Raw genomic sequence first — 57193 nt, forward strand, 5'->3', positions numbered from 1 at the left:
AAACGCGCAAACGGATATGTACACGCTCCCCCCATTCCCCCTCACTCAGCCCCCCGCAAAGCATCAGCAGCAGCCCCATCAGGCCTTTCGAAATGACCGATTGAAGCGGCCCCTTCCGGCCCGGAATAACCAAAAAAGCGCCGTCACCAAGTCCCGCTGCCCCTGACGACGGCTATCATCCCACCGAGCCCTACGGCATCCCCAACCAGTGCGGCAACGCCAGCGAAATGACCGGCACATAAGTCACCAGGATCAGGAACGCCAGCAGGATCATCAGCCACGGCAAGGCCGCGCGGATGGTCTGCCCCAGGCTCAAACCGGTCACCGCCGAAGTCACGAACAGGTTCAGCCCCACCGGCGGATGCACCAGGCCGATCTCCATGTTCACCACCATGACGATGCCCAGGTGAATCGGGTCGATACCCAGCTTCATCGCGATCGGGAAGAAGATCGGCGCGAGAATCAGCACGATAGCCGATGGCTCCATGAAACTGCCCGCCACCAGCAGCACCACGTTGACCATCAGCAGGAAACCGATCGGCGTCAGGCCTTCGGACACCACCCAGTTGGTGATCTGTTGCGGGATCTGTTCGGTGGTCAGCACATGGGCGAACAGGATCGCGTTGGCGATGATGAACATCAGCATGATCGCCAGCCGGCCGGACTCCAGCAGCACTTTCGGGCAGTCGCGGACCTTCATGTCCTTGTAGACGAACAGCGCGACGAACGCCGAATACACCGCCGCAACCGCCGCCGCCTCGGTCGGGGTGAACAGGCCACTGTAGATTCCGCCGAGGATGATCACCAGCAACAGCAGCCCCCAGAAGGCCCGCCGCGCAGCGCCCAGCCACTCGCGCACGGTCGCCCGTGGCTGGGCCGGCAGTTTCTTGATCCGCGCCACGATGTAGATCGCCACCATCAGCATCAGCCCCAGCAGCAGCCCGGGAATCACCCCGGCCATGAACAGCTTGCCCACCGAGGTCTCGGTCGCCGCCGAGTACACCACCATGACGATCGACGGCGGAATCAGGATGCCCAGGGTCCCGGCGTTGCAGATGATCCCGGCACCGAACTCCTTCGGATAACCGGAACGCACCATGCCGGCCACGGCAATCGAGCCGACCGCCGCCACCGTCGCCGGCGACGAACCGGACAGCGCCGCGAACAGCATGCACGCCAATACCGCGGCGATTGCCAGGCCACCCCGGATATGCCCGACGCAGGCGTTGGCGAAGTCGATCAGGCGCTTGGCCACCCCGCCGGTGGTCATGAACGCCCCCGACAGCAGAAAGAACGGAATCGCCAGGAAGGTGTAAGCGTCGGAGGTCTCGAACAGCTTGATCGCCAGGGAGCTCAGGGAGTCCTGGCTGAACAGCAGGATCGACAGCGCACCGGACAGACCCAGGGAAATCGCGATCGGCACCCCGAGGAACATGAAGGTGAACAGCAGCAGGAACAGGCAGAGGACGGTCATCAGTGCTGCTCCTTGTGCTCGTTCGCCAGCCTGCTGGCCTCGCCCGCATCGTCGGCCAGGCCCAGGCCGCTCTGGCGGCGGCTGAAGAGGCGACAGAAGATTTCCAGGTAACGGATCAGCACCAGGGCGAAGCCGATGGGCACGATCACCACGATGTGGCCGACCTTGATGCCGTACTGGTCGAGGTCCTCGGCACCGATACCGGCCATCAGCACCGCGCTCAGCCACTTGTAGCTGGCCACCATGAACAGCCCGGCATAGGCCAGGCAGCAGGTGCAGGCGAGCATCGCCAGGTAGCGCTGCACCGGGCGCGGGGTCAGCTTGACCAGCGCGTCCACGCCGAGGTGGCCGGCGGTGCGCACGCCATAGGAAATGCCGAAGAAGATCAGCCAGCCGAACATGGCCTTGGTCAGCGCCACGCTCCAGGTCATGTCCTGGGCCACGCTCATGGTCGCGTCGCCAAGGCTGTTGAAAAAGCCGCTGCTCCAGGCCCAGCGATCGGCGAGGTTGAAGAACAGTGTGTAGACGTTGTTGGCCATCACGTAGACGAAAGTCACCAGGGTCATGGCGGCCAGCAGGAAGGCGATCAGGCCCTCCTCGAAATGCGCCCAGATGCGCCGCAGGGATTGCGTTGGCATGGACAGGACTCCGCGAGAGAAAAAGGATTGGATCGGGTATCGCGTTACGGTGACGCAGAGCGTCACGGGCTGCATTCCCGCGCGGAGCGTGGGAGCGACCGAAGCAGCCGGCCCCGTGAGCGAGGCCCCTGGCTGGATCGTCCCCACGCTCCGCGTGGGGATGCAGCTCCGCGTCGCCGAACGGTGATCAAGGCTGGTTGGACTTGTCCGCCGCCTCGATCAGGTCGGCACCGATCTCACCCTCGAACTTCTTCCACACCGGCTTCATCGCCTCGCGCCATTGCGCGCGTTCTTCTGGAGTCAGGGTGATGATTTCACTGGTCCTGGCGTCGACGATCTTCTGCCTGGCGCTCTGGTTCAGCGCCTCGGCCTGCCGGTTCACCTCGACGGTGACTTCACCCATGATCTTTTCCAGTTCGCTGCGTACATCCGGTGGCAGGCCGCCCCAGAACTTGCTGTTGGTGATCACCATGTAGTCGATCAGGCCATGGTTGGACTCGGTGAAGTACTTCTGTACCTCGTTGACCTTCTGGCTCTCGTAGTTCGACCAGGTGTTCTCGGTGCCGTTGACGGTACCGGTCTGCAGGCCCTGGTAGACCTCGGCGAAACTCATCTTGCGCGGGTTGGCGCGGATCGCCTTGAACTGCTCCTCCAGCACGCTGGAGGCCTGGACACGGAACTTCTGCCCACGGGCATCGGCCGGCACCCGCAGCGGCTTGTTCGCCGACAGTTGCTTGAGGCCGTTGTGCCAGTAGGCCAGGCCGAGAATGCCCTTGTCCTGCATCGAGGTCAGCAGCGCCTTGCCCTGGGCCCCCTGGAAGCGGTCGACAGCGGCCAGGTCGTTGAACAGGAACGGCAGGTCGTAGATCTGCACCTGCCGGGTGTACTGCTCGAACTTGGCCAGGGACGGCGCCAGCATCTGCACGTCGCCCAGCAGCAACGCCTCCATTTCCTTGCCGTCACCGAACAGCGAAGAGTTCGGGTAGATCTCGACCTTGACCCGGCCCGGCAGGCGTTCCTCGGCGAGTTTCTTGAACAGCAGCGCGCCCTGCCCCTTGGGGGTGTTCTCGGCGACCACGTGGGCGAACTTGATGACGATGGGATCGGCCGCCTGCGCGAGACTGGCGGAGATCAAGGTGGCGGCGCAGAACAGCGCCCGGGTCAACTTGAGCATGGATGTCACCTTCTTATTGTTGTGGTTCAAGGCAGGTTGCCTAAAGCGATGCGTGTCGTGAATTTCGAATTTTGAGTACCTGCGTTCGGCCATGCCGAACGCTGCCAGGGGGCTTGCCGTGGGCAACCGAAGGGCGCCCCGCAAATACCATCTTAGGGTGGCTCAAGGCGCGCTCCGGGAGCGGTGCCCTCCCAATGCGCAGTAGGCAGGCACCGCCAATTGCCGGGGATTGGCCCTACAGCAACCCCAGCAGGCGTCGAGCGCGCAACAGCACCGGTGCATCGACCATCTGCCCGTCGACCTGGTAGGCCCCGGCGCCGTCGCGGCCGGCATCCACCACCCGCCGGGCCCAGGCCAGTTCCTCGGCGCCGGGGGCCAGCGCGGCATGAATCACCGCGACTTGCCGGGGATGGATGCACAGGGCACCTGCGAACCCCATTTCGTAGGCATGGCGAATGGAGCGCTGCAGCCCCTCGGGGTCATCAATGGCCGGGTGTACGCCATCCAGCGGCGCCACCAGCCCAGCGGCCCGGGAATGAAGGATCAGGGCCAGGCGGGCCTGGTCGAGGGCAAACCGGGCCGCCGGCGAGCCGCTGCTGAGATTCAGGTCCAGGGCCAGGTCGAGGCCACCGAAGGACAACCGTTCGACCCCGCCAGCTCCCGCGATCTCGGCCAGGGCCAGCAACCCGCGGGCGCTTTCGATGATTGGCCAGACGCGCCTGCCGGTCGCTGCCACGGCCGCAACCTGCGCGGCACTCTCGACCTTGGGCAGCAGCACACCGACCACGCCGGGCTGGCGTTTGCAGAAGGCCAGGTCGGCGGCATGCTCGGCGTGCTCCGGGGCGTTGACCCGGACCAGTACACGCACGTCGGGGTTGTCAGCGAAAAACTGCCCAAGGTGATCACGGGCGGCCCGCTTGAGCGGCTCCTCGACGGCGTCCTCGAAATCGACGATCACCGCATCGGCGCCGCTGGCCAGGGCCTTGGCGAAACGCTCGGGGCGGCTGCCCGGCACGAACAGCGCGGAGCGGACAATGGATGAAGACATGATGAATTCCTTGTACGGTGGTGGTGCACGCAGCTGTTTGGGAGATTTGTGATCTGAGGGGCCTTCAAGATCAGACACAGGGCTCAGACCACCCCGCTCGAACGCAACTGCGCCACGGCTTCGGCGGAAAAACCCAACTGCCGCAGAATCGCCTCGGTGTGCTGCCCCAACCCCGGCACCGCCTCCATCCGCGGCACGAACGCCGCATTGCGCGCCGGCGGCAGCAAAGCCGGCAGTTTCCCCGAAGGGCTGTCGACCTGGCGCCAGCCATCCCGCGCCTTGAGCTGCGGGTGCTGCCACACGCCCTGCATGTCGTTGACCCGGGCATTGGCGATCTGCGCCTGCTCCAGGCGCTCGATCACCTGCTCGGTGCTGAGCCGCGAGAAGCTGTCGACGATGATCTGGCGCAGCACCTCGCGATTGGCCGAACGCTTGAAGTTGGCCGAGAAGCGCTCGTCCACCGCCAGCTCCGGCGTCAGCAGCACCTTGTCGCAGAACGCCGCCCATTCGCGCTCGTTCTGCAGGCCGAGCATCACCGTGCCGCCATCGCCGGCCGGGAAAGGCCCGTACGGGTAAATGGTCGAATGCGCGGCACCGGCCCGCGGCGGCGGTGGCGCGCCGTCGAAGGCGTAGTACATCGGGTAGCCCATCCACTCCACCAGGCTTTCCAGCATGCTGATGTCGACCCGGCTGCCCTCCCCGGTCCGGCCCCTGAGCAGCAGCGCCGAGAGGATGCCGCTGTAGGCATACATGCCGGCGGCGATGTCGGCGATGGAGCAACCGGCCTTGGCCAGTTCACCCTCGCCCGGACCACCGGTGACCGAGAGAAAGCCGCCTTCACTCTGGATCAGCAGGTCATAGGCCTTTTTCCTTTCGTAGGGCCCGCCCTCACCGTAACCGGAAATGTCGCAGACGATCAGTCGCGGAAAACGCTCATGCAGCGCCTCGAACGACAGGCCCATGCGCGCGGCGGCACCCGGTGCCAGGTTCTGCACCAGCACGTCGGCCTGGCCCAGCATTTGTTCGAGGATATCCCCGGCCTCATCCTGCTTGAGGTCCAGGGTCAGGCTCTCCTTGGAGCGGTTGGTCCAGACGAAGTGCGAGGCCAGACCACTGACCCGCTGGTCGTAGCCACGGGCGAAGTCACCGACACCCGGGCGCTCGATCTTGATGACCCGGGCACCGAGGTCGGCCAGTTGTCGGGTACAGAACGGCGCGGCGATGGCGTGTTCCAGGCTGATCACGGTAATGCCGTCCAGCGGCCGCGGGGCCGCAGTGTTTTCTGCTGCCAGGCTCATCAGCACAGCTCCTTCAGGTCGGTGGTGTTGCGCAGGTCCCAGACCTGGCGGATCAGGGCGCTGGCCTGCTCGGGGGAACGGGCGCCGGAGAATTGCAGCAGGCGGTGGAACTTGTCCTCCAGCTCGGCCCGCGACAGGCTGTTGCCCGGATCCCCCTTGGGCTCGTCGATGGCCCCGAGCAGGGTTCGGCCGTCGACCGTCGTCACCAGCACCCGGCCCAGCCAGCGCCGGGGATAGGCGCCGTCGACTTCGGGGTCGAGGGTCATGCCGACCCTGTCGCGAAAGGCGGCAACAGCCGGGTCGGTCAGCGCCAGCTCATGAAACTCCGGCAGCCCGGCCTTGCCATGCACGGCGATCAGGCCGAGCACGGTGCCCATGGAGAACTTGGCCTGGTGCACGGTCTGCGGCACCTTGACCCGGCCCAACACGTCGATGGCGCCCTGGTGCACGCGGGTTTCCACCCGTTCGATCTGTTCGTGGCGCAGGCCTTCCCGTTCCATCAGCTGCAACAGCGCATCTGCGGCCGGGTGGGTGTGCCGGCAGGACGCGTGGAACTTGAACGAGGTCTCCACCAGCGCCCAGCGGCTGCCCAGGCGATCGGACAGGCGGGCCGGCTCGGCATCGCTGGACATGCCCGCCGCCAGCCCCTGGTCGCCTTCGAGAATGTTGCGGGCCCCGGTCAGGCCGTCGGCGGTCAGGTACGCCGCCAGCAACCCGTCGGCGGCCGCCTTGGCGGTGTGCAACTGCTTTGAGTCGGCGGCATCACGCAGGAACTCCCAGAGCCCGGCGGCCTGGGTGCCGGCGCTGCCGAGCAGGTGGATGAACCGCTCCTGGTCGAAGTCCATCAGCTTGCCCACGGCCACGGCGGCGGCCAGGGTGCCAACGGTGGCCGTGGTGTGGAAGATGCGGTAATGGGAACGGCCAAGGAATTCGCCGATGCGAATCCCCGCCTCGTAGCCGGCGACCGAGGCCAGCAGCAGCTCGCGACCGGATTTACCGAGATCCTGGGCCGCCGCCAGCGCCGCCGGGAACACCACGGTGGCCGGGTGCAGCACGGAGCTGTTGTGCAGGTCGTCCTGCTCCACCAGGTGGGACGAGGCGGCGTTGACCAGTGCGGCGAAATAGGCCGAGCTGCGCTCGCCGCTGACCAGGATGCCGGCCGGCCCCTGCGCCGGGCCCATCCGGCGCGCATAGGCCTCGAACAGCGGAATCGGATGGGCGCCCTGGCTGGCCAGGGCCGAGCCCAGCCAGTCGAGGAACAGTTCCTCGGTACGGGCCAGCACCGCCTCGGGTACCTGCTCGTAGCGCAGGCCGGCGAGGAATTCGGCCAGGGCTTGGGTATGGCTCATGCGGGGCTCCTCAGAAGCTGCGCGGCAGTTCGAGCAGGTGCTCGGCCACGTAGGACAGAATCAGGTTGGTGGAGATCGGCGCCACCTGGTACAGGCGGGTTTCGCGGAACTTGCGCTCGACGTCGTATTCATTGGCGAAACCAAAGCCACCGTGGGTCTGCAGGCAGGCGTTGGCCGCCTCCCAACTGGCCTTGGCCGCCAGGTACTTGGCCATGTTGGCCGAGGCGCCGGCGCTCTGCCCCGCGTCGTATTCCTCGCAGGCGCGCCAGCGCATCAGGTCGGCGGCCTCGATCTCGATATGCGCTTCGGCGATCGGGAACTGCACGCCCTGGTTCTGCCCGATCGGCCGGCCGAACACCACCCGGTCGCGGGCGTACTGGCTGGCCTTCTCGACGAACCAGCGGCCATCGCCGATGCATTCGGCGGCGATCAGCGTGCGCTCGGCATTCAGGCCGTCGAGGATGTAGCGAAAACCCTTGCCCTCCTCGCCGATCAAGCTGCTGGCCGGAATCTCCAGGTTGTCGAAGAACAGCTCGTTGGTCTCGTGGTTGACCATGTTGGCAATCGGCTGCACGGTCAGGCCGTTGCCGATGGCTTCGCGCAGGTCGACAAGAAAGATCGACATGCCTTCGGACTTGCGGGTGACCTCGGCCAGCGGCGTGGTCCGCGCCAGCAGGATCATCAGGTCGGAGTGCTGGATACGCGAAATCCACACCTTCTGGCCATTGATCACATACCTGTCACCCTGGCGCACGGCGGTGGTCTTGATCCTGGTGGTGTCGGTGCCGGTGGTCGGTTCGGTCACCCCCATCGACTGCAGGCGCAGTTCGCCGCTGGCCAGCTTGGGCAGGTAATGGCGCTTCTGCTCGTCGCTGCCGTTACGCAGCAGGGTGAACATGTTGTACATCTGGCCATGGATGGTGCCGGAGTTGCCGCCGCAACGGTTGACCTCCTCGAGGATCACCGAAGCCTCGGCCAGGCCCAGGCCGGAGCCGCCATATTCCTCGGGAATCATTGCCGACAGCCAGCCGGCTTCGGTCATGGCCTTGACGAAAGCTTCGGGGAAGCCCTTTTCCTCGTCGATCCTGCGCCAGTATGCGGCGGGAAACCCGGCGCACAGGGCACGCACGCCCTCGCGAATGGCATTGAGTGCTTCGTTCTGATTGGAGTTCATGGGTAGAAGGCCTTTTCTTATTTGTCTTGATCAGTCCGGTGGCGGGCTTTTACTCGAAGTGCACCTGAGCCTGCTGGGCGAGACCGTCGACATTGCCGGCCCAGAGTTCGGCGACGCCAGGCTCGATGATCCGTCCGCCGACCTCGAAGGGCTGTGGCGCGATCAGCGGGCGCAGACCGCGATAGGAGAAGCGCCGCAACCGGGCCTCGGGGTGGGCGCGACAGAACGCGCGCAGGTTCAGGGTGGCGATCATCGGGCCATGCACCACCAGGCCGGAGTAGCCTTCGGTGCCGGTGACGTAGGGGTAGTCGTAATGGATGCGGTGGCCGTTGAAGGTCACGGCGCTGTAGCGGAACAGCAGGGTCGGCGTCGGCTCCACCGCCTCGTGCCACTGCCCCTGCGGCAGCGTCTCGCCACTGCCCTGCTTGGGCGGGGTCGGCTCGCGGTAAACGATGTCCTGTTCCTCGCGGATCGCCAGCCGGCCATCCTGGAAGTACTCATGGCACACGGTGACGAACAGCAGCGCACCGGTACGGCCCTGCTTTTCCTCGATATGGCGGATGGTGGAAACGCGGGTGGCATCGAAGCCGGCCTTGAGACTGTCGAAGAACTCCAGGCGGCCACCGGCCCACATGCGGTTGCGATTGTCCGCCGGCGGCAGGAAACCACCCCGGGCCGGATGCCCGTCGCCGCCCAGCTGGCTTTCGGGCAGCGGGTCCTGGAAAAAGCACCACTGCCAGAGCGCTGGCAACGCCTCGCCATGGGCCGGCGCATTTTCGCCAAAGGTCGCGGCGATACGCTTGAGCAGGTTGCGGCTCAGTTGATCGTGAGCCTCTTCGCTACGGCCCAGCCAGGCTCTCGGATCCGTCACACTCATGGAAGGTTTCCCCTTGCCGTTTATCGTTGTGCGCCGATGATGCAAGCTGATCGACGTTCCGAGAATTTGCATTTCGATAAACCGGCGTTCGGGTATGCTGAACGCCCAGCGGTCTGTCCGCTTGCCACACGGGCCACGCCCCCTGACTGGAGTCATCCATGCATTTCGACCTGGCGGACCTGCGTCTCTTCATCCATATCGCCGAATCGCCGAGCCTGACCCAGGGCGCCAGGCGCGCCTTCCTCTCGCCAGCTGCCGCCAGCGCGCGGATCAAGGCCCTGGAGGCGCAGCTCGACACCCGCCTGCTGTACCGCGACAGCCGTGGCGTGGAGGTGACCCCCGCCGGCCAGCGGCTGCTGCAGCACGCGCGGCTGATCATGCGTCAGGTCGACTACCTGAAAAGCGAATTCACCCACTACGGCAGCGATTCAGCCGGGCATATCCGCATCTTCGCCAACACCACGGCGGTCACCGAGTTCCTGCCGGAGGTGCTGGCCGGGTTTCTCTCGGAACGCCCGGGGGTGACGGTGGACCTGCAGGAGCGGCTGTCGCGGGACATCGTTCGCGGCGTGCTCGACGGCACCAGCGACATGGGCATCATCGCCGGCCCCGTCGAAGCCAGCGGCCTGCAGGTGCTGCACTTCAGCACCGACCGGCTGGTGCTGATCGTTCCGGCCGACCACCCGCTGGCGGGCCAGCCAGCGGTCAGCCTGGGCCAGACCCTGGCCTACCAGCATATCGGCCTGCACGAGGGCAGCACCCTGCTGAGTTTCCTGCGCGAACACGTCGAACGGATCGGCAAGACCCTGTCGCTGCGTATCCAGGTTTCCAGCTTCGAGGCGATCTGCCGGATGGTCGAGGCCGGTGTCGGTATCGGCATCATTCCCGAATCGGCGGCCGTTCGGCACAGCCGAACGATGCAACTGGTGAGCGTGGCGCTGGACGAGCCGTGGGCGATTCGCGAACGCAGCATTCTGGTGCGCGAGCTGGAGGCCCTGCCCGGCACCGTCCGCGCCCTGATCGCAACGCTGATGCCGCCGCCCGCGACATGAACCGGCCCGTGTTGCGGGTTGCACAACACCGGCTTGCGCGGCATGCTTGAGCCATTCCTGCGACAGAACTTTTTACGCCCCAGGCACTCAATCAGTGCATTGATCCATGCCCTTCCCGATAGAGACGCTCATGACTTCGAAGCTGGAACAACTCAAGCAGTTCACCACCGTGGTCGCGGACACCGGCGACCTCGACGCGATCACCCGCCTCAAGCCGGTCGACGCTACCACCAACCCGTCGCTGCTACTCAAGGCCGCCGCCCTGCCGGGCTATGCCGAGCTGCTCCAGAACGCCGTGGCCCAGGCCAAGGGCGATGTCGGCCTGGCCTGCGACCACTTCGCGGTCGCGGTGGGCGCCGGCATTCTCAAGGCGATTCCCGGGCGCATTTCCACCGAGGTCGATGCACGCCTGTCGTTCGACGAAGCCGCGCTGCTGGCCAAGGCCAACCAGTTGATCGAGCTGTACGACAAGGCCGGCGTCGGTCGTGACCGCGTGCTGATCAAGCTGGCGTCCACCTGGGAAGGCATCCGCGCCGCCGAGAAGCTGGAGAAAGCCGGTATCCAGACCAACCTGACCCTGCTGTTCTCCTTCGCCCAGGCCGTGGCCTGCGCCGATGCCGGGGTGTTCCTGATCTCGCCGTTCGTGGGCCGTATCTACGACTGGTACAAGAAGTCCACCGGCAACGAATACACCGGCGCCGACGATCCGGGCGTGCAGTCGGTGACCCGCATCTACAACTACTACAAGTCCAATGACTACAAGACCGTAGTCATGGGCGCCAGCTTCCGCAATCTCAACCAGATCGAACACCTGGCCGGCTGCGACCGCCTGACCATCAGCCCCGACCTGCTGGAGAAACTCTCCCAGGACCAGGGCAACCTGGTACGCAAGCTGACCCCGGGCACCACCGGTGAAGCCCGTCAGAACCTGAACGAGGCGCAGTTCCGCTGGGCCTCCAACGAGGACGCGATGGCGACCGAGAAGCTGGCCGAAGGGATCCGCCAGTTCGCTCGCGACCAGGAGAAGCTGGAAGCCTTGCTGACCCGGTAAGACTTCGGGGCCATTCGCGGGCAAGCCCGGCTCCTGCAGATCCATGGCGGACACGAAATTGCGAACGCCGTAATCCTGCAGGAGCCGGGCTTGCCCGCGAAAGGGCCAACGAGCCCCGCAACAATCCCGTGACACCGCTATCGCCAGCGCGCCGACTCCCACGGTTTCCTGCGTAGACCCTTCAGTTCCAAGCGCACGTCCCCCGGCAACACCTCTTCACAATCCACCGACAATTTCACCATTGAGCCCGTCATGAACCGATGCCTAAACTCTCGCGCCTGCCTATAAGAGAGACCATCATGACCGTGCCTGATACCTCCTCCAATCCCCGACAGCGCTGGCTGGCCCTGGTAGTACTGTGCCTCGGGGTGCTGATGATCGTGCTCGACACCACCATCGTCAACGTCGCCCTGCCATCGATCAAGACCGACCTGCAGTTCAGCGAAACCGCCCTGGCCTGGGTGGTGAACGCCTACATGCTGACCTTCGGCGGCTTCCTGCTGCTCGGTGGTCGCCTGGGCGACCTGTACGGGCATCGCCGCCTGTTCCTGCTCGGCATCGCCTTCTTCACCCTGGCCTCGCTGGCCTGCGGCATCGCCCAGACCCAGCCCCTGCTGATCTGGGCCCGGGCCTTCCAGGGCCTGGCTGCCGCCGTGGTCACCGCCGTGGCGCTGTCGCTGATCATGGACCTGTTCAGCGAGCCGGCCGAACGCGCCAAGGCCATGGGCGTCTACGGCTTCGTCTGCGCCGGTGGCGGCAGCCTCGGGGCCCTGCTCGGCGGGGTGCTGACCAGCACCCTGAGCTGGCACTGGATCTTCCTGGTCAACCTGCCGATCGGCCTGGCGGTGATCGTGCTGTCGCTGCGCCTGCTGTCCAGGTCTCTCAACCAGCATCCCGAGCGCAGCCTGGATGTGCTCGGCGCCCTGACGGTGACCGCCTCGCTGATGCTGGCGGTGTACGCCATCGTCAATGGCAACGAGATGGGCTGGGGCTCGCCACGCACCCTCGGGCAACTGGCGCTGGCCATCGGCCTGCTGGCGGTGTTCCTGCTGGTCGAGACCCGGGTGAAGGTTGCGCTGATGCCGCTGCGCCTGTTCCGCCTGCGCAACCTGGCGGTGGCGAATGTCGTCGGGGTACTGTGGGCCGCGGCGATGTTCGCCTGGTTCTTTCTCTCGGCACTGTACATGCAACTGGTGCTGGGCTACACGCCGCTGGAAGTCGGGCTGGCGTTCCTGCCGGCGAACCTGATCATGGCGGTGTTCTCCCTGGGAATCTCGGCCCGGCTGGTGATGCGCTTCGGCATCCGCGGGCCGCTTGCCGCCGGGCTGGGCCTGGCGACGCTCGGCCTGCTGCTGTTCGCCCAGGCACCGGTGGATGGCAACTTCGTCCACGATATCCTGCCGGGTATGGTGCTGCTGGGGCTGGGTGCCGGGATCGCCTTCAACCCGCTGCTGCTGGCGGCGATGAACGATGTCGCGCCGTCCGAATCGGGGCTGGCCTCGGGCATGGTCAATACCGCGTTCATGATGGGTGGGGCACTCGGGCTGGCAGCCCTGGCGAGCCTGGCGGCGGCGCGCACGCAACTGCACCTGGGCGCCGGGGTGGCGGAGCTGGTGGCGCTCAATGACGGCTACCAGGCGGCGTTTCTGGCCGGGGCGATGTTTTCCGCGCTGGGTGCCGGAATGGCCGCGACCTTGATGCGGACCCGGACCGGCAGCAACGTCGGCGGCGAAACTCCACTGGCAGTGTAGGGACACCTGTTTGCAGCTTGCAGAGGCAGTTTGGGAGGAGGATTGGTGGAAGCGGCCAAGCCCGTTCCCACAATAACAGGGGGTCAGCAAGCTGGAGGTACCCGGCGTACCCACCTCACCCCGTAGCCTGCTGCTCCTGCGCCTGGCGGATACTGGCCATGAACAGATCGGCCGGCATCGGCCGCCCCAGCAGGTAGCCTTGCAGTGAATTGCAACCCAGGCGGGTGAGGAAGTCGCGCTGCTTGTCGGTCTCGACGCCCTCGGCAACGATCCGCAACCCCAATGCCTGCCCCAGCGCCACAATCGCCGAAACGATCGCGGCATCATCGGAGTCGTGCTCCAGGTCGCGGACAAAGCCCCGGTCGATCTTCAATTCCGTGGCCGGCAGCCGCTTGAGGTACATCAGGCTGGAGTAGCCGGTACCGAAGTCATCGATGGACAGATCCACGCCCATTTCCGAGAGCTGGCGCAGTACCGTCATGCTCGCGTCGGCATCGCTCATGGTGGTGGTTTCGGTGATTTCCAGGGTCAGGCTGTTGGCCGGCAGATGGTGCCGGGCCAGGGCACTGGCGACACTGGCCACCAGCCCGGAGTGGCAGAACTGCTGGGCCGACAGGTTCACGGCGATACGCCAGTCCCGGTAGCCCTGTTCGTACCACTGGCGCATCTGTCGACAGGCTTCGTTCAACACCCATTCACCGATCGGGATGATCAGCCCGCTCTTCTCCGCCAGGGTGATGAAGGCGTCCGGCATCATCAGCCCCTGCTCGGGGTGCTGCCAGCGCACCAGCGCCTCGGCACCGATCGGCAAGCCGCTCACGGCGTCGAACTTGGGCTGGTAGTGCAGGCGGAACTGCTCGCCCGTCTCCAGCGCCTGGCGCAGGTCCTGCTGCAGCTTGAGCTTCTTGCGGGCATTGCCGTTCATCGAGGCGTCGAAGAAGCAGTAGCCATTCTTGCCCGCACCCTTGGCGTGGTACATCGCCGCGTCGGCGTTCATCAGCAGCTCTTCGGCGGTGCGGCCACTGCCGGGATACAGCACGATCCCAATGCTCGCGGAGATCTGCAGATCCTGTTCGGCCACCTGGAACACCTGGGAAATCAGGCTGACCTGACGCGTGGCCACCTGCAGCGCGTCATCCTGCTCGGACAATTGCGCCAGCAGGACGAACTCGTCGCCCCCGATCCGGGCCAGGGTATCCTGGGAGTGCAAGTCGTCACGCAGGCGATGGGCGACGACACGCAGCAACTGGTCGCCCACATGATGGCCGAAGGCATCGTTGACCGGCTTGAAACCGTCCAGATCGATGAACATCAGCGCGAAACACCCCCCTTCGGCACTCGCCTTGTGCATCGCCTGGTCGATGCGGTCGGCCAGCAGTATCCGGTTCGGCAGGCCGGTGAGGTTGTCGTGCAGGGCCAGTTGGGTCAGTTCCTGGTTGGCCAGGGTCAGGGAATCGGCCAGGTCGGCGGTGCGCTCCTCCAGCCGGGCATCGAGCACCGAAGTCAGCAAGGCGATCGACAGCACCGCCAGGCTGGTCACCAGCACCAGGTTGTCCAGGCCCTTGACCGCCAGGCCACTGGCTGCCGCGCCGCAGAAACTGCCTTCGGGGAAGTTCGCCGCGGCCATGCCGGTGTAGTGCATGCCGACGATGGCCACGCCCATGATCACCGCGGCACCGCTGCGGGCCAGGCGGATATAGGGCGTGTTGCGGCGCAGGTGGAAGGCGATCCACAGCGCCGCCGCCGAAGCGCTGACGGCGATCAGCAGAGAAGCACCGAACAGGGTCGGGTCGTAGTCGATGCCGGGCTGCATCCGCATGGCCGCCATGCCGGTGTAGTGCATGGCGCTGATGCCGGCGCCCATGATCAGCGAGCCGAACGCCAGTTGCATCAGCGGCAGGCGCGGCTGGCTGACCAGCCACAGGGCAAAACCGCTGGACAGAATGGCGATCAGCAGTGACAAGGCGGTGATCGGCCCGTCGTAGCCCAGCTCGATCGGCAGGCGGAACGCGAGCATGCCGACGAAGTGCATCGACCAGATCCCCACGCCCATGGCCAGGGCGCCCCCGGCCATCCACAGGTAGACCGCCCGTCCGCTGGCGGTGGCAATCCGCCCGGCCAGATCCAGGGCGGTATAGGAAGCCAGGATCGCCACGCAGAGCGACATGAGGACCAGCGACGATGAATAACTGCCAATGAGCATCGAAATACCCTGAAACCTCATGCCGGAGCCACCTCCGGACTACCAAAAAGGCGCCGATTCTACCCGCTTCGCCGCCAGGCGCACGGGAAAGATCGACTCATCAGCAAGCCCCCTGTGTCCTCTCCATGACACCCTCCTGCAAACGCACCAGAAACAGCCGGGTCACCCGCCGCTCTCGTACCGCGACCACGGTCATCCGCCACCCCGCCCACTGCACCTGATCGCCGACCATCGGCAGTCGATCCAGCAGGCTCATCACCAGCCCGGCCAGCGTCTGGTAATCCTCGGTGGCCCGGGCCTCGATCCCGAGGCGCTGCCGCGCGCGGCTCAGGGTCATGGCCCCGCTGACCTGGAAACCCTGCGCTTCCTCAACCACCTCGGGACCCTCCACCTCACTGGCATCGGGCAACTCGCCAGCGATCGACTCAAGGATGTCGGTCATGGTCAGCAGACCGACGAAATCACCGAACTCGTTGACCACGAACGCGATATGGGTCGAGGCTTGGCGCATCTGCTCCAGGGCGTTGAGCACAGAGTAGCTGTCTAACAGGTTTATCGCCCGGCGAGCCAAAAACTCCAGTCCCGGTTCAGTCCCATCCAGGTAGGCCTTGAGCAGTTCCTTCTTGTGCACGAAGCCCAGCGGCTCGTCGACCGCCCCCTGGCGGATGAGCGGCAGGCGAGAGTACGACGAACGGATCAATTTCTCCCGAACGAGCGCCGGGCTGTCGGCGACGTCCAGGGTGTCGACCTGCGCCCGCACCGTCATCAGCGTGCGGATAGGCCGCTCGGCCAGTTGCAGCACGCCGCTGATCATCACCCGCTCACTGCGCTCGAACGGCACCTGGGCCTCGTCCGCCGAAGGCTCAAGCAGGTCGGCGATCTCCTCGCCCACTTCCTCGCTGGACAACCGTCGTCCACCGAGCATGCGCAGCACCGCATGGGCGGTACGCTCACGCAGCGGCCGCTGGCCGTGGGCAGAGCGCTTGCGCCGGGCGCGGGCCACCTGGTTGAACAGCTCGATCAGCACCGAGAAGCCAATGGCCGCGTACAGGTAGCCCTTGGGAATGTGCAAGCCCAGGCCCTCGGCGGTGAGGCTGAAACCGATCATCATCAGAAAACCCAGGCACAGCATGATCACCGTCGGCCGCTCGTTGACGAAACGGGTCAACGGCTTGCTGGCGACGATCATCAGGCCGATGGAGACGATCACCGCGATCATCATCACCGACAGTTCCTCGACCATGCCGACGGCGGTGATCACCGCATCCAGGGAGAACACCGCATCGAGCACCACAATCTGCGCGACGATCGGCCAGAACAGCGCGTAGCCGCCATTCGCCGAGCGCTGGCTGACGTGCCCTTCCAGCCGCTCATGCAACTCCATGGTGGCCTTGAACAGCAGGAACACGCCGCCGAACAGCATGATCAGGTCGCGGCCGGAAAAACTCTTGCCCAGCACCTCGAACAGCGGCTGGGTCAGGGTCACCATCCAGGCGATGCTGGCCAGCAGGCCCAGACGCATCAGCAACGCCAGGGACAGACCGATGACACGGGCGCGGTCGCGCTGGTGCGGCGGCAACTTGTCCGCCAGGATCGCGATGAACACCAGGTTATCGATACCCAGCACCAGTTCGAGGAAAATCAGGGTCAACAGGCCAAGCCAGGCCGTGGGGTCAGCCAACCACTCCATGAAAAATGCGCTCCCTTAGTGGATTCGAACAGACGCGTACGACGGTACCGAGCCCGGGGACGGCCAGGAGACGACGCGGCAACAGAGGAAAAGACGCTCGACAGGGGGATTGCCGGGCCTGGCGCACGACCGGGGCGCGTGCATGAAGGAAAGCGTGAGGGGACGACCGGGAGGTTCCGCGAGGGTGTTCATGTCCAACCTGAATGACCAATAGGGAGATAAATCCTACATGACCCCGAAGAACCGCCTGACAGGCAAACTATTTCAAATCATGAAAGCGCAGCGCGCGACGGTTACCGCGCGGCGCCCCGCTCAGCGCGGAAATCCTGGCGAACCCGTTCGATATAGCGGGCCACCGCCGGCGCCTTTTCGAAACGCCGATGAATCAGCGACAGCCAGGATGTCGCCTGACAGCCGACGATCGGTCGATAGACCACATTCGGCAGGTTGACGTGACCGATCACCGACTCGGGCACCACCGCCACCCCCTGGCCCAGCGAGACCGCGGCAATCACCGCCACCAGTCCACCGGGCTGCGGCCCGAGGTGCGGCGCGTAGCCGCCCTGGGCTGCGACCTGCAGGGTACCGTTGATCTGCTCCGGCAGCACGAAGGTCTCGTTCTGCAGATGCTCGGCAGCGATGTTCCGCAAGCGGCACAGCCAACTGTCGTCCGCCAGCGCCAGCACGAAGCCCTCGGCATTCAGGCGCACCGCCTCCACCGCCTCGGGCAGCGACATCGGCGAACGCACGTAGCCGATATCGAAACGCCCCTCGGCGATCAGCCCCGGCAGCGCCGCCATGGGACTTTCCCGCACGTTCAGGCTGACATCGGTGAAATCGCGGACATAGGCCTTGACCTGCTGTTGCAGCACGCCCGAGTACACCGCCGAGGCGACATAGCCGATCTCGATATGGCCGATCTCGCCCCGTCCGGCGCGCTGGGCATTGCGCTGGGCGAACTCGAACTGGCGCACGGTCGCCTCGGCCTCGGGCAGCAACGCCGCGCCGGCCTCGGTCAGGCTGACCTCGCGTGGCCCGCGCTGGAACAGGCGGGTCCCGAGAGCGCTTTCCATATCCTGGATCTGCCGGGTGAGGGTCGGCGGGGCGATATCCAGCTGTTCCGCCGCCCGGGTGAAGTTGCGCTGCCGGGCCACGGCGAGGAAATAGCGGAAATGACGGATTTCCATGGTCATTAGCTCAAAGGTAATGAAGTGCCAAGGCCAGCCTAACGCAGACGGGTTTTGCCCGCGATAAGCTGCTCTCACCGCCACAGTAGAGAGCCCTGAACATGCCCGTCAAATACCTTCCACCCTTATCCTTCAGCCAATGCGACCGACCTGGACTTGCAATGACCGCCTCGTCCACCGTCATTGCCTTCAAGGCAATCATGCACAGCGAAGCCTCGAAGACCAGCGCTGCCACCCTGCCCGTGCAGGCCCGGCCGTGAGCCGGGTGAGCCCGCGACTGACATTGCTCACGGCGTCCGGCGTCTGCTCGCTGATTGTCCTGGACACCAATATCGTCGCCGTGACCCTGCCGAGCATCGCCCGCGACCTGGGCGCCGATTTCACCGCGATCGAATGGGTGGTCAGCGCCTACATGCTGGCCTTCGCCGCCCTGCTGCTGCCCGCTGGCAGCATCGCCGACCGCTTCGGGCGCAAAAAGACCCTGCTCTGGGGCCTGGGCCTGTTCATCCTCGCCTCCCTGGGCTGCGGCGCGGCGCCCGACAGCCTGTTCCTCGATATCGCGCGGGCGGTCAAGGGCGTCGGTGCCGCGCTGTTGCTGACCTCGGCGCTGGCGACCATCGGCCACACCTTTCATGACGAGGTCGAGCGCGCCCGCGCCTGGGCCTTCTGGGGGGCCTGCATGGGCCTGGCGATGACCGCCGCGCCGACGGTCGGCGGGCTGATCACCGAGTACCTGGGCTGGCGCTGGATCTTCTTCATCAACCTGCCCATCGGCCTGCTGCTGGTGGCGCTGGTCCGCCATGCGGTCGCGGAATCGCGCGACAGCCAGTCGGCGCGTCTCGATCCCTGGGGCAGCCTGGCCTTCAGCGGTGCGCTGCTGTGTCTGATCTGGGGGCTGATCGAGGCCAACCGGATCGGCTGGAGCCACCCGCTGACCAGTACCCGCCTGCTCGCCGGCGGCGCCCTGCTGGGGGTGTTCGTGCTGGTCGAGCGCGTGCAGAAACGGCCGATGGTCGACCTGCAGCTGTTTCGCCATCCGCGCTTCATCGGCGCCCTGCTCGGCATGTTCGCCTATGCCGGCTGCGCCCAGGTGATGATGACGCTGTTGCCGTTCTACCTGCAGAACGGCCTGGGGCTGTCGGCGATCGACTCGGGGCTGGGCATGCTGCCCTTCGCCCTGACCATGCTGATCTGCCCGCGCATCGGCGTGAGGCTGGCGTCGCGACTGCAACCGGCAACCCTGATGGCCACCGGGCTGGCCCTGGTCGGCTGCGGCAACCTGCTCAGTGCCTGGGCGGTTTCCAGCGGCGGCTACCCGGGCTTCGGCCTGGCGATCGCGGTGACCGGCGCCGGTGCCGGGCTGCTCAACGGCGACACGCAGAAAAACATCATGGCCTGCGTGCCCCGCGATCGGACGGGCATGGCCTCGGGCCTGAGCACCACCATGCGTTTCAGCGCGATCGTGCTGGCCATCGGGGTCTTCGGCGCCGTGCTGGCCGGGCATACCCGGGATCTGCTGCACGCCCGTCTCGCCAGCCAGGCCAGCCTCTGGCTCGACCGGGCCCAGGAGATCGCTTCGCGAGTGGTGGCCGGTGACATGCAGGCGGCCATGGCGACGCTACCGGAAGCGGCCCGTCCGGCGGTGCAACCGTTGGCGCACCAGGCCTTTGTCGGCGGTTTTGGTACGGTACTCTGGCTGGCGGGCCTGCTGGCACTGCTGGGCGCCGTGGTGGTCGGCACCCTGATGCGCAAGCCGCTGCCCGGCACCCAAGCGCTGCCCCTGGTGCGCGAGTAACGGCTTCGCAGAGGGCCGGGGCGCAAGGCTTGCCCGGCCCTGTTCAGCCGTCCAGGGGCCCTGCCAGCGACGTCATCAGGCGTTCGGCATTCTCCCGGCACGACACATCCGCCGGCTTGTTGCGGATGCTGTTCACCACGCCGAGCAGTTGCAGCTTGCTCTGGGCCAGGCGCGCCTGCATGGACTCGATCTGGCCGATCTTGCGCTCCAGGCTGGCAATCATTTCATCATGGTCCCAGGTCCCGGGCTCGCTGGTCGGCACCAGTGCACGCAACTCTTCCAGGCTGAAGCCGGCCTGCTGCGCGCACTGGATGATCGACAGGGTCTGCAACACCTCGGGCGGGTATTCGCGATAGCCGTTGGCCTGGCGACGAACCTTGCGGATCAGCCCCTGGGCCTCGTAGAACCTGATCTTCGAGGCCGCCAGGCCACTGCGTTGGGCCAGTTCACCGATTTTCATGGAAATCCTCGCAGCGGCTATTGACATTAAACCTTACTTTAAACTTAGCCTGAGCCCTCCACTACCCCGGAGTCAAGCATGTCACCCTTCCAGGCATTGTCGTTACCCAACGGCGTACAGATCCCCAATCGCATTGCCAAGGCCGCCATGGAGGAAAACATGGCCGACCTGGACAATGCCCCTTCCCAACCCCTGATGGAACTCTATCGCGCCTGGGCCGACGGCGAAGCGGGCCTGCTGCTGACCGGCAACGTGATGATCGACCGCCGGGCCATGACCGGCCCCGGCGGCGTGGTGCTGGAGGATGAACGCCACCTGGGCAAATTCCGCCAGTGGGCGGCCATCGGCAGGGCCAGAGGGGCGCAGTTCTGGGTGCAGCTCAACCACCCCGGCCGCCAGACCCCGGCCAATCTCGGCCAGGCCAGCCTGGCGCCTTCGGCGGTGTCCCTGGAGATGGGCGAGTTTTCCAGAATGTTCGCCCAACCCCGGCCCATGAGTGAAGCCGATATCGACGAGGTGATCGCCCGCTTCGCCCGCAGCGCGCGGTTGGCCGAACAGGCAGGCTTCACCGGTGTACAGATCCATGCCGCCCACGGTTATTTGCTCAGCCAGTTCCTCTCACCGCTGAGCAACCGCCGCAGCGACCGCTGGGGTGGCAGCCTGGAAAACCGCGCCCGCCTGCTGCTGGAGGTGGTGAAGGCGATTCGCGCCGAGGTGGCGCCGAGCTTCTGCGTGGCGGTGAAACTCAACTCGGCGGACTTCCAGCGTGGAGGGTTCGACGCCGACGACGCCCGCCAGGTCATCGAATGGCTCAACGCCCTGCCGGTGGACTTGGTCGAACTGTCTGGCGGCAGCTACGAGGCGCCGGCCATGCAGGGCGAAGCGCGTGACGGCCGGACGCTGGCACGCGAGGCGTACTTCCTGGAAATGGCCGGTGAGCTGGCGAAAGTCGCGACGATGCCGCTGATGGTCACCGGCGGCATCCGCCGCCTGCCTGTGGTCCAACAGGTACTCGACAGCGGCGTCGCCATGGCCGGCATCGGTACCGCGTTGGCCGTGGAGCCCAACCTGCCCCGTCACTGGCGCGAAGGCCGCGACAGCCACCCGCAACTGCCCACGATCCGCTGGAAGAAAAAGCCGCTGGCGGCGTTGGCAAACATGGCGGTGGTGAAGTTCCAGCTCAAGCGCCTGAGCCAGGGGCGCCGGACCAGACCCGAGGTTTCACCGGCCTGGGCCCTGGTACTGGACCGGTTGTTCATCGGGCGCCGGACGCGGCAGTATCGGGCGGCGATGAAGCGCCAGCGGTGATGCGTCTGGCAGGGCGCTTTCGCGGGCAAGCCCGGCTCCTACAAGTTTGCGCCATACACAAGAGCATCGTTCGGACACACTCTGTAGGAGCCGGGCTTGCCCGCGAAAGCGCTGGACAAATGACCGCCGGGCTCGGCCCTGGCCCCTGTCAACGCCCGGCAAACCGCAACCGCGACAACATCCTCAGGTCCCCATCCTTGTAGTACGCATCGCTCCAACTGTCATCCGGCGCCAGCGGTTGCACCTGCTTGAGCGCCAGCTTCTTCGCGTAATAGCGAAACCGGTAATGCTCATAGAAACGCAGGATCTCCAGCCCATACCGATCCGCCAGGTCGACATCGCCGCGAATCACCAGGAAGTTCTCATCGTTGCCCTCACTGGCCCCGACGCTGAGGTTATGACTGCCACTGATGATGGTCGGGGCATCGGTGGTGAAGTCGGTGACGATGGCCTTGGTGTGCACCAGCAGGCGCCCCTTCTGCCCCTTGAGGCCCTCCTTGATCCAACCCTCCAGGCCACTGCCGAGCAGCGCCGTGGCGACGAAATCGTCGGTGCGGTCGGCGTGAATACCGGAGATGCTGCTGGCCGTGTTCTGCAGACCGAAACGCAGCACGTCGTCATGGGGCTTGCCGAGCAGGGCGTCGAGAATATCCTGGGGCAAGGCGAAGGCCGTGGCAAACAGCACGTCCTTCTGCGCCGCCGTGATGATCTGCACGAACTCCGCCAGGTCCGCCCGGCCAGTGCGCGGAGAGAAACCGGCGAACAGCGGCTGGCCGGGGTCCATGGGATTATTTTGAGTGATCCATTTGCGAGTCGCCGCCACATCCGCCGGCGCCGCCCAGATCTGTTCGAAAACCTGGCTGTATTCGGTCGCCAGGCGCTGGTCGTCGAGGATATGAATCACGTTGGCCTGGCGGTACACGCCATTGGCGGTGAAGTTGGTGCTGCCGCACAGCACCGCCGCAGGCTGATACTCGCCAGCGGCGTCGCGCTGGCTGAGGACGATGAACTTGTCGTGGAAGATCTTGCTGGTGACCCGCCCGCGCTTGCTCGCGGCCGGAATCGCCGCCAGGCTCTGCTCGTTCAGCGCGGTGTCCTCGTCCCCGACCTTGGCGTGATACAGCACGCGGATGCGCGCGCCGCGGGCGTTGGCCGCATTCACCGCCTCGACGATCGCCGGCAACTGGTATTCGTAGATGGCGATATCCAGCCCCCACTGCGCATCCCGGGCGCGGGCGATGAAACCGAGCAGCGCCTCCAGCAGACCGTTTTCCAGCCACAGGCGGGCGGCGTCCGGCCATTGCTCGATCGGCAGGTCCTTCTGGCCGGTCAGTTGCTGGTCCAGCTGGGGAAACTTGCGCTCGAACCCCTGGCTCGCCGCCACCGCCCGGTTGAAGATCACCCGCTGGTTCTTCGGCATGCCGTTGTCGGTGGTCACGCTGATCGCCAGCGACTCGTCCAGTCGCGGCGCAGCCGGTGTGCCATAGGCCAGGTGCACGCGGTAGTTGCAGGTGCTACCGGGCTCGACGTTGTAGTCGGCCCAGCGGAATTTCTGCAGCGGTGCGACGTCACTGGGGGTGGCGTGATACTGGGGGAAGGTGTGCTCCCTGCCGGGAAAGGTCAGGCTGTTGAACAGGAACCGCCAGGGCTTGTCGCCCACCTGGCGCTCGATGGCAAACCCGAGCAGGCCGGCACGGCGTGACTCGGCCAGGTCGAAGGCCAGCAACACCCCGCTGGTGCCGGCATACGCCTTGACCCGGAAATCGTCCTGGGCATTGCTTTGAAGTACGCGCATGCATCACATCCTTGAGAGATCGGCTGGAGAGGAGAAGGCTAGCCAACTTTGTCGACAGTATGCCTACCGGCCCATGAAATGAAACATTCAGCACCCAGATACAAGCACCAGGCCGCGCCGGGCTCTAGGCTGATCGATGATCCGCGGCGGGCTGACACCCTCCTGCGGTTTTCCTTCCCGAACCCGAAAGGACCTTTCATGGAATCCTCCTTGCACCCCAGCGTGGCCCCGGCCCTGAGCTTCAATGGCGGCTTCGTCGACACCCTGGGCTTTCTCGCCCTGCAGGGCCTGTTCACCGCCCATGTCACCGGCAACTTCGTGACCCTGGGAGTGAGCATCGTCCATGGCGCCTCCGGCGCTCTGTCCAAGCTGATCGCGCTGCCGGTTTTCGTGCTGGTGGTGGGCCTGACGCACCTGGCCGCCGTAGCGATTCACCGCCGCGGCCTGGTGCCGTTGCGCCTGCTGCTGGTGGCTCACACGCTGATGCTCGCCGCCTTTGCCGGGCTGGCGATCTGCTGGGGCCCGTTCGCCGACGGCGACAGCACCACGGCGCTGATCACCGGCATGACCGGCGTCGCCGCCATGGCGGTGCAGAATGCGATTTCCCGCCAGCACCTCAAGGGCGCGCCGCCGACCACCCTGATGACCGGCAACGTCACCCAGTTCGCCATCGATGTGTTCGCCCTGTGGGGTGAGCATGACCCGGCGCAACGGGCGACGATCCGCCAGCGTCTGAAGCCGATCTGCACCACCCTGCTGGCCTTCGCCGCCGGCTGCGTCAGTGCCGCGCTGCTGTATCTGGCGACGGGGCTGTGGGGGTTGCTGCTGCCGGTGGTGGTGGCCATCGGGGTTTGCCTGAATACCCATCGCAAGGATCAATTGCGCACCTGAACACCGGCCGGGCACACCGATCGCCCGGCGTCTCCCCCCGTGGTGCTTATCTCCCCCGATGACCAGGGCACCGGCCGTCAGCGAATGCCGTAGCGGCAAATTGCCATTCCACCAAAACCCAACAATACTGGGTATCGAATGGAAACTGCGGGATAAGGCTTGAGGGCCCATTCGCTGGCAAGCCAGCGAATGGGCCGGCACTACCGCCACATGATCAACCGCCCCCCTCTGGAGTAACCGCTACATGGATGTACGCCACCTGTTCCAACCTTCGCTGCTCGCCCTCTGCCTGCTGGCCGGCGCCGCCCAGGCCCATGTCCACGGCGGTGCCGAAGAATCCAAGAGTTTCGTCCCGGCCCCGCCCGACGAACCCTACGAGCGCAGCCTGCTCGAGTGTGTCAGCGACCAGGACACCCAGCCGGCCCGGTTGCTCTCCGGCCTGGGCGGCACCCGCTACCCGCTGGTCGCCCTCAAGGACGCCGACAAGGTCGAAGCCTTCTACAGCCAGGGCATCGCCCTGCAGTACGGTTTCAACTTCGCCGAGGCCATCCGTGCCTTCTACCAGGCCAGCCGCGTCGACGAGGGCTCGGCGATGCCGTACTGGGGCATCGCCTTGTCGGCCAACTCGAACATCAACAGCGACGCCACCCTCGGCTGCGATCGCCTGGCCTATCGCTCGGCCCAGATCGCCCTCGAAAAGGCCAAGGCGCGCCAGGCTGATCCGCTCGCCAAAGACAAGTTCAGCCCCCGGCAATTGCAGCGCGAAGTCGACTACGCCAGTGCGTTCCTGAGCCTGTACACACTCAAGGAGGGCAAGGTACTCCTCGGCAGGGAGGGCAACGAGCGCTACGCCGAGGCCATGAAAAAGCTGTCGCAGACCTACTTCGACGACCTGGATGCCGCCACCCTGTACGCCGATGCCCTGCTCAACCTGGAACCGTGGAAATGGTGGAAAGGCTCCGCGGCGACCTCCAACGACGTCGAGCCGACCCAGCACGCCTACGAGGCCCTGCAGGTACTCAACCGGGTGCTGGTCCAGGATCAGTTCCACACCGGCGCCAACCACTTCTACATCCACGCCATCGAAGAGTCGCCCTTCCCCGCCAGCGGCCTGCCGATGGCCGAGCGCTTTCGCGACCAGAACCCGGCGATCGGCCACCTGGTGCACATGGCATCGCACATCTACCAGCGCATCGGCAACAACGCCCTGGCCAGTGTCACCAACTACACCGCGGTGTCGGTCGATCGCGCCTACACCCATCAGGTCAACCCGCAAAGCCCCTACCCGCTGCACTACCTGGGGCACAACATCCACTTCCTGACCTGGACCCTGTCCATCGAGGGCCGGCAGAACGAAACGATGAACATGGCCGAGGAACTGGTGGAAAACACCACCCGCTACGCCGCGCTGGATTTTCTCTGCAAGCAGTACCCTGACGAGATCGCCACCAAATCCGACTACTTCTACGCCGTACCCTATTACTTCGCCGTACGCTTCCAGGACTGGGACGCGCTGGCGCGGATCGAGCCGAAAATCATCGCCGGCCTCAAGACCATCAACGACACCTGCACCGCCGCGACCAAGGGCAGTCAGACACCCTGGGTGGAACTGACCGCTCCTTACACCCAGGCCATGAAGGCCTATGCCGACGCCTACAAGCAACTGGCCCAGCCAGGAGCCGACAGCGGTAAGGCAGGTGAGGCACTCAAGGGATACTGGCAGACGGTCGACAACAGCCTCAAGGGTGACAAGCCCCTGAAGTACGGCAACAACGACGCCCTCCAGCTGTTCCGTATCGCCAACCTGATCCTGCTGAACAGGGCCCAGGCCAGCAGCCAGGGCAAGCTGGACCTGATGGCCCTCAAGGAAAGTGCCGCCCAGGTGCTCACCAAGGCACCACAACAGGACCTGCTCACCGACCTGAAGGCCCTGCAGGGCGACAACCCGGCCCAGGTGATCGCCGCCTGGCGCAAGGCGGTCGAGATCCAGGACCAACTGGCCTACAACGAGCCGCCGGACTGGTACTACACCCTGCGTGAATCCCTCGGCTATGCGCTGCTGGAACAGCAGCAGTACGCCGACGCCGAGCAGGTGTTTCGCGAAGATCTGGCACAGAACCGCCTCAGCGGCCGCTCGCTCAACGGGTTGAAGCTGAGCCTGGAGAAACAGCCGGGCAAGAGCGTGCCCGCGCTGCTCGACGAGCAGCTGCAGACCGCCTGGCGCAACGCGACCATCAGTGCCGCGCCATACTGACTATCTGCGTTTGTAGCTCTTGCTGCCACCGGGCGTCAGGCGGTAGATCCCAACTCGGGGCCCGGTGCAGTAACTGCCATTGCCGCCTCAACCCGGCATGCATTGGAAGTCGCCGGTATGGGCCACTTCCTTGCCATGAGCGTCCAGCAGGCGAGCACTGACTTCCTGGCCCAGGCTCGACTCCACCAGCTTGTAGTGTTCACCGGCCTTGAACTGTTTGTAGGAGACCTCTCCCGAACAGTCTTCCTGATTACCATCGCCGACCGGAATCTCCACCAGCATCACATCCAGCTTGTGGGATCCGGGCGTCACTTCGAAGAAGCGTCCGTCATCGATCGGCTTGCCATCGACCTTCTCGGCCAGCAGGTCATTCGGCGCTTCCTCCTGCAGCCCGATCCAGGCCTGGTGCGGGTCAGCCTTGGGCATTGGGCCGGCGCAGGCCGAAAGCAGGACGGCCAGGCCCAGGGTGGGAAGCAGCATCAGCGGTTTGAGTGTCATGCAGGGTCACCTCGAAGATAAAAGAGCCGTCAGATGCAGGAGAACAGATGGGACTGGGCCAAAGGCTTGCCGTGGTCGTTGACCAGGATCGCGCCGACATCGCTGCCCGAACCGGACTGCACCAGGTGGTACTGCCTGCCAGCCTTGAACTGGTCGTACTCGACATGCCCGGTGCACTCCGGCTGGTCGAGGTCACCGTTGGCGCCCTGGATCAGGGTCACTTCCAGATCATGCTTGCCGGGCGCCACTTCGAAATAGCGGCCGTCGTCCACCCGCTTGCCGTCCACCCGTTCCGCCATCAGGTTGTCGCTCGACTGGCCCTGCAGGCCGATCCAGGCCTCGCTCGGGTCAGCCTTGGGCAGGGGGCCGGCACAGGCCGAGAGCAGGCAGACCAGGCCCAGGGTCGGAATCAGCAGCAGCGGTTTGTGGTTCATCGTATGAACTCCTCTCACATTCATCTGGGGTTTCGGTAGACGGGATCGCCGTCGGATCGGCGCCAAGAGTGGCGAGATAGAGCGGTTTTCACAAATGAAGGGAAATGAAGGGAATTTAAGTCGTTACCTAAAAGATCCTTCATGTTGGTGAAAGCCAAACGTTAGGTTCCAGCGGCAAGACTGCCGGGGTTTGCAATTCCACTCCCCGGAGGTTCAAGGCATGCTCGGGCTGGTAAAGACCGCACTGCTCAAGCCGTACACGTTCATCGTGTTGGCGATTTTCATCTGCATCATCGGGCCGCTGGCGGCCCTGCGTACGCCCACTGACGTGTTTCCCGATATCGGCATCCCGGTGGTGGCGGTGGTCTGGCAGTACAACGGCCTGTCCCCCGACGACATGGCCGGCCGGGTGATCTATACCTACGAGCGCTCGCTGAGTACCACGGTCAACGACATCGAGCACATCGAGTCGCAATCGTTGCCCGGCATGGGCATCGTCAAGATCTTCTTCCAGCCCGGCGTCGATATCCGCACCGCCAACGCCCAGGTGACAGCGGTGTCGCAGACCGTACTGAAACAGATGCCGCCGGGCATCACTCCGCCGCTGATCCTCAACTACAACGCCTCGACAGTACCGATCCTGCAGATGGCATTCTCCAGCCCAACCCTGTCGGAAGCGAAAATCCGCGACCTGGTGCAGAACAACATCCGCCTGCCGTTGACCTCGGTACCCGGCCTGGCCCTGCCGACCCCGATGGGCGGCAAACAGCGCCAGATCACCCTCGACCTCGATCCCCAGGCGCTGGCCGCCAAGGGTCTGTCGGCCCAGGACGTCGGCAATGCGCTGGCGGCGCAGAACCAGATCATCCCGGTGGGGACCGCCAAGCTCGGCCCCTACGAATACACTGTGCTGCTCAACAACAGCCCGAAGGTGATCGACGAACTCAACGACCTGCCGATCAAGACCGTCGACGGTGCACTGATCACCATCGGCCAGGTGGCCCACGTACGTGACGGCTCGCCGCCACAGACCAACGTCGTGCGGGTCGACGGCCGGCGGGCGGTGCTGATGCCGGCGATGAAGAACGGCAACATCTCCACCCTGTCGATCGTCGACGGCATCCGCAGCATGCTGCCGCTGATCAACGAGACCCTGCCGCCAGAGTTGAAGACCTCGCTGCTGGGCGATGCCTCGGTGTTCGTGAAGGAATCGGTGGGCAGCGTGGCCCGTGAAGGGATCATCGCCGCCCTGCTGACCAGCGCGATGATCCTGCTGTTCCTCGGCAGCTGGCGCTCGACCCTGATCATCGCCGCCTCGATCCCGCTCGCGGTGCTCTCGGCCATCGCGCTGCTGGCGGCCACCGGCCAGACCCTCAACGTCATGACCCTCGGCGGGCTGGCGCTGGCGGTGGGGATCCTGGTGGACGATGCGACGGTGACCATCGAGAACATCAACTGGCACCTGGAACAGGGCAAGGCGGTGAAGACGGCGATTCTCGACGGCGCCAGACAGATCGTCGGCCCGGCGTTCGTCTCGCTGCTGTGTATCTGCATCGTGTTCGTGCCGATGTTCATGCTGCAGGGCATCGCCGGCTACCTGTTCCGGCCGATGGCCCTGGCGGTGATCTTCGCCATGGCCAGCTCGTTCATCCTGTCGCGGACCCTGGTGCCGACCCTGGCGATGTTCCTGCTCAAGCCCCACGTGCTCGAGGGCGGTCCCGGCCACCATCCGGAAGATGCGTTCATCAATCATCACGAAGGCGATCAGCACGGTCGCCAGCGCCATGCGCTGCTGCAGGGCCTGCTGAACTTCCAGCAGAGCTTCGAGCGCGGCTTCTCCGCCGTGCGCGACGTCTACCATGGTCTGCTGACCCTCGCCCTGGGTTGCCGCCGGCGCTTCCTGCTCGGTTTCCTCGGCTGCGTGCTGGCCTCCTTCGCCCTGCTGCCGAGTCTGGGCGAGGACTTCTTCCCAGCCACCGACGCCGGCGCCCTGGCCCTGCATGTGCGCCTGCCACTGGGCTCGCGGATCGAGGAAAGCGCCGCGGCCTTCGACCGTATCGAGGCACGGATTCGCGAGATCATTCCCGCCGAGGAGCTGGAAAACATCGTCGACAACATCGGCATCCCGCTGAGCGGCATCGACATGGCCTATAGCAGCAGCGGTACCATCGGCCCGCAGGACGGCGATATCCAGGTGACGCTCAAGCCCGGTCACAAGCCGACCGCCGACTACGTCAAGCAACTGCGCAGCGCCCTGCCGGAAAGCTTCCCCGGCAGCCAGTTCGCCTTCCTGCCCGCCGACATCAGCAGCCAGATCCTCAACTTCGGTGCCCCGGCGCCGCTGGACGTGAAGATCTCCGGCCGCAGTGCCGAGGAGAACCGCAAGTTCGCCGTGGAACTGCAGCGTCGCCTGCAACACGTGCCGGGCATCGCCGACCTGCGGATCCAGCAGTCCGAGGGGTATCCGTCGCTGCAGGTAAACGTCGACCGGATGCGCGCCAAGGGCCTGGGAATCACCGAACGTGACGTCACCAACAGCATGGTCGCCTCGCTGGCCGGCAGTTCCCAGGTGGCCCCGACCTTCTGGCTCAACCCGGCCAACGGCGTGTCATATGGCGTGGTCGCGGCCACTCCGCAATACCGCCTCGACAGCCTGCCCGCGCTGGAAGCCCTGCCGGTGACCGGCAGCAACGGCCAGTCGCAGATCCTCGGTGGCCTGGCGACCATCAACCGGGTCCCCAGCCCGGCGGTGGTGACCCACTACAACATCCAGCCGACCCTGGATCTCTACGCCAACGTCCAGGGCCGTGACCTGGGAGCGGTGGCCCATGACGTGCAGAAGATCCTCGACGATGCGGCATCGCTGCGGCCCAAGGGGGCGGTGGTGAGCCTGCACGGGCAGATCGACGCCCTGCATGAAGCCTTCAGCGGCCTGAGCTTCGGCCTGCTCGGCGCGGTGGTGCTGATCTACCTGCTGATCGTGGTCAACTTCCAGTCCTGGATCGACCCGTTCGTGATCATCACCGCCCTGCCCGCGGCCCTGGCCGGGATCGTCTGGATGCTGTTCCTCAGCGGCACCTCGCTGTCGGTGCCGGCGCTGACCGGTGCCATCCTGTGCATGGGCGTGGCCACCGCCAACTCGATCCTGGTGGTGAGCTTCTGCCGCGAACGCCTGGCCGAGCACGGCGATGCCCTCAAGGCCGCCCTGGAAGCCGGCTATACCCGTTTTCGCCCGGTCTGCATGACCGCCCTGGCGATGATCATCGGCATGCTGCCGCTGGCCCTCTCCCAGGAACAGAACGCCCCCCTCGGACGCGCCGTGATCGGCGGTCTGATCCTGGCGACCACTGCCACCCTGCTGTTCGTCCCCGTGGTGTTCAGCCTGGTGCATGGTCGCCGACAACCCCTTCGCGCCGTAGCTGGAGAAATGACTCATGACTGATCGCAAACCCTCGGGCAAACGCCTGCTCTACCTGGGCGTCGGCGGCCTGACCCTGGCAGCGCTGCTGGTGGCCAACGGGATTGCCGCGCGAACCCGCCACGAACGGGACGTGACCGCCTGGACCGAAGCCGCCGCCGTGCCAATGGTCAGCGTGTTCCAGCCAACGCAGAACGCTGCCGGCGACACCCTGCGCCTGCCGGCCCGCCTGGAGGCCTGGAGCAAGGCGCCGATCCATGCGCGGGTCAGCGGCTACCTCAAGGACTGGACCAGTGACATCGGCAGCCAGGTCCAGGCCGGCCAGGTCCTGGCCCGGATCGACAGCCCGGACCTCGACCAGCAGGTTGCCCAGGCTCATGCCCATATGCTGCAGGAACAGGCCAACGCGCGCCTGGCGCAGACCACCGCGACCCGCTGGAAGAACCTGGTGAGCACCCATTCGGTGTCACAACAGGAGGCCGATGAAAAGAGCTCCAACGCGGCGGCGGCACGGGCCAATGCCCAGGCCGCCGAGGCCGACTACGCACGGCTGGCGGCGCTGGAGGCCTACAAGACCATCCGCGCCCCGTTCAGCGGCACCATCACCGCCCGCAACACCGACATCGGCCAGTTGATCAAGGCCGACAGCGACAGCGATCCGGAACTGTTCGATATCGCCGATACCCACCAGTTGCGGCTGTATGTGCCAGTGCCGCAGAACTACGCCAGCGTCATTCGTCCCGGCCTGCAGGTGCGGTTGAGCGTGCCGGAACACCCCGGCAAGACCTTCAGCGCACGCCTGGTGGGCAATTCGACAGCCGTGGATGCGCGCTCCGGCACCCTGCTGGCGCAGTTCGTCGCCGACAACCCGGACAACGCCCTGCTGCCGGGCGACTACGCCGAGGCGACTCTCCCGGTGCCGGCCGATACCCAAGGCGTGAGCATTCCCGCCAGCGCCCTGATCTTCCGCGCCAAGGGCACCCAGGTGGCGGTGCTCGATGCGCAGAAACACGTGCACCTGCGCGATATCCATATCGGCCTGGACCTGGGTGAACGCCTGGTCATCGACCAGGGCCTGAAGCCCGCCGACACCGTGATCGACAACCCGCCGGACGCCTTGCGCGAAGGTGACCTGGTGAAACTCGCCGACGCCGGAGGACAGCATGCCCGCAAAGCTTAAACTCGGCGCCTGGCTGCTATTGATCGCCGGCCTGCAAGGCTGCTCGCTGGCCCCGACCTACAAGGTGCCGCAGATCGACCTGCCGGCGCAGTACCGCGAACAGACCAGCGACGGCCCCTGGCACCTGGCCAGGCCTGGCGACCCGTTGTCCAGCCAGTGGTGGCTGCTGTTCCAGGACGAGCACCTGAACGACCTGCAACAGCGCCTGCTCACGGCCAACCCGGACCTGGCGGCGGCCCTGGCCCACTATGACGGTGCCCAGGCCTACGCCAGCCAGTTGCATGCCGGGTTGTTCCCGCAGATCAGCGCGAGTGCCCAGCCCGAACGCCAGCGGCAATCGGACAACCGCCCACTGCGCGGCAGCACCCAGCCTTCGGTGTACAACAGCAACACCGCCGGTTTCGCGCTGAACTTCGACCTCGACCTGTGGGGCCGTATCCGCAACCAGGTCGCCGCCGGCGACGCCCAGGCCCAGGCTTCGGCCGACGACCTGGCGGTGGCACGGCTGAGCCTGCAGCAACAACTGGCAAGCCTGTACATCCAGCTCAATGGCCTGGATGCCCAGAGCCGGATTCTCTCCAGTTCGCTGGACGACTACAGCCAGGCGTTGCAACTGACCCGTGATCGCTACGAAGGCAAGATCGCTTCGGAACTCGACCTGACCCGTGCCCAGAGCCAGTTGGCCGAAGCCGAGGCGCAACTGGACGAAGTCCGTGGGCAACGCAACCTGGCCGAGCATGCGATCGCCGAACTGGTCGGGGAGTCGGCGAGCAACTTCCAGCTGGCCGCGACCCCGCAGATCCTGGCGATTCCCCAAGTGCCGGGCGCCTTGCCGAGCAACCTGCTGCAACGTCGTGCCGACATCGCCGCCGCCGAACGCCGGGTGTTCGCCGCCAATGCCGGGATCGGCGTGGCCAAGGCCGCCTGGTACCCCGACTTCAGCCTGACCGGCCTGGTCGGTGGCCAGACCCAGGGTGTCGGTAACCTGCTGTCGGCGGGTAACCGTTACTGGGCGCTGGGGCCGTTGGTCAACCTGCCGATCTTCGATGGTGGGCGGATCAGTGCCCAGGAGCAGCAGGCCAAGGCCGAGTTCGAGGAAGCGTCCGCCCAGTACCGCAGCCATGTATTGCGGGCGGTGCGGGAGGTCGAGGACAACCTGGCGCAACTGCGCGACCTGCAGCAGGAAGCCCGGGACGAACAGGCTGCGGTGAATGCCGCGCAGCACACCCAGACCCTGGCGATGAACAGCTACCAGGCTGGCGCGGTGAACTACCTGGATGTGGTCACCGCGCAGACCGCCGCCCTGCAGGCGCAACGACAGTTGCAGGCCCTGCAGACCCGGCAGTTGCAGGCCAGTGTCGGGCTGATGGTGGCGTTGGGTGGGGGCTGGAGCCCGCAGGGCCAGGGCTGACGCTGGAAGCAGGCTCGCGGATGTAAACCAGATCACTGTTCAACATCGCAATTGCTGGCAACGGCCGATGGGGCATTCGACCGGTGTCGGCCTGTGGATCTGATTTACAGCTTCAACACCTGGCCGTCCACGGCGTCGCCAATCGTGAGGAAATGCCCGCCGGCGACATGGTGCAAGGTGCGCAGCGAGTCGTGTCCTTCAAAGTGCCAACGCCCGTCACTGAACACCCGCGAATCGGCCTGGGCGGCGATCACCTCGCCCAGGAACAGGTCGTAATGCTCCTGGTTGCGCGGTTCCGGCAGCAGGCGGCATTCGAGCCAGGCGACACAACCTTCCACCAGCGGTGCGTCGAGATGCTCGCCCTTGAAGGTCTGCAGGCCATAGGCATCGAACTTGTCGCGACTGTGGCTCTGGCCCAGTTCCAGGCCGGAGGTGGTACCCACGGTTTGCACGATGTCCGCCTGGGCGACGCAGGGTACGTGCAGCACGAAGATGCCCGAGGCTTCCAGCAGGCGCCGGGTCCAGGTCGACTTGTCGAGCACCACCGCCACCTTGGGCGGCTCGAAATCCAGCGGCATGGCCCAGGCCGCAGCCATGATATTGCGCTGCCCATCGTGTGCCGCACTGACCAGTACGGTGGGCCCGTGGTTGAGCAGGCGGTAGGCTTTGGACAGGGGCACGGCAAGGCGGTGGGCGGCGGACATCGGGGAAAATCCTGACAGGGCAAAGATAAATATCCTAGGGGAGCGCGTAGGAGAAACCCAGCCCCGTCCCGGTAATTCAAGCGCAAGAGTCGGAGTGTGGCGCCACGGTCAGCGCAGCAGACTGTTGGCCTGAACACAGCTCAAGGCCCTCATATCATGCACACCCTGATACACGCACTCGACTGGCAGGCGATCGGCCAGGACCTCGACCGGCAGGGCAATGCCCTGCTCCCAGGCCTGCTGAGCCCCGAACAGTGCCGGGAGCTGGTCGCCCTGTATCCGCAACAGACCGCGTTTCGCTCGCGGGTGGTCATGGCCCGCCACGGTTTCGGCCAGGGCGAATACCAGTACTTCAACTACCCACTGCCAGCCCTGGTGCACCAACTGCGCACGGCGCTCTATCCGCCCCTGGCCCTGATCGCCAACGACTGGAACCGCCGCCTGCAACTGAACGATGTCTACCCGATCACCCACCAGGCCCTGCTGCAGCGTTGCCATGCCGCCGGCCAGCAGCGCCCGACGCCGTTGCTGCTGCAATACGGCGCCGGCGACTACAACTGCCTGCATCAGGACCTGTACGGCGAACAGGTGTTTCCCCTGCAGGTTGCCATCCTGCTGTCCAGGCCCGGGCGGGATTTCACCGGCGGCGAATTCGTCCTCACCGAACAACGTCCGCGCAGGCAGAGTCGCCCCCAGGTGGCCGCGCTGCAACAGGGTGACGGACTGATCTTCGCGGTGGCGCAGCGGCCGGTGGAAGGCACTCGCGGCTGCTACCGGGTGAACATGCGCCATGGCGTCAGCCGCGTACACTCGGGCCGCCGGCACACCCTGGGGATCATCTTTCACGACGCCACCTGAACAGGCAGTAGAATTCAACCGCAAGACTCGGGGTTCCCCGTTTTGGCCAGCGCCGCAGACTGAGCGAAACCGGCTTATCCGACAGGAGAACAGCATGAACACTTCGACCCAGGTCGCTTCACGCCAGGCCAGCACCGTGGAAAACGACCCACGCTGGCAGGCAGTCCTGAACCGCGACGCCAGTGCCGACGGCGACTTCGTCTACGGCGTGCGGACCACCGGCGTGTATTGCCGCCCCAGCAGCAGCGCAAGGCGCCCACGGCCGGAGAATGTCGAGTTCTTCGACAGCGCCGAACAGGCCGAGGCCGCCGGTTACCGACCCAGCCGCCGGGCCGCCGCCGACCAGACCGCCAGCCACCAGCAGCAGGTGGCCCTGGTCACCCGCGCCTGCCAATTGATCGAGGCATCGGACAGCCTGCCCTCGCTCACCCCCCTGGCCGAGCAGTTGGGACTGAGCCCGTTCCACTTCCACCGGGTGTTCAAGGCCCATACCGGCCTGACACCCAAGGCCTACGCCGCCGCCCACCGGGCCGGCAGGCTGCGGGCACAGTTGGCCCGTGGCAGCTCGGTCACCGATGCGCTCTACGGTGCCGGCTTCAATGCCAGCAGCCGCTTTTACGCAGCCAGCGATGCAGTGCTGGGCATGAAACCGTCCGACTACCGGGCCGGTGGCAGCAATACCGAAATCCGCTTTGCCATCGCCCAGTGTTCCCTGGGGGCGATCCTGGTGGCACAGAGCGAGCGCGGGGTCTGTGCCATCCTCCTGGGCGACGATCCAGAGGCACTGGCGCGGGACCTGCAGGACAAGTTCCCACGGGCCCACTTCATCGGTGGCGATGCCGACTTCGAGCAGTTGGTGGCCAAGGTGGTGGGCTTTGTCGAAGCCCCGGCGATTGGCCTCGACCTGCCACTGGACCTGCGCGGCACGGCCTTCCAAGAGCGGGTCTGGCAGGCGCTGCGCACGATTCCGGTGGGCAGCACCGCCAGCTATGCCGAGATCGCGAAAATGATCGGCGCGCCAAAGTCCTTCCGTGCCGTGGCCCAGGCCTGCGGGGCCAACAGCCTGGCGGTGGCGATTCCCTGCCATCGGGTAGTGCGCAGCGATGGCGACCTGTCCGGTTATCGCTGGGGCGTGGAACGCAAGCGGCAGTTGCTCGACCGCGAGGCGCAATGATGGTCCGTGGGTCGCGCCTTGGCTGCCGGCGCGACCCTGCCGAGCCATCACCGGCAAAGAAGGATTGCAAGCTAACGATCTCCCCCCTTACCCTTCCCCACCCATCCGCGCATGCCCAAGGCTTCAGCTTCGATGTCCTCCGTATTGAGTGTCCTGCTGCCCATCTTCGCCCTGATCCTGGTAGGCTTCATCTGCCGTCGCACCCACCGCCTGGGGCCCAACGCGGCCTCGGAGATCAATCGCATGGTGGTCTGGCTGTGCCTGCCGGCGTTGCTGTTCAAGGCCACGGCGACAGCAACCTGGGAGCAGATCTGGCATCCCGGCTTCGTGCTGGCGTTCACCCTGAGCACCCTGGCGATCTTCGCCCTGACCCTGCTGCTGCGTTGGCGCAAGGCCGGGCATTTCGCCGATGCCAGCATCGATGCCCTGAGCGCGTCCTATGCCAACACCGGCTACATCGGCATTCCGCTGTGCGTGATGGTGCTCGGCCAGAACGGCCTGGAACCGGCGCTGATCGCTTCGCTGCTGGTGGTCTGCGTGCTGTTCGGCCTGGCGCTGGTGTGTATCGAGATCGGCTTGCAGGCCGAGCGCCAGGTGCACCGGATCGTCTTCAAGGTGCTGCTGGCCCTGGCGAAAAATCCGCTGGTGGTGTCGCCGCTGCTCGGTGCCCTCTGGGCCTGGGGTGGCGCCCCGCTGCCGGCACCGGCGGAGAAGTTTCTCAGCCTGCTCGGCGCGGCGACCATCCCCTGCGCGCTGATTTCCCTCGGACTGTTCCTGGCGCACAAGCAACAGGGTCCGCGCCAGGGCGTGACGTTGCTGGTGCTGCTCAAGCTGGTGGCGCACCCGCTGCTGACCGGGTTCCTGGCGTTCAGGGTGTTTCATCTGCCGCCGCTGTGGGCCAACTCGGCACTGCTGCTCAGTGCCCTGCCCACCGGCACCGGGCCGTTCATGCTGGCCGAGTACTACAAGCGTGAAGCCTCGCTGGTGTCGAGCACGATCCTGGTCTCGACCCTGGGCTCGCTGGTGACCCTGTCGATCTGCCTGTACCTGATCGGCAACTGAGGCGCGCTCAGGCAGGCCGGCGCTCGGCCTCCAGCGACTTCCACAACTCGCGCATGGTCGGGTTGGCATTGGCCACCGAGCAGTAGGAACGGATTTCCAGATCGGCACTCCAGTGCGCGCTACCGGCCCGGACCAGCGTGCCCTTGTGCAATTCATCCTGCACCGCGCTTTCGGGGAGCCAGGTAATGCCATACCCCTCCTGGGCCATCTTCATCAGCAGCATGGCCATGTCGGCCTCGTAGCAACGATCCAGCTCGCAGGGGCTTTCGGCATTTTTCAGGATCACCTCAACCACCCGCCCCAGGAAGGTGGTCGCGGTGTAGGCCAGGTACGGCAGCGGCGCCTGTTTTTTTCCCGGCAAGGCATACAGCGGCCTGCCGCGTTTGTCCGGTGCCGAGACCGGGATCAGTGAATCATGCCCGAGAGTGAGGCTGATGAACTTCTCCGGGTCGAGCAGGATCGGCGCCTGGGGATGGTGATAGCCGATCATCAGATCGCAACCGCCCTCGGCCAGGGCGATGACCGCATCATGGATATTGGCGGCCACCACCCGCGCGTTGAAACCGGCATTGCCACGCTGGAAGCGCATCAGCCACTTGGGCAGGAAGGTCATGGACAGGCTGTGCCCGGCGGTCACCTGGATCGAACGCCCGGGCATCCGGTCGCCCCGGCGCAGGGTCGCGCGCAGCTCCTGCAGGTCGGCAAGGGTTTCCCTGCCCTGTTCGCAGAAGGTCCGTCCGGCGGCCGTCAGTTGCACCGGGTAGGTGCCGCGGTCCACCAGTTCCACGCCGACCCACTCCTCCAACGAACGAATCCGTCGCGACAGCGCGGACTGGGTAATGCAGCGCACCTCCGCCGCGCGGGAGAAGTTCTTCAGTTCGGCAACCGCCAGGATGTCGTCTATCCACTTGATCTGCATGGTGATTCCCACTGCTGAGGAGGGCTGGGCGTGAGCAGCCGCCAGTGTCGGGCAATCACCGTCGGCAAACTATTCCGATTACGCATCAGTGTATGGCATTTACTCATCAACGAGCCCTTTCCCCAGCCATAGACTGGCCCCGTGACAAAAAAAACAACGAACGGTCATTGAGGGTGCTCCTGTGAACAGCAAACGACTTCCCAAGCAAATCGCCCTGGCGATCGGCCTCGGCATCCTGGTGGGCTGGGCCTGCCACCACTACGCCGGCGATGCCAGGGCGGCCAGGGAACTGGCCGGCTACTTCAGCCTGGTCACCGATATTTTCCTGCGCATGATCAAGATGATCATCGCCCCACTGGTGTTCGCCACCCTGGTCGGTGGCATCGCCAGCCTGGGCAGTTCGCACTCCGTCGGCCGCATCGGCCTGCGGGCGATGATCTGGTTCGTCAGCGCCTCGCTGCTGTCGCTGCTGATCGGCATGCTGCTGGTCAATCTGTTCCAGCCCGGCGCCGGCCTGAACCTCGTGGCGCCAGCCGCCAACAGCGGCGCGGCACCAGTGAATGTCGGCGACTTCAGCCTCAAGGCCTTCATCAGCCATGTGTTCCCGCGCAGCATCGCCGAAGCCATGGCGAACAACGAGATCCTGCAGATCGTAGTGTTCTCGCTGTTCTTCGGTTTTGCCCTGTCCTTCCTCAAGAAACAGGGGTATGTCGGCATCAGCAATCTGGTGGATGAACTGGCCAGAATCATGTTCCGCATCACCGACTACGTGATGTGTTTCGCCCCGGTCGGCGTGTTCTGCGCCATCGCCGCGGCTCTCACCACCGAAGGACTGGGCCTGCTGCTGGACTACGGCAAGCTGATCGGCGAGTTCTATGTCGGCATCCTGGTGCTGTGGGCGATCCTGTTCGGCATCGGGCGCCTGTTCCTCGGGCGCTCGGTGTGGCGCCTGGGCAAGCTGATCCGCGAACCGGTGCTGCTGGCGTTCTCCACCGCGAGCAGCGAGTCGGCCTATCCCAAGACCATCGACGCCCTGGAGAAATTCGGCACCTCGAAGCGGATTTCCAGCTTCGTGCTGCCGCTCGGCTACTCGTTCAACCTCGATGGCTCGATGATGTACCAGGCTTTCGCCGTGATGTTCATCGCCCAGGCCTACAACATCGAACTGAGCTTCGCCCAGCAGGTGCTGATCCTGCTGACGCTGATGGTCACCAGCAAGGGCATGGCCGGCGTGGCCCGCGCTTCGGTGGTGGTGGTCGCGGCGACCCTGCCGATGTTCAACCTGCCCGAGGCCGGCCTGCTGCTGATCCTCGGTATCGACCAGTTCCTCGACATGGCCCGTACCGCGACCAATATCGTCGGCAACAGCATCGCCACCGCCGTAGTGGCGAGCAGGGAGGACAGCGCGCAATCCGGCGAAACCGCCGCCGAGCCGGCCGCCCCGGTGCAACCCACGCAATCCCTGGCTCGAGTACCGTCATGAACGCGAAAAAATCCACCTCTCCCGGCAAGACCTTCGGCATTGTCGGAGGGCTTGGCTCACTGGCCGGCGCTGACCTGTTCAACAAGCTGATCAGCAGCCGCCCGGTGCTTGCCGACCAGGGGCGCTACCACTTCCTGTTCGAGCAGCACCCGTTCAAGGACGTGCTGCTGCCGCTGGACCGAGACGCCAGCATGAGCTCGCGCAAGTTCTACGCCTTCCAGATGTGCCAGTCGCTGGAGAACGGCGGAGCCGATGCGATCCTGCTGCCGTGTATTGCCAGCCATACCTTTCGCGAGGAGATCCAGGCCGAGCTGGGCATTCCGGTCTTCGACCTGTTGCATGCCCTGCGCCAGCAGGTCGAGCGCACGCTGCCCGAAGGCGGCCGGCTGGGTATCCTGACCTCCGACTATGTGCGCCACAGCGGGCTGTTCGAACGCTACTTCGCCGACCGCCATGAACTGGTCTATCCCGGTACAGAGAACCAGGCACGATTGATGGAAGCAATGTACGGCGTCGACGGGATCAAGGACGGCCAGTTCGACGGGGCGCCGCTGGAGCACCTGCACCAGGTCTGCGTGGAGTTGCAGGAGCAGGGCGTCGCGCTGATCCTGCCGGGGCTGACCGAACTGTCACTGGTCAGCCAGGACCTGCAACGGCGCGGCATCGCCCTGCTCGATGCCAACCGGGTCTACAGCGACTACGCCATCCACGCCAGCGAACCGGCGCCCGCGCCACGCTTCAAGCTGGGCATCGTCGGCGGCGTCGGCCCGGCGGCCACGGTCGACTTCATGGCCAAGGTGATCCGCCACACACCGGCGGACAGGGACCAGGAGCATATCCGCATGGTGGTCGAGCAGAACCCGCAGATCCCCGACCGCACCGCCAACCTGCTGCACCAGGCCACCGACCCGAGCATGGCGCTGTACGCCACCTGCAAACGCCTGGAGCAGGAAGGCGCGCATGCCATCGCCATCCCGTGCAATACCGCCCATGCATTCGTCGAGCGGATCCAACCTTATCTGAAGACACCGATCATCAACATGCTCGACGTAACCATCCGGCACATCGCCGAGCAGCATGGTGCCGGCAAAAGCGTCGGCCTGCTGGCAACGTCGGGAACGGTGCAGAGCCGGGTCTACCACGACGTGGCCCGGCAGTGGGGGTTGCAACTGATCGTCCCGCAGCCAGCCATGCAGGCACGGGTGATGGCAGCGATCTACGGCGAACGCGGGGTCAAGGCCGGGCACACCGACGGCCTGTGCCGCGAGCAGTTGCTCGAAGCCGCCAACCACTTGTGCCAGGCGGGCGCTTCGGTGCTGATCCTCGGCTGCACCGAACTGCCGCTGATCCTGCCCCATGCCGAACGCTTCGAGCTGGACAGCGGCGTGGTCAGCCTGGTCGACCCCACCACCCTGCTCGCCCTGCGCTGCGTGCAGCAGGCATTGGCGGGCACACCGCCGCGCTCAGCCGATACGGTTCTTCTCCAGCAGCCACTGGCGGCTGTCGTCGAGTAGCCGCTCGGCCAACTGCGGGTCGTCACAGACCCGCGCCAGCACCAGGGCGCCAACCAGGGTCGCCAGGCTGCCGGTGGCGGCACGCCGGGTCTCCTCGGTCGAGGCGCCCGGCATGTCCTGCGTCAGGCGTTCGAGTTGCCGGCCGATGCTGCGGGTCATCTGCGCCCGCGCCTCGGCGGACTGGCGCCGGGTTTCCGTGGCCAGTCCGGCCAGCGGGCAGCCGCCCGCGCAATCCTCTCGGTGGTCGCTGCTCAGGTAGCGAGAGATGTAGCCGGCCAGGTCATCGCCCACCGTCGGCGAGGTCGAGGCCACATGCGCCAGGGCCTCGACCACCAGCTCATCCTTCGAGGCGAAGTAGCCATAGAAACCACCGTGGGTCATTCCTGCGGCCTTCATCACCTGGGCGACGCTGACCGCCTCGTAGCCATGCTCCCGAAAGAGTCGGCCGGCGACTTCAAGGATCTTCAGGCGGTTTTGCGCAACCTGCTCGCGACTGACTTTCATCCGAACCTCCGTTGACAGGCTTGACAGTATACATGACGAATATCATATTTAATAAACATGATGACTATCATGATTAATTCCAGCCAACGAGGATTCCCGCCATGACCATCAAACCCGCCGTCCTGATCACGGGCGCTTCCACCGGTATCGGTGCCGTCTATGCCGACCGTTTCGCCAAACGCGGACACGACCTGGTGCTGGTCGCCCGGGACAAGTCACGCCTGGAAGCGCTGGCCGAACGCCTGCGCGCGGAAACCGGGGTGAACGTGGAGGTGCTGCAGGCCGACCTCACCGATGCCGGCGAGCTGGCCGGGATCGAGGCGCGGGTCAGGGACGACGCCAGCATCGGTATCCTGGTCAACAATGCCGGCATGAGTGGCGCCGGCAGTTTCATCGAACAGACGCCGGAGCTGGTCAACCAGATCATCACCCTCAACATCACCGCCCTCACCCGCCTGAGCAACGCCATCGCCCCGCGCCTGGCCCGCAGCGGTGGCGGCTCGATCATCAACCTCGCCTCGGTGGTGGGCCTGGCGCCGGAGCTTCAAATGAGCGTCTACGGGGCGAGCAAGGCGTTCGTGCTGTTCCTGAGCCAGGGCCTGAACATCGAGCTGGGCGCCAAGGGGCTGTATGTCCAGGCCGTCCTGCCGTCCGCCACCCGTACCGAAATCTGGGAGCGCTCCGGCAAGCGGATCGAGGACCTGCAGGCGGTGATGGAAGTCGAAGACCTGGTGGATGCGGCGTTGGTGGGCTTCGATCGTCGCGAAACCGTGACCATCCCACCGTTGCCGGACGAAACCCAGTGGCAGGCTCTGGAAGCGGCGCGCCAGGCAATGCTGCCCAACTACATGCAGGTACTGCCGGCAGCCCGCTATCGCGCCTGATCGGTGCCCCCACCGGGCTTGTGCCATGCCACTGTGCCTGTGGGACCCGGCTCCCGCAGGGGGGCAGTCAACCCCGGGCGACGACCCGGCGGCTCCAGGGCGTCCAGCCCTGTTGCATGCCGGCCGCCGCCAGCAGGATCGCCGTCACCCCCAGCCACTGCAGCGGCTGCAAGCGATGGCCGAAGGCGAACCAGTCGACGAGGATCGCCGCGATCGGGTAGATGAACGACAGGGCGCCGGTCAACGCCGTCGGCAGTTTCTGGATCGCGCCATACAGCAGCACGTACATCACCCCGGTGTGAACGATGCCCAGAGTCACCAGGCTGCCCCAGGCACTGGCCCCGACCGGCAGCACCGACAGGTTCGCCCAGGGCGCCAGCAGCAGGGTCCCGGTGGCCACCTGGATCAACGCGATCAGGTGCGGCGGCGTACCGGCCAGACGCTTGATGATCAACGCGGCAAAGGCATACAGCAGCGCGGCACCGAGCGCCAGCACGATGCCCAGCAGGTAATCGCCGCCACTTTCACCCTGTTGGCCATGGGCACTGACGATCGCCAGCATTCCGGCAAAGGCCAGGCCCAGCCAGAACAGCTTCTGCGCGGTGATCTTCTCGCCGAGAAACAGCGCCGCCAGCCCCACCAGCATGAACGGCTGGACGTTGTAGACCGCCGTGCCGATGGCGATCGAGGCACGGGAATAGGACGCGAACAACAGCACCCAGTTGCCGACGATCGCCACCCCGCTGAGCACCGCCAGCAGGAAGGTGGTGCGGCTCAGGATGCCCGGGCGCAGAAAGCCCATGACGGCGCAGATCGCCAGCAGAGTCAGCGCACCGAACAGGCAGCGCCAGAACACCACGTCGAGTACCGGCTGGCCGGACACCAGCACGAACCAGCCGATGGTTCCGGAAATCAGCATGGCCGCGACCATTTCCAGCGACCCGCGATGCAGTGATTGAGACATGATTGAGCTCCTTGGCAGATGGCGAAAGTATGCCAAGCGCCACAACGGCGTCTCCAGTGACTATAAAAGGCTAAACTGCGATTTTGCCTTTATGATCAAGGCTGACTGCCGTTTTTACCTTACGAGACCAAGATGACCGACGCAATTGACCAACTCCTGCTCACGGCGCTGATGGAAGACTCCCGGCGCTCGCTCAAGGCCCTGGCGCAGATCAGCGGACTGTCCGCCCCCAGCGTTGCCGAGCGCCTGCGCCGCCTGGAAGAACGTGGCGTGATCAGGGGCTACACCCTGGAGGTCGAGCCCCGCTCCTTTGGCTACCTGTTGCAGGCGATCGTGCGGATCCGCCCGCTGCCCGGCCAGTTGCACGAGGTGGAACGGCAGATCCAGGCGATTCCCGAGTTCACCGAATGCGACAAGGTCACGGGCGATGACTGCTTCATCGCCCGGTTGCATGTGCGGGACATGGAGCAGTTGGATACCCTGCTCGACCGGCTCAACAGCCATGCGGAGACCAATACCGCGATCGTCAAGAAGACACCGGTGAAGCGGCGGCTGCCGCCGATGGCGTGAGGTTGGGGCTTTACAGTCAGTGTCTCGGTGAATGAAAGGTCGCTATCGGACGACCCGGAAACATCAGATATCACCCGGATAACATCGCGAAGCGCAGCCCCTGGGTTATCATTCACCCGATATCCTTCACTCTCCTTCAGAGCCCGCTCGCCATGACTTCACTCTCCTCCACCGCCCCTGCCCGGGGCTGGTCGCTGTGGTGGAAACCGCTGCTGTTTCTCGCCATCGCCGCCATCGGCCTGTACTACGTCAAGTGGTCGCCCTACTACGCCAAGGCCTTCGTCGCCGCGGACAGCCATAGCATCGGCGGCTCGATCATCAACGACAATCCGGGCTCACCGGTGGCCGCCGCCCTGGCCTATGCCCAGGTGTATTTCCTGGCGATCTGGAAAGCGGCGGTGCTGGCGGTGATCCTCGGCTCGCTGCTGCAGGTATTGATTCCCCGTGACTGGCTGTTGCGCCTGTTCGGCCGCGCCGGTTTCGGCTCGACCCTGCGCGGCGGGCTGTTCGCCCTGCCCGGCATGATGTGTTCCTGCTGTGCGGCACCGGTCGCCGCCGGCCTGCGCCGGCAGAATGTCTCGGTCGGCGCGGCGCTGGCGTTCTGGATCGCCAACCCGGTGCTCAACCCGGCGACCCTGGTGTTCATGGGCTTCGTGCTCGGCTGGGGCTTCAGCGCGATTCGCCTGGTGGCCGGCCTGGTGCTGGTGCTCGGCGTGTCGCTGATCGCCCAGCGGGTGGCCCGGCCCGATACCCTGCCGGAGCCGGCCGTGGAAGCGGTGGTCGAGGCCAGCACGGCGAGCGATCAGCACTTCTTCGCACGCTGGGGCAAGACCCTCTGGCAACTGTTCTGGAGCACGATCCCGATCTACATCCTGGCGGTGCTGCTGCTCGGCGCGGCGCGGGTCTGGCTGTTCCCCCATGTCGACGGTGCCATGAGCAACAGCCTGCTGTGGCTGGTGCCACTGGCGGTGGTCGGGACGCTGTTCGTGATCCCGACGGCGGCGGAAATCCCGATCGTGCAGACCATGATGACCCTCGGCCTGGGCACCGCACCGGCGGTGGCGCTGCTGATGACCCTGCCGAGCATCAGCCTGCCGTCGCTGCTGATGCTGCGCAAGGACTTCGATGCCCGGGTGCTGGTGACCGTGGCGGTGCTGACCATGCTGGTCGGGATTGTCAGCGGTCTCGTCGCGTGGACAGTGCTCTGACCGACCCCTGCTCTGTAGAGGGCAGGCCCGGACTCTGTCGGTAGGAGCCGGGCTTGCCCGCGAAGCCTTTGGCGGCCTCAAGATCCCATTGGCGGTCAAGTCCGGCGCCTACAGGCGAACGCTCAGCGTCGAGTGCGGGTCCCGAGATACTCCAGTACCGCCGCCTGATCGCCCGCGAACTCGATCCTCACGCCTTTCTTCTCGCGCTGGAACACGTACATCGGGTCGTAGTACTCGTTGAGCAGCCCCAGAATCCACGCCCGGTGCAACTCGACGTTACCGGTACGCTCCTGCTCGACCAGGGCATCGACCATCAGTGCCCGCATCCGCCCATGGCACTCGCCGCCCAGGCGCTTGTGGATGTTGTCCAGGCTGCCCAACAAACGCTCGCTGAACAGCCTGAAGCCGTGCTCACCATGAACGGCAATGAACTCCGCGCAGAGCTGCACCACGTAATCGCGCAGGATACGTTCGACGCGGCTCTCCAGACTGTCCTCGAGCCAGACCATGGAAAAGCGCTGCATGCCCTGGTACAACGCCAGCGGCAAGGCGCAACGCCCAACCATGCGGCTCTCGTCCTCGACCACGAACTGCTCGATACCGCGGGCGCGCTTCTTCAGCAGATCCACCGCCAGGCGATTCTCGAAGTCGATGTTGGACGGCTGCCCGGTGGCCCGTTTGCCGAAGCTGGAGCCGCGATGGTTGGCGTGCCCTTCCAGGTCGAGGCTGTTGCTCAACTGAAGGATGACGTCGGTCTTGCCGGTGCCGGTCATGCCCCCCAGCAGCACGAAGTCGGCCTGCTCCACCGCCTGCTCGACGGTCTGCATCAGGAAGGTCCGCATGGCCTTGTAGCCACCGCCCACCCGCGGGTAGTCGATGCCCGCGTCCTGCTTGAGCCATTGCTGGACGATCTGCGAACGCAGGCCGCCACGAAAACAGTACAACACCCCGTCCGGGTGGGCCTGGGTGAAGTCGACCCAGGCCTGCAGCCGGGCGGCCTTGACCTCGCCGGACACCAGCTGGTGTCCGAGGGCAATGGCCGCCTGCTGGCCGTGCTGCTTGTAGCAGGTACCGACCCGCTGACGCTCCAGGTCGTTCATCAGTGGCAGATTGACCACGCCGGGGAAGGAGCCCTTGGCGAACTCGACCGGGGCCCGGGCATCCATCATCGGTACATCGTCGAGAAACAGTGTGCGGTAGTCGGTGATATCGCCTGGCATCAGGACACCTCTACCGCATGGCTCTGTCGCTCCACCAGTTGACCGATGGGCTCAAGGCTCAGGCCCAACTCGGCGGCAACGGCAAGGAACTCCGCCTGCCCTTCGGGAGTGACGGCCACCAGCAGGCCGCCGCTGGTCTGCGGATCGCACAGCACACGCTTGTGCAGCTCACGCAGCGGACCGACCTTGCTGGCATAGCTGTCGAAGTTGCGCAGCGTACCGCCGGGAATGCAGCCCTGCTCCAGGTAGTACTCGACCGTCGCCAGGCGCGGTACCTGCTCGTACACGATACGGGCGGTCAGGCCACTGCCGTCGGCCATTTCCACCAGATGGCCGAGCAGGCCGAAGCCGGTGACGTCGGTCATGGCGCTCACCCCGGCCAACTGGCCGAAACGGCTGCCCGGCTTGTTCAGGGTGCACATCCAGTCACGGGCCACACCGACGTCTTCGCTGCGCAGCTTGCCTTTCTTTTCCGCGGTGGTCAGCACACCGATGCCCAGGGGCTTGGTCAGGTAGAGGATGCTGCCGGCCGTGGCGGTGTCGTTGCGCTTCATGTTGCGCTTGTCCACCAGCCCGGTAACGGCCAGGCCGAAGATCGGCTCGGGCGCATCGATCGAATGCCCGCCGGCCAGCGGGATGCCGGCGGCGTCGCACACGGCACGCCCGCCGCGAATCACCTCGCGAGCGATCTCCGGCTGCAGTACGTTCACCGGCCAGCCGAGAATCGCAATGGCCATCAACGGGTCGCCGCCCATGGCGTAGATGTCGCTGATGGCATTGGTCGCGGCAATCCGGCCGAAGTCGAAGGGGTCATCGACGATCGGCATGAAAAAGTCGGTGGTCGAAACCACGCCGCGCTCTTCATCGATGGCGTACACCGCCGCATCGTCCCGCGAGGCGTTGCCGACCCAGAGTTTCGGGTCGAGGTTCTGGGCCCCGCTGCCGGCCAGGATCACTTCCAGCACCTGGGGCGAAATCTTGCAGCCACAGCCCGCGCCGTGGCTGTACTGGGTCAGGCGAATCGGTTCGCTCATCGGTCAACCTCGCAGTGTCAAAGTACTGCGATTCTAACAGACCCGGGCCTGCCCGGCCCGTCGGGCAAAACCGCAAGCCTGCGGCAAAGCGGCGCCTGCCGGCGTTTTCCTTTACTATCAGGCCGGTAATAAAGAGATAAAAACAGGCAGGACCATGGGCACACACACGCCGAGCATCGACTGGGTGCAGCGCGCACCGCAGACCAGCCATATGGAGCGTTTCGAAGCGTTCTTCCATGGCCACCGTTTCAGCCCCCATCGCCATGACACCTATGCCATTGGCCGGACGTTGGCCGGTGTGCAGAGTTTCAAGTACCGCGGCAGCCAGCGCCACAGCCTGCCCGGCGGGACCATGGTGCTGCACCCGGATGAAGTCCACGATGGCCATGCCGGCACCCACCACGGCTTCCAGTACCGGATGATCTACCTCCAGCCGTCGCTGATCCAGGCCGCGCTGGGCGGCCAGCCCCTGCCCTTCGTCCCCGGCGGGCTGAGCGCCGACCCACGCCTGCGGATCGCCACCGAAACCCTGCTGCAGAACATGGACCATGCCCTCGACCCACTGCAGGAGCAGGATGCGATCTTCGAACTGGCCCACGCACTCAATGCCGTCTGTGGCGCACCGATCCAGCGGCGCAGCTTCGACTACCAGGCGGCGGAACGTGCCCGCGAGTTCATTCACAGTGCACTGGACCGTACCGTGACCCTCGACGAACTGGCCGAGCACAGTGGCCGCGATCGCTGGGCCCTGAGCCGGGATTTCCGCCTGTTGTTCGGCACCAGCCCCTATCGTTACCTGAGCATGCGCAGGCTGGACCTGGTGCGCTCGTTGCTGGCACAGGGCCGTTCGCTGGGCGAGGCGGCGTTGATGGCCGGGTTCGCCGACCAGAGCCACATGACCCGGCAATTCCGCAGTACCTTCGGCCTGGCGCCGGGACACTGGGCGAAGATGCAACGGCTGGCGGATTGAAAACGGCAGCGACAGCGTCGGGCGGCAGCCCGTGGAGGGAGGGGGTGAGTCGCAGGCGCCGGGCATGGCACCTGCGATCGGCTTCAGGCAATGACCCGTGCGGCTCACCGCACGGGTCGATCGATGCCTCTGGCGCGACTCAGGCCTGGATCAGGTTGGCGATCGCCACGTCCGGGCTGACGTCGGCGTCGTAGTCCACACCTTCGATACCGAAACCGAACAGGCGCAGGAACTCGGCCTTGTAGCCGGCGAAGTCGGTCAATTCGTTGAGGTTCTCGGTGGTCACCTCGTTCCACAGCTTGGCGACCAGGTCCTGCACCTCGGGGGCCAGTTCCTTGTAGTCGGCGCGCAGGCGGCCATCTTCGTCGAGGATCGGGGTCGGCGAGTACAGGCTGTCCTTGTACAGGCCATAGACCTGCTCGATGCAGCCTTCGTGAACGCCCTGCTCCTTCATCACCTTGAACAGCAGCGACAGGTACAGCGGCATGATCGGGATAGCAGAGCTGGCCTGGGTGACCACGGCCTTGAGTACCGACACACGGGCGTCGCCGCCCTTGGCGGCCAGGCGCTCGCGGATCTTCAGGACCTTCTGGTCCAGGTCCTTCTTGGCCGCGCCGATGGAACCGTTCCAGTAGATGTCGTGGGTGACCTTCTCACCCAGGTAGGTGAAGGCGGTGGTCTTGGCGCCTTCGGCCAGCACGCCGGCTTCGTCCAGCGCGTCGATCCACAGCTGCCAGTCCTCGCCACCCATGACCTTGACGGTACCGGCGATTTCTTCCTCGGTCGCCTGCTCCAGGGTGGTTTCGGCAACCACTTCCTTGTCGGTGTTCAGGCCACGCTGGGTGATCGACTTGCCGATCGGCTTGAGCGTCGAGCTGTAGACTTCACCGGTTTTCGGGTCGGTACGACGCGGAGCCGCCAGGCTGTAGACCACCAGGTCGATCTTGCCCAGGTCGCGCTTGATGGTTTCGATGGTCAGGCGCTTGACCTCGTCGGAGAAGGCATCGCCGTTGATGCTCTTGGCGTACAGGCCTTCGGCCTCGGCGAACTTGTGGAACGCGGCGCTGTTGTACCAGCCGGCGGTGCCCAGCTTGCCTTCGTCGCCCTCACGTTCGAAGAACACGCCGAGGGTCTTGGCGCCGCAACCGAATGCGGCGGTGATACGTGCAGCCAGGCCATAGCCGGTAGAGGCGCCGAGCACCAGGACGTTCTTCGGTCCGTCGTTGACCGGGCCTTGCTGGGTGACGTAGTCAATCTGTTGCTTGACATTGGCTTCGCAGCCCACCGGATGAGTGGTCACACAGATAAAGCCACGAACGCGTGGTTTGATGATCATAAGGTCCCCTTTTCTCTTAGGCCTGTATCGACGCTGGTGATGATAACGTCGCGGATTCTAGTCGTAGACGCTCGAAAAGCCCATGCGTCACTGCTTTTACAACATCGGTTGTCATCGGGGAATGCAAAAGCCCCTGCCTTGCTCGGCTGGAAGACCCTGACCTTCAGCTACATCGGGCCGCAACGCCAGGTCGCCCAGCCCCTGGCCCGCCGCTCCTCTTTATCGGAGAGCACTGAACACAGCGGGGCTGCATCTAACACGCTACTCGATACAATCGGGCAGTTTTGTATCAATAATCACTATTGATGCAGCTGATAAGCGATAACCCGGGGACGATGATACCGTGCTCCCCGATGGCAAAGTTATGCCTCAAGCGGTTTCCGGCACGCTGCCGGAACGGTCATTGGGCCATACTCTTCTTCATCATCCTTTGGTTAAGACTTCAGCTACTGCACTCCCTGTGCAGTAGCTTTTTTTTACCAGCGCCAGCAACCACCGGGCAGCCGCCCACCCCGGCAATTCCCCCCTCTCGAACTCCTTGCGCAGTCATTCCATCGTACGGGTCTAAACCGGCAGCGGCGCAAACTCAAGCCTGCATGTCGTCCAGGTAGCGACCCTGCGGCGTACGGCTGGAGCCGTTCTCACCCAGCAGCGGCGCCGTCTGCTGCTCGCCCACCGGTGTCAACTGGAAGCACTGGCCGTCGGGGCACTGGCGTTTTTCGGTCGCGGCATCAGCGTGTGCGGCGGCACCGGCCAGGGAAAAGGCGATCGCACTCAGGTAGGTTCTCACGTGGTTCATGGCATGCACTCTCGTATCAGAAGTAAAAGGCCAAACACGGCCAGGGCGAAACGTTCCAAGGCTCAATTCCCCTCGTGGCAGATATCGGAAAACTTGCGGTAGGCCAGGATGTGCTGTTCGCCCCGGGAATCGAGGTAGGTCATCCGGGCGTTGACCACGCTGCACTCCGGCCCTTCGTCCTGGCTCAGGGACAGCACCTTGCGCACGTCCAGGTGGCTGCCATAGCGGTAGGTTTCAGGCTGCGACTGACCCAGGGACTCGGCGCGGGCCGACAGGGTGCAGACGTTCAGGGCGGCAAACAGGCAGGCGGCGAAGAGGGCTTTGCTGTTCATGGTCATTTCCTTCTGGTTGGCTTCAGTGAGGTCGAGTACCGTTGCCTCGATGGGGCTCATTGAATGCCCGCCAGGTATCCCCTGTGTGTCGCAAACAGGTCGCTGCTAAAGCTCAAGTGTCTGGAGCGCCGTCGGATACAGTGCGATACACACCGATGCCGAACGCCGGCCAGCCGGATTTTGCCGAGGATGATCAGCGCGTTCGCCCATGAGCCGACTTTTTTGCATATCCATGTATCCGTCGCCCGCCAGATACACTGCAATACAAAGCGTGGCAGGCAAACGCGGCGCTTGTCGCTAGACTGCGCCCTAACCATTTTTGACAGAGGTCGGACCGATGGAACATGTCGATCACATCTTGATCGTTGACGATGACCGGGAAATCAGGGAACTGGTCGGCAACTACCTGAAGAAGAACGGCCTGCGCACCACGGTCGTCGCCGATGGCCGGCAGATGCGCGCCTTCCTGGAAACCACCCCGGTGGACCTGATCGTGCTCGACATCATGATGCCCGGCGACGACGGCCTGCTGCTGTGCCGCGAGCTGCGTGCAGGCAAGCACAAGACCACCCCGGTGCTGATGCTGACCGCGCGCAACGACGAAACCGACCGCATCATCGGCCTTGAAATGGGGGCCGACGACTACCTGGTCAAGCCCTTCGCCGCCCGCGAACTGCTGGCCCGGATCAATGCCGTGCTGCGCCGCACACGGATGCTGCCACCCAACCTGGTGGTCACCGAAAGCGGCCGCCTGCTGGGCTTCGGACGCTGGAAGCTGGACACCACCGCCCGCCACCTGCTCGACCAGGACGGCACCATGGTCGCCCTGAGCGGTGCCGAATACCGCCTGCTGCGGGTATTCCTCGACCATCCGCAACGGGTGCTCAACCGCGACCAGTTGCTCAACCTCACCCAGGGCCGCGACGCCGACCTGTTCGACCGCTCCATCGACCTGCTGGTCAGCCGCCTGCGCCAGCGCCTGCTGGATGACGCCCGCGAACCGGCCTACATCAAGACCGTGCGCAGCGAAGGTTATGTGTTCTCGCTGCCGGTGGAACTGCTGGGTGCCGAGGCATGAGGCGCGTGCTGCACTGGCCGCGCACCCTCGCCTCGCGACTGTCGCTGATCTTCCTGGTGTGCCTGATCCTGGCCCAGGCGCTGTCGTTCGGCGCGCAATCCTATGAACGCTACGAAAGCGCCAAGAACGCCATGCTCGGCAACCTGGAGACTGACGTGTCGACCTCCATCGCCATTCTCGAACGGCTGCCGGCGGTCGAACGCGAAAGCTGGCTGCCACGCCTGGCACGCAAGAACTACGGCTACCTGCTCGACGAAGGCAGCCATGGCGTGCCCATGAGTTCGGGCGACTTGCCGATCGCCGTGCCGTCGATCGAGGAAGCCCTCGGCCCGGACTACCCGGTGACCTTCAGCGACATTCCAGGGCCGGTGAAACACTTCCAGGCCCACCTGACCCTCAAGGACGGCAGCCCGGTGACCATCGACGTGCGCCCGTCCCTGGCCCCGATGTCACCCTGGCTGCCAGCGGTGCTGGTCGGGCAACTGCTGCTGATGCTCGGCTGCACCTGGCTGGCCGTGCGGATCGCCGTGCGCCCGCTGACCCGCCTGGCCCAGGCGGTGGAGAACCTCGACCCCAACACCCACGGCGTGCAGTTGGACGAAAGCGGCCCCTCGGAAGTGGTCCATGCCGCCACGGCGTTCAACGCCATGCAAAAGCGCATCGCCGACTACCTCAAGGAACGCATGCAACTGCTGGCGGCGATTTCCCATGACCTGCAGACGCCGATCACCCGCATGAAACTGCGCGCCGAATTCATGGACGAATCGCCAGAGAAAGACAAACTCTGGCAGGACCTGGGAGAAATCGAGCACCTGGTCCGCGAAGGCGTCGCCTATGCCCGCAGCGTACATGGCGCGACCGAACTCAGTTGCCGCATCGACCTGGACTCGTTCCTCGACAGCCTGGTGTTCGACTACCAGGACACCGGCCAGGCCGTGGAACTGACGGGCAAGAACGGCGCGCTGATCGAGGTCCGCCCCCATGCCCTGCGCCGGGTGCTGGTCAACCTGGTGGACAACGCCCTGAAGTTCGCCGGTGCCGCGCAGCTGGAAGTGCGCTCCAGGGCCCACCAGGGCATCTCGATCCTGGTCCTCGACCGCGGCCCCGGCATCGCCGAGGCGGAACTGCAGGAAGTGCTCAAGCCGTTCTATCGAGTGGAAAGCTCGCGCAATCGCAGCACCGGCGGGACCGGCCTGGGCCTGGCGATCGCCCAGCAACTGGCGGTGGCCCTGGGCGGTTCGCTGACCCTGAGCAACCGTGAAGGCGGCGGCCTGTGCGCCGAGCTGCAACTGGGTGTCGCACACCCTTGAACCCTCTACCCCTCCCGCCCCGGCAATGGGGCATACCTGGGCGCGCGATTTAGCTATGCTAGGGCACTTTCTCGAGTGCCCGCTTTCAGAGCTACCAGGAAAACCGCCCATGGCAGACCGCGAAATCATCGTTCCAGCGTCCATGCAGAACATCGTCGAACGCGCCGGCTACGCGCCCGCCGTCAAGGTCGGAACGACGCTGTATTGCGCAGGACAGGTCGGTCGAACCGCGGCACTGGAAGTGATCCAGGACCCCGAAGCCCAGTTTCTCGTCTGCTGGGAAAACCTGCGCCTGGTACTGGCAGCCGGCGGCTGCAGCTTTGACGACGTGGTCGACATGACCACCTATCATGTCAATATGAGCCAGCACATGGCGATCTTTCGAGAGGTCAAGAATCGTGTTTTTCCCCGCGGGCACTGTGCCTGGACGTCGATCGGCGTCCCGGAACTGGCGCACCCCGGCCTGCTGGTGGAGATCAAATGCGTGGCGGTACAGCGCACTTGAATACCTTCCGCCTCATCCCTGGCGCCCGACATCGGTCGGCGCCGGCCTTTCTGACGCTACCGGTGCATTACCCTCCGGCCGCGTTGCTTTAATGGAATAGAGAATGACCCAACGATCCGTAATCAATGCCTCGGTCAGCCCCAAAGGCAGCCTTGAAACCCTGTCCCAGCGTGAAGTGCAGCAACTGAGCGAAGCCGGCTCCGGCAGCATCTACGCCCTGTTCCGCCAGTGCGCCCTGGCCATCCTCAACACCGGCGCCCATGTCGACAATGCCAAGACCATCCTCGAAGCCTACAAGGACTTCGAGATCCGTATTCACCAGCAGGACCGTGGCGTACGCCTGGAACTGCTCAATGCCCCGGCGGACGCCTTCGTCGACGGCGAGATGATCGCCAGCACCCGGGAAATGCTCTTCAGCGCCCTGCGCGATATCGTCTACACCGAGAACGAGCTGGGCAGCCAGCGCATCGACCTGGAAAGCTCCCAGGGCATCACCGACTACGTCTTCCACCTGCTGCGCAACGCCCGAACCCTGCGCCCTGGCCTGGAGCCGAAGATGGTGGTGTGCTGGGGTGGCCACTCGATCAGCAGCGAGGAATACCAGTACACCAAGAAGGTCGGTCACGAACTGGGCCTGCGCAGCCTGGATATCTGCACCGGCTGCGGCCCGGGCGTGATGAAGGGGCCGATGAAGGGCGCGACCATCTCCCACGCCAAGCAGCGCATCACCACCGGCCGCTACCTGGGCCTGACCGAGCCGGGCATCATCGCCGCCGAGGCGCCGAACCCGATCGTCAACGAACTGGTGATCATGCCCGACATCGAGAAGCGCCTGGAGGCCTTCGTGCGGGTCGGCCACGGCATCATCATCTTCCCGGGCGGCGCCGGCACCGCGGAGGAGTTCCTCTACCTGCTGGGCATCCTCATGCACCCGGACAACCACGACCTGCCGTTCCCGGTGATCCTCACCGGACCGAAAAGCGCCGAGGCCTACCTGCAGCAACTGCATGCCTTCGTCGGTGCGACCCTGGGCGAGGCGGCGTACAGGCACTACCGGATCATCATCGACGATCCGGCGCAGGTCGCCCGGGAAATGGCCCAGGGCCTCAAGGCGGTCAAGCAGTTCCGCCGCGAGCGCAACGACGCCTTCCACTTCAACTGGCTGCTGAAGATCGACGAGGGCTTCCAGCACCCGTTCGACCCGACCCACGCCAACATGTCCAGCCTCAAGCTGCACCGCAACCAGCCGCCCCACGAACTGGCGGCCAACCTGCGTCGGGCGTTCTCCGGCATCGTCGCCGGCAACGTCAAGGACAAGGGCATCCGCCTGATCGAGGAACATGGTCCGTACGAGATCCACGGCGATGCCGAGGTGATGCGGCCGCTGGACCAACTGCTGCAGGCCTTTGTCGCCCAGCACCGGATGAAACTGCCGGGTGGCGCAGCCTATGAGCCGTGCTATCGGGTCGTCAGCTGATGCTCCACGCCTGAAGTCCTGCCCATCGCGTTCGCTGATGGGCAGGACTTCAATTGATAATACTTCTCAATACTAGTAAAGTCGCGCCCGCTGTTCATGACTCACTTTCAGGGCGCCTCTACTTTTCCCATGGCCGAGCCAGACTCCAAGCTCGATATCTATCTCGCCAATCGCCAGGCCCTGGTCGACTATGCCGCGCCTATCGTCGGCGGTCAGGCCCAGGCCGAGGATGTGGTGCAGGATGCCTGGCTGCGCTTCGACGGGCGCGATACCCGACCTGTCCAGCGCCCCGTCGCCTACCTCTACCGCATCGTGCGCAACCTGGCTCTCGACCTGACCCGACGCCTGCACAGCGACAAGTACCAGCCCGACGGCGCCGAACTGCTGGAAACCCTGGCCGCCGACACACCGTCGCCCGAACACCAGTTGTATCACCAGGATGAACTGAGCCAGTTGGAAGACGCCCTGGCCGAACTGCCCGAACGCACCCGCATCGCCTTCGAGATGCATCGGCTGGGCGGTTGCACCCTCCAGCAGATCGCCAGCCACCTGGGCATTTCCGTAGGCCTGGCGCACTCGCTGGTGCGCGCCGCGCTGACCCATTGTGCCGAGCGACTGGGAGATGGCGATGAGTAATGCGACAATGATCGCCCACCAAGCCAGCAAGGACCGTGTGCCAATGAAGGCCTCCCTCGCCGACGATCCGGTCTGGAATACCGCCCTCGACTGGCTCGAACGCGTCCAGCAAGCCCCGGACGATACCGCTCTGCAAGCGGCCTGTGCCGCCTGGCAGGCTGCCGCCCCCGAGCATGCCGCCGCGTGGCGCAAGGCCGAGCGCGTCTGGCGGTTGGGCGGCGGCCTGTCTCCCCGTTATGCCGGGCACTGGAGCCCCGCCCCGAACGCGGCCCGCCAACCACCCGCCGCCGCGCAGCCGATCCGGCGTACGCCTCGCACCCGGCGCCGGGCCTGGATCGGCACGGCAGTGGCCGCCGTGCTGGTGCTGGCGCTGTTGCCGCTGTTGCCCAGCTGGCGTGCCGACTACACCAGCGGTGTGGGCGAGATGCGCCTGGTGCAGCTCAGCGACGGCACCCGGGTCACCCTTGGCAGCGACAGCGCCCTGGCCAACCACTTCAGCGAGGGCCGACGCAGGGTCGAACTGCTGCGTGGCGAAGCCTACTTCGATGTCACCCCGGACCCGCAACGCCCCTTCACCGTCACGGCCGGCAGCGGCGCCGTACAGGTAACCGGCACTGCCTTCGAGGTGCGCCTGGCGCCCGGCCAGTTGAACGTCGCCGTGGTCCATGGCTCGGTCAGGGTCAGCGACGAACGCCTGCAGACCGATGCCCTGGACAACGTCCTGACCGCGGGTGACCAAGTGCAGTTGGACTACGGTGCCGGACGCCTGCAACGCAATCACCTGCAGTCGACCCAGATCGCCAGTTGGCGCAAGGGGCAACTGGTCGCCGATGACCAGAGCATCGGCGAATTGGTGAACCAGCTGCGGCGCTACCACCACGGGCTCATCCTGCTGTCCGACGACAGCCTGGCCGCCGAAAAGGTCACCGGCGTCTACGACCTGCGCAACCCGCAAGCGGCGCTGCGGGCCCTGGTCCAGGCCCATGGCGGCCAACTGCGGACCTGGTCCGATTATCTCTGGGTCATCTCGCGCTCCTGAGCCCGTGGGCGGGCCGGTCATTTGCCGGCCCGCCAAGCCTCCATGCAACCCGCCTGAAATTATTTTCACTATTTTCTGAAAATTTCCCGAAGCACTGCGTCATTTGCCTGCAACGCATTTGAGATGCGTTCGCACTTTAGTTCGCGTATGCGTTCGGCAATGCAACGGGGAGTAGCAATACATGACGATTTCCAGGACGGCGC

The 57193-nt window shown here is 65.2% G+C and carries 50 protein-coding genes (1 of these 50 cut by a window edge); 26 read left to right on the top strand and 24 right to left on the bottom strand.

Going from position 1 to position 57193, the window contains the following annotated elements; translation table 11 throughout:
• Nucleotides 1-190: 190 nt before the first annotated feature.
• From dctM to PF66_RS27400, 8 genes are all read right to left on the bottom strand, one after another.
• On the bottom strand, nt 191-1474 hold the full coding sequence (dctM, locus tag PF66_RS27360; protein ID WP_054059565.1) for a C4-dicarboxylate TRAP transporter large permease protein DctM: 1284 nt from the start codon (nt 1472-1474) through the stop codon (nt 191-193).
• Nucleotides 1474-2112: a TRAP transporter small permease gene (locus PF66_RS27365; RefSeq protein WP_054064389.1), complete on the bottom strand. Its 639-nt coding sequence runs from the start codon at nt 2110-2112 to the stop codon at nt 1474-1476. The genes dctM and PF66_RS27365 overlap by 1 nt, the downstream gene beginning before the upstream one ends.
• A gap of 187 nt (nt 2113-2299) precedes the next feature.
• Nucleotides 2300-3286, bottom strand: a complete 987-nt coding sequence (locus PF66_RS27375; protein WP_054064390.1) for a TRAP transporter substrate-binding protein — start codon at nt 3284-3286, stop codon at nt 2300-2302.
• 235 nt (nt 3287-3521) lie between these two features.
• On the bottom strand, nt 3522-4334 hold the full coding sequence (locus tag PF66_RS27380) for an HpcH/HpaI aldolase/citrate lyase family protein (RefSeq protein ID WP_054064391.1): 813 nt from the start codon (nt 4332-4334) through the stop codon (nt 3522-3524).
• A gap of 83 nt (nt 4335-4417) precedes the next feature.
• The gene (locus PF66_RS27385; RefSeq protein ID WP_054064392.1) at nt 4418-5632 is read right to left on the bottom strand and encodes a CaiB/BaiF CoA transferase family protein; all 1215 of its coding nucleotides are present in this window, start codon (nt 5630-5632) and stop codon (nt 4418-4420) included.
• Nucleotides 5632-6981: an MmgE/PrpD family protein gene (locus tag PF66_RS27390; RefSeq protein ID WP_054064393.1), complete on the bottom strand. Its 1350-nt coding sequence runs from the start codon at nt 6979-6981 to the stop codon at nt 5632-5634. Before PF66_RS27390 ends, PF66_RS27385 begins: the two co-directional genes overlap by 1 nt.
• A gap of 10 nt (nt 6982-6991) precedes the next feature.
• Nucleotides 6992-8155, bottom strand: coding sequence for an acyl-CoA dehydrogenase family protein (locus PF66_RS27395; RefSeq protein WP_054064394.1), 1164 nt, complete (start codon nt 8153-8155; stop codon nt 6992-6994).
• Between the two features lie 49 nt (nt 8156-8204).
• The gene (locus PF66_RS27400) at nt 8205-9032 is read right to left on the bottom strand and encodes an FAS1-like dehydratase domain-containing protein (protein WP_054064395.1); all 828 of its coding nucleotides are present in this window, start codon (nt 9030-9032) and stop codon (nt 8205-8207) included.
• A gap of 158 nt (nt 9033-9190) precedes the next feature.
• Between PF66_RS27400 and PF66_RS27405 the strand changes: the two genes are divergently transcribed.
• From PF66_RS27405 to PF66_RS27415, 3 genes are all read left to right on the top strand, one after another.
• Complete coding sequence (locus PF66_RS27405; protein WP_054059823.1) at nt 9191-10084, top strand: LysR family transcriptional regulator; 894 nt, start codon at nt 9191-9193, stop codon at nt 10082-10084.
• A 130-nt stretch (nt 10085-10214) separates the two neighbouring features.
• Nucleotides 10215-11135 carry a transaldolase gene (gene tal, locus PF66_RS27410; protein WP_054059822.1) on the top strand — a complete coding sequence of 307 codons (921 nt, stop codon included), beginning with the start codon at nt 10215-10217 and terminating at the stop codon, nt 11133-11135.
• A 299-nt stretch (nt 11136-11434) separates the two neighbouring features.
• Nucleotides 11435-12886, top strand: coding sequence for a DHA2 family efflux MFS transporter permease subunit (locus tag PF66_RS27415; protein ID WP_193394237.1), 1452 nt, complete (start codon nt 11435-11437; stop codon nt 12884-12886).
• Between the two features lie 115 nt (nt 12887-13001).
• On the opposite strand, the gene PF66_RS27420 is transcribed toward PF66_RS27415, so the two are convergent.
• The 3 genes from PF66_RS27420 to PF66_RS27430 form a co-directional block, all read right to left on the bottom strand.
• On the bottom strand, nt 13002-15089 hold the full coding sequence (locus PF66_RS27420; protein ID WP_054064396.1) for a putative bifunctional diguanylate cyclase/phosphodiesterase: 2088 nt from the start codon (nt 15087-15089) through the stop codon (nt 13002-13004).
• Between the two features lie 100 nt (nt 15090-15189).
• On the bottom strand, nt 15190-16779 hold the full coding sequence (locus PF66_RS27425; RefSeq protein ID WP_054059820.1) for a TerC family protein: 1590 nt from the start codon (nt 16777-16779) through the stop codon (nt 15190-15192).
• Nucleotides 16780-17072: 293 nt separating this feature from the next.
• Complete coding sequence (locus tag PF66_RS27430; protein ID WP_054064397.1) at nt 17073-17966, bottom strand: LysR family transcriptional regulator; 894 nt, start codon at nt 17964-17966, stop codon at nt 17073-17075.
• 256 nt (nt 17967-18222) lie between these two features.
• Between PF66_RS27430 and PF66_RS27435 the strand changes: the two genes are divergently transcribed.
• Nucleotides 18223-19761 (top strand): MFS transporter, encoded by a 1539-nt coding sequence (locus tag PF66_RS27435; RefSeq protein WP_054064398.1) that lies wholly within the window; start codon nt 18223-18225, stop codon nt 19759-19761.
• Between the two features lie 43 nt (nt 19762-19804).
• Here PF66_RS27435 and PF66_RS27440 read toward each other — a convergent pair whose 3' ends face one another.
• Complete coding sequence (locus tag PF66_RS27440) at nt 19805-20221, bottom strand: MerR family transcriptional regulator (RefSeq protein ID WP_054064399.1); 417 nt, start codon at nt 20219-20221, stop codon at nt 19805-19807.
• A 78-nt stretch (nt 20222-20299) separates the two neighbouring features.
• On the opposite strand from PF66_RS27440, the gene PF66_RS27445 reads away from it, so the two are divergent.
• Nucleotides 20300-21529 (top strand): NADH:flavin oxidoreductase/NADH oxidase family protein, encoded by a 1230-nt coding sequence (locus tag PF66_RS27445; protein ID WP_054064400.1) that lies wholly within the window; start codon nt 20300-20302, stop codon nt 21527-21529.
• A gap of 148 nt (nt 21530-21677) precedes the next feature.
• Here the strand turns inward: PF66_RS27445 and PF66_RS27450 are convergent, their stop codons facing one another.
• Nucleotides 21678-23324, bottom strand: a complete 1647-nt coding sequence (locus PF66_RS27450; protein ID WP_054060370.1) for a phospholipase D-like domain-containing protein — start codon at nt 23322-23324, stop codon at nt 21678-21680.
• A 198-nt stretch (nt 23325-23522) separates the two neighbouring features.
• Between PF66_RS27450 and PF66_RS27455 the strand changes: the two genes are divergently transcribed.
• Nucleotides 23523-24215 (top strand): YoaK family protein, encoded by a 693-nt coding sequence (locus tag PF66_RS27455; protein WP_081009921.1) that lies wholly within the window; start codon nt 23523-23525, stop codon nt 24213-24215.
• A 244-nt stretch (nt 24216-24459) separates the two neighbouring features.
• Nucleotides 24460-26469, top strand: coding sequence for a hypothetical protein (locus PF66_RS27460; RefSeq protein ID WP_054060371.1), 2010 nt, complete (start codon nt 24460-24462; stop codon nt 26467-26469).
• An 87-nt stretch (nt 26470-26556) separates the two neighbouring features.
• Here the strand turns inward: PF66_RS27460 and PF66_RS27465 are convergent, their stop codons facing one another.
• The gene (locus PF66_RS27465) at nt 26557-26967 is read right to left on the bottom strand and encodes a hypothetical protein (protein ID WP_054060372.1); all 411 of its coding nucleotides are present in this window, start codon (nt 26965-26967) and stop codon (nt 26557-26559) included.
• 29 nt (nt 26968-26996) lie between these two features.
• A complete protein-coding gene (locus PF66_RS27470) occupies nt 26997-27401 on the bottom strand; it encodes a hypothetical protein (RefSeq protein WP_054060373.1) in 405 nt (134 codons plus the stop codon).
• Between the two features lie 220 nt (nt 27402-27621).
• On the opposite strand from PF66_RS27470, the gene PF66_RS27475 reads away from it, so the two are divergent.
• The 3 genes from PF66_RS27475 to PF66_RS27485 are packed head-to-tail and all read left to right on the top strand — an operon-like array spanning nt 27622 to nt 33410.
• Nucleotides 27622-30843 (top strand): efflux RND transporter permease subunit, encoded by a 3222-nt coding sequence (locus PF66_RS27475; RefSeq protein ID WP_054064401.1) that lies wholly within the window; start codon nt 27622-27624, stop codon nt 30841-30843.
• Nucleotides 30836-31999, top strand: a complete 1164-nt coding sequence (locus PF66_RS27480; RefSeq protein ID WP_054064402.1) for an efflux RND transporter periplasmic adaptor subunit — start codon at nt 30836-30838, stop codon at nt 31997-31999. The genes PF66_RS27475 and PF66_RS27480 overlap by 8 nt, the downstream gene beginning before the upstream one ends.
• Nucleotides 31983-33410 carry an efflux transporter outer membrane subunit gene (locus tag PF66_RS27485; RefSeq protein WP_054064403.1) on the top strand — a complete coding sequence of 476 codons (1428 nt, stop codon included), beginning with the start codon at nt 31983-31985 and terminating at the stop codon, nt 33408-33410. The genes PF66_RS27480 and PF66_RS27485 overlap by 17 nt, the downstream gene beginning before the upstream one ends.
• A gap of 104 nt (nt 33411-33514) precedes the next feature.
• On the opposite strand, the gene PF66_RS27490 is transcribed toward PF66_RS27485, so the two are convergent.
• Nucleotides 33515-34114, bottom strand: coding sequence for a flavin reductase family protein (locus PF66_RS27490; RefSeq protein WP_054064404.1), 600 nt, complete (start codon nt 34112-34114; stop codon nt 33515-33517).
• 156 nt (nt 34115-34270) lie between these two features.
• Between PF66_RS27490 and PF66_RS27495 the strand changes: the two genes are divergently transcribed.
• From PF66_RS27495 to PF66_RS27505, 3 genes are all read left to right on the top strand, one after another.
• Nucleotides 34271-34972, top strand: coding sequence for a 2OG-Fe(II) oxygenase (locus PF66_RS27495; protein ID WP_054064405.1), 702 nt, complete (start codon nt 34271-34273; stop codon nt 34970-34972).
• Nucleotides 34973-35066: 94 nt separating this feature from the next.
• Nucleotides 35067-36146 carry a bifunctional DNA-binding transcriptional regulator/O6-methylguanine-DNA methyltransferase Ada gene (ada, locus tag PF66_RS27500; protein WP_054064406.1) on the top strand — a complete coding sequence of 360 codons (1080 nt, stop codon included), beginning with the start codon at nt 35067-35069 and terminating at the stop codon, nt 36144-36146.
• Between the two features lie 132 nt (nt 36147-36278).
• A complete protein-coding gene (locus PF66_RS27505) occupies nt 36279-37208 on the top strand; it encodes an AEC family transporter (RefSeq protein ID WP_054064407.1) in 930 nt (309 codons plus the stop codon).
• Nucleotides 37209-37215: 7 nt separating this feature from the next.
• On the opposite strand, the gene PF66_RS27510 is transcribed toward PF66_RS27505, so the two are convergent.
• Complete coding sequence (locus PF66_RS27510; protein ID WP_054064408.1) at nt 37216-38127, bottom strand: LysR substrate-binding domain-containing protein; 912 nt, start codon at nt 38125-38127, stop codon at nt 37216-37218.
• A 181-nt stretch (nt 38128-38308) separates the two neighbouring features.
• On the opposite strand from PF66_RS27510, the gene PF66_RS27515 reads away from it, so the two are divergent.
• Together PF66_RS27515 and PF66_RS27520 are read left to right on the top strand one after the other, a co-directional pair.
• A complete protein-coding gene (locus tag PF66_RS27515) occupies nt 38309-39610 on the top strand; it encodes a dicarboxylate/amino acid:cation symporter (RefSeq protein WP_054064409.1) in 1302 nt (433 codons plus the stop codon).
• Nucleotides 39607-41124, top strand: coding sequence for an aspartate/glutamate racemase family protein (locus PF66_RS27520; protein WP_081009922.1), 1518 nt, complete (start codon nt 39607-39609; stop codon nt 41122-41124). Before PF66_RS27515 ends, PF66_RS27520 begins: the two co-directional genes overlap by 4 nt.
• Here PF66_RS27520 and PF66_RS27525 read toward each other — a convergent pair.
• Nucleotides 41074-41628, bottom strand: coding sequence for a TetR/AcrR family transcriptional regulator (locus PF66_RS27525; protein WP_054064410.1), 555 nt, complete (start codon nt 41626-41628; stop codon nt 41074-41076). The two genes, PF66_RS27520 and PF66_RS27525, sit on opposite strands and share 51 nt — an antisense overlap.
• A 101-nt stretch (nt 41629-41729) precedes the next feature.
• Here PF66_RS27525 and PF66_RS27530 point away from each other — a divergent pair, with 101 nt between their 5' ends.
• Nucleotides 41730-42512, top strand: a complete 783-nt coding sequence (locus PF66_RS27530; RefSeq protein ID WP_054061528.1) for an SDR family NAD(P)-dependent oxidoreductase — start codon at nt 41730-41732, stop codon at nt 42510-42512.
• 67 nt (nt 42513-42579) lie between these two features.
• Here PF66_RS27530 and PF66_RS27535 read toward each other — a convergent pair whose 3' ends face one another.
• Nucleotides 42580-43476, bottom strand: a complete 897-nt coding sequence (locus PF66_RS27535; RefSeq protein WP_054061527.1) for a DMT family transporter — start codon at nt 43474-43476, stop codon at nt 42580-42582.
• Nucleotides 43477-43608: 132 nt separating this feature from the next.
• Here PF66_RS27535 and PF66_RS27540 point away from each other — a divergent pair, with 132 nt between their 5' ends.
• Nucleotides 43609-44046, top strand: coding sequence for an Lrp/AsnC family transcriptional regulator (locus PF66_RS27540; protein WP_054061526.1), 438 nt, complete (start codon nt 43609-43611; stop codon nt 44044-44046).
• A gap of 152 nt (nt 44047-44198) precedes the next feature.
• Complete coding sequence (locus PF66_RS27545) at nt 44199-45254, top strand: permease (RefSeq protein ID WP_054064411.1); 1056 nt, start codon at nt 44199-44201, stop codon at nt 45252-45254.
• A 122-nt stretch (nt 45255-45376) separates the two neighbouring features.
• Here PF66_RS27545 and mnmH read toward each other — a convergent pair whose 3' ends face one another.
• Together mnmH and selD are read right to left on the bottom strand one after the other, a co-directional pair.
• Nucleotides 45377-46474: a tRNA 2-selenouridine(34) synthase MnmH gene (gene mnmH, locus PF66_RS27550; RefSeq protein WP_054064412.1), complete on the bottom strand. Its 1098-nt coding sequence runs from the start codon at nt 46472-46474 to the stop codon at nt 45377-45379.
• Nucleotides 46474-47508: a selenide, water dikinase SelD gene (gene selD, locus PF66_RS27555; RefSeq protein ID WP_054057685.1), complete on the bottom strand. Its 1035-nt coding sequence runs from the start codon at nt 47506-47508 to the stop codon at nt 46474-46476. Before selD ends, mnmH begins: the two co-directional genes overlap by 1 nt.
• A gap of 154 nt (nt 47509-47662) precedes the next feature.
• Here selD and PF66_RS27560 point away from each other — a divergent pair, with 154 nt between their 5' ends.
• Entirely contained in the window at nt 47663-48478 is an 816-nt protein-coding gene (locus PF66_RS27560; protein ID WP_054064413.1) for an AraC family transcriptional regulator, read from the top strand.
• Between the two features lie 139 nt (nt 48479-48617).
• On the opposite strand, the gene fabV is transcribed toward PF66_RS27560, so the two are convergent.
• The 3 genes from fabV to PF66_RS27575 all read right to left on the bottom strand — a co-directional run bounded on the left by fabV (nt 48618) and on the right by PF66_RS27575 (nt 50945).
• Nucleotides 48618-49814, bottom strand: a complete 1197-nt coding sequence (gene fabV, locus PF66_RS27565) for an enoyl-ACP reductase FabV (protein WP_054064414.1) — start codon at nt 49812-49814, stop codon at nt 48618-48620.
• A 586-nt stretch (nt 49815-50400) separates the two neighbouring features.
• A complete protein-coding gene (locus PF66_RS27570) occupies nt 50401-50613 on the bottom strand; it encodes a hypothetical protein (protein WP_054064415.1) in 213 nt (70 codons plus the stop codon).
• Nucleotides 50614-50675: 62 nt separating this feature from the next.
• Nucleotides 50676-50945 (bottom strand): DUF2790 domain-containing protein, encoded by a 270-nt coding sequence (locus PF66_RS27575; RefSeq protein WP_054057688.1) that lies wholly within the window; start codon nt 50943-50945, stop codon nt 50676-50678.
• A gap of 337 nt (nt 50946-51282) precedes the next feature.
• Between PF66_RS27575 and PF66_RS27580 the strand changes: the two genes are divergently transcribed.
• From PF66_RS27580 to PF66_RS27610, 7 genes are all read left to right on the top strand, one after another.
• Nucleotides 51283-52023: a response regulator gene (locus PF66_RS27580; RefSeq protein ID WP_054057681.1), complete on the top strand. Its 741-nt coding sequence runs from the start codon at nt 51283-51285 to the stop codon at nt 52021-52023.
• On the top strand, nt 52020-53333 hold the full coding sequence (locus PF66_RS27585; protein WP_054064416.1) for an ATP-binding protein: 1314 nt from the start codon (nt 52020-52022) through the stop codon (nt 53331-53333). The genes PF66_RS27580 and PF66_RS27585 overlap by 4 nt, the downstream gene beginning before the upstream one ends.
• 109 nt (nt 53334-53442) lie before the next feature.
• The gene (locus PF66_RS27590) at nt 53443-53838 is read left to right on the top strand and encodes a RidA family protein (RefSeq protein WP_054064417.1); all 396 of its coding nucleotides are present in this window, start codon (nt 53443-53445) and stop codon (nt 53836-53838) included.
• Nucleotides 53839-53941: 103 nt separating this feature from the next.
• Complete coding sequence (gene ppnN / locus PF66_RS27595; protein WP_054057678.1) at nt 53942-55315, top strand: nucleotide 5'-monophosphate nucleosidase PpnN; 1374 nt, start codon at nt 53942-53944, stop codon at nt 55313-55315.
• 129 nt (nt 55316-55444) lie between these two features.
• Nucleotides 55445-55951, top strand: coding sequence for a sigma-70 family RNA polymerase sigma factor (locus tag PF66_RS27600; RefSeq protein WP_054064418.1), 507 nt, complete (start codon nt 55445-55447; stop codon nt 55949-55951).
• The gene (locus PF66_RS27605; protein WP_160320671.1) at nt 55944-56990 is read left to right on the top strand and encodes a FecR family protein; all 1047 of its coding nucleotides are present in this window, start codon (nt 55944-55946) and stop codon (nt 56988-56990) included. The genes PF66_RS27600 and PF66_RS27605 overlap by 8 nt, the downstream gene beginning before the upstream one ends.
• Before the next feature lie 181 nt (nt 56991-57171).
• On the top strand, nt 57172-57193 hold the 5' portion of the coding sequence (locus PF66_RS27610; RefSeq protein ID WP_054064420.1) for a TonB-dependent receptor plug domain-containing protein. It continues 2918 nt past the right edge of the window; the window shows 22 of its 2940 coding nt (coding positions 1-22); the start codon lies at nt 57172-57174; the stop codon falls past the right edge of the window.

This window comes from Pseudomonas asplenii (genome assembly GCF_001293465.1).
Taxonomy (GTDB): Bacteria; Pseudomonadota; Gammaproteobacteria; order Pseudomonadales; family Pseudomonadaceae; genus Aquipseudomonas; species Aquipseudomonas fuscovaginae_B.

Bases quoted from the DNA above. Each gene is read 5' to 3' on its own strand.
- selD (WP_054057685.1), bottom strand. From the start codon at position 47,508: ATGAGCGAACCGATTCGCCTGACCCAGTACAGCCACGGCGCGGGCTGT.
- PF66_RS27530 (WP_054061528.1), top strand. From the start codon at position 41,730: ATGACCATCAAACCCGCCGTCCTGATCACGGGCGCTTCCACCGGTATC.
- PF66_RS27465 (WP_054060372.1), bottom strand. From the start codon at position 26,967: ATGACACTCAAACCGCTGATGCTGCTTCCCACCCTGGGCCTGGCCGTC.
- ada (WP_054064406.1), top strand. From the start codon at position 35,067: ATGAACACTTCGACCCAGGTCGCTTCACGCCAGGCCAGCACCGTGGAA.
- PF66_RS27585 (WP_054064416.1), top strand. From the start codon at position 52,020: ATGAGGCGCGTGCTGCACTGGCCGCGCACCCTCGCCTCGCGACTGTCG.
- PF66_RS27375 (WP_054064390.1), bottom strand. From the start codon at position 3,286: ATGCTCAAGTTGACCCGGGCGCTGTTCTGCGCCGCCACCTTGATCTCC.
- ppnN (WP_054057678.1), top strand. From the start codon at position 53,942: ATGACCCAACGATCCGTAATCAATGCCTCGGTCAGCCCCAAAGGCAGC.
- PF66_RS27505 (WP_054064407.1), top strand. From the start codon at position 36,279: ATGTCCTCCGTATTGAGTGTCCTGCTGCCCATCTTCGCCCTGATCCTG.
- PF66_RS27480 (WP_054064402.1), top strand. From the start codon at position 30,836: ATGACTGATCGCAAACCCTCGGGCAAACGCCTGCTCTACCTGGGCGTC.
- fabV (WP_054064414.1), bottom strand. From the start codon at position 49,814: ATGATCATCAAACCACGCGTTCGTGGCTTTATCTGTGTGACCACTCAT.
- PF66_RS27400 (WP_054064395.1), bottom strand. From the start codon at position 9,032: ATGAGTGTGACGGATCCGAGAGCCTGGCTGGGCCGTAGCGAAGAGGCT.
- PF66_RS27460 (WP_054060371.1), top strand. From the start codon at position 24,460: ATGGATGTACGCCACCTGTTCCAACCTTCGCTGCTCGCCCTCTGCCTG.
- PF66_RS27510 (WP_054064408.1), bottom strand. From the start codon at position 38,127: ATGCAGATCAAGTGGATAGACGACATCCTGGCGGTTGCCGAACTGAAG.
- PF66_RS27485 (WP_054064403.1), top strand. From the start codon at position 31,983: ATGCCCGCAAAGCTTAAACTCGGCGCCTGGCTGCTATTGATCGCCGGC.
- PF66_RS27535 (WP_054061527.1), bottom strand. From the start codon at position 43,476: ATGTCTCAATCACTGCATCGCGGGTCGCTGGAAATGGTCGCGGCCATG.
- PF66_RS27575 (WP_054057688.1), bottom strand. From the start codon at position 50,945: ATGAACAGCAAAGCCCTCTTCGCCGCCTGCCTGTTTGCCGCCCTGAAC.
- PF66_RS27475 (WP_054064401.1), top strand. From the start codon at position 27,622: ATGCTCGGGCTGGTAAAGACCGCACTGCTCAAGCCGTACACGTTCATC.
- PF66_RS27495 (WP_054064405.1), top strand. From the start codon at position 34,271: ATGCACACCCTGATACACGCACTCGACTGGCAGGCGATCGGCCAGGAC.
- PF66_RS27445 (WP_054064400.1), top strand. From the start codon at position 20,300: ATGTCACCCTTCCAGGCATTGTCGTTACCCAACGGCGTACAGATCCCC.
- PF66_RS27425 (WP_054059820.1), bottom strand. From the start codon at position 16,779: ATGGAGTGGTTGGCTGACCCCACGGCCTGGCTTGGCCTGTTGACCCTG.
- PF66_RS27395 (WP_054064394.1), bottom strand. From the start codon at position 8,155: ATGAACTCCAATCAGAACGAAGCACTCAATGCCATTCGCGAGGGCGTG.
- PF66_RS27520 (WP_081009922.1), top strand. From the start codon at position 39,607: ATGAACGCGAAAAAATCCACCTCTCCCGGCAAGACCTTCGGCATTGTC.
- PF66_RS27570 (WP_054064415.1), bottom strand. From the start codon at position 50,613: ATGAACCACGTGAGAACCTACCTGAGTGCGATCGCCTTTTCCCTGGCC.
- PF66_RS27490 (WP_054064404.1), bottom strand. From the start codon at position 34,114: ATGTCCGCCGCCCACCGCCTTGCCGTGCCCCTGTCCAAAGCCTACCGC.
- PF66_RS27390 (WP_054064393.1), bottom strand. From the start codon at position 6,981: ATGAGCCATACCCAAGCCCTGGCCGAATTCCTCGCCGGCCTGCGCTAC.
- PF66_RS27430 (WP_054064397.1), bottom strand. From the start codon at position 17,966: ATGGAAATCCGTCATTTCCGCTATTTCCTCGCCGTGGCCCGGCAGCGC.
- tal (WP_054059822.1), top strand. From the start codon at position 10,215: ATGACTTCGAAGCTGGAACAACTCAAGCAGTTCACCACCGTGGTCGCG.
- PF66_RS27470 (WP_054060373.1), bottom strand. From the start codon at position 27,401: ATGAACCACAAACCGCTGCTGCTGATTCCGACCCTGGGCCTGGTCTGC.
- PF66_RS27540 (WP_054061526.1), top strand. From the start codon at position 43,609: ATGACCGACGCAATTGACCAACTCCTGCTCACGGCGCTGATGGAAGAC.
- PF66_RS27415 (WP_193394237.1), top strand. From the start codon at position 11,435: ATGACCGTGCCTGATACCTCCTCCAATCCCCGACAGCGCTGGCTGGCC.
- PF66_RS27590 (WP_054064417.1), top strand. From the start codon at position 53,443: ATGGCAGACCGCGAAATCATCGTTCCAGCGTCCATGCAGAACATCGTC.
- mnmH (WP_054064412.1), bottom strand. From the start codon at position 46,474: ATGCCAGGCGATATCACCGACTACCGCACACTGTTTCTCGACGATGTA.
- PF66_RS27450 (WP_054060370.1), bottom strand. From the start codon at position 23,324: ATGCGCGTACTTCAAAGCAATGCCCAGGACGATTTCCGGGTCAAGGCG.
- PF66_RS27440 (WP_054064399.1), bottom strand. From the start codon at position 20,221: ATGAAAATCGGTGAACTGGCCCAACGCAGTGGCCTGGCGGCCTCGAAG.
- PF66_RS27525 (WP_054064410.1), bottom strand. From the start codon at position 41,628: ATGAAAGTCAGTCGCGAGCAGGTTGCGCAAAACCGCCTGAAGATCCTT.
- PF66_RS27545 (WP_054064411.1), top strand. From the start codon at position 44,199: ATGACTTCACTCTCCTCCACCGCCCCTGCCCGGGGCTGGTCGCTGTGG.
- PF66_RS27365 (WP_054064389.1), bottom strand. From the start codon at position 2,112: ATGCCAACGCAATCCCTGCGGCGCATCTGGGCGCATTTCGAGGAGGGC.
- PF66_RS27580 (WP_054057681.1), top strand. From the start codon at position 51,283: ATGGAACATGTCGATCACATCTTGATCGTTGACGATGACCGGGAAATC.
- PF66_RS27605 (WP_160320671.1), top strand. From the start codon at position 55,944: ATGAGTAATGCGACAATGATCGCCCACCAAGCCAGCAAGGACCGTGTG.
- PF66_RS27380 (WP_054064391.1), bottom strand. From the start codon at position 4,334: ATGTCTTCATCCATTGTCCGCTCCGCGCTGTTCGTGCCGGGCAGCCGC.
- PF66_RS27420 (WP_054064396.1), bottom strand. From the start codon at position 15,089: ATGCTCATTGGCAGTTATTCATCGTCGCTGGTCCTCATGTCGCTCTGC.
- PF66_RS27405 (WP_054059823.1), top strand. From the start codon at position 9,191: ATGCATTTCGACCTGGCGGACCTGCGTCTCTTCATCCATATCGCCGAA.
- PF66_RS27385 (WP_054064392.1), bottom strand. From the start codon at position 5,632: ATGAGCCTGGCAGCAGAAAACACTGCGGCCCCGCGGCCGCTGGACGGC.
- PF66_RS27455 (WP_081009921.1), top strand. From the start codon at position 23,523: ATGGAATCCTCCTTGCACCCCAGCGTGGCCCCGGCCCTGAGCTTCAAT.
- dctM (WP_054059565.1), bottom strand. From the start codon at position 1,474: ATGACCGTCCTCTGCCTGTTCCTGCTGCTGTTCACCTTCATGTTCCTC.
- PF66_RS27600 (WP_054064418.1), top strand. From the start codon at position 55,445: ATGGCCGAGCCAGACTCCAAGCTCGATATCTATCTCGCCAATCGCCAG.
- PF66_RS27560 (WP_054064413.1), top strand. From the start codon at position 47,663: ATGGGCACACACACGCCGAGCATCGACTGGGTGCAGCGCGCACCGCAG.